The organism is Stenotrophomonas sp., assembly GCF_032056425.1.
GTDB lineage: Bacteria > Pseudomonadota > Gammaproteobacteria > Xanthomonadales > Xanthomonadaceae > Stenotrophomonas.
This window is the reverse complement of the sequence record NZ_DAMBCN010000026.1, coordinates 1-57,489: the sequence shown is the minus strand read 5'-3', so window position 1 is coordinate 57,489 and position 57,489 is coordinate 1. Positions and strand designations below refer to the sequence as shown.

57 protein-coding genes (1 of these 57 only partly in view) are annotated in these 57,489 nt (G+C 66.7%); 54 read left to right on the top strand and 3 right to left on the bottom strand.

The genetic code is table 11. The features are described from left to right. A protein-coding gene (flgA, locus tag RTY46_RS16045; RefSeq protein ID WP_312709622.1) for a flagellar basal body P-ring formation chaperone FlgA crosses the window boundary here: on the bottom strand, positions 1-192 show its beginning. Its footprint begins 465 nt before the window's first position; only the first 192 of its 657 coding nucleotides appear in the window; it begins with the start codon at positions 190-192; its stop codon lies off the left edge, out of view. 244 nt (positions 193-436) lie between these two features. On the opposite strand from flgA, the gene RTY46_RS16040 reads away from it, so the two are divergent. From RTY46_RS16040 to RTY46_RS15855, 38 genes are all read left to right on the top strand, one after another. After that, the gene (locus RTY46_RS16040; protein WP_312709620.1) at positions 437-1,381 is read left to right on the top strand and encodes a chemotaxis protein; all 945 of its coding nucleotides are present in this window, start codon (positions 437-439) and stop codon (positions 1,379-1,381) included. 153 nt (positions 1,382-1,534) lie between these two features. Continuing rightward, positions 1,535-1,930, top strand: a complete 396-nt coding sequence (gene flgB, locus RTY46_RS16035) for a flagellar basal body rod protein FlgB (protein ID WP_312709618.1) — start codon at positions 1,535-1,537, stop codon at positions 1,928-1,930. A gap of 3 nt (positions 1,931-1,933) precedes the next feature. Further along, complete coding sequence (flgC, locus tag RTY46_RS16030) at positions 1,934-2,341, top strand: flagellar basal body rod protein FlgC (protein ID WP_312709616.1); 408 nt, start codon at positions 1,934-1,936, stop codon at positions 2,339-2,341. A 23-nt stretch (positions 2,342-2,364) separates the two neighbouring features. Continuing rightward, positions 2,365-3,048 carry a flagellar hook capping FlgD N-terminal domain-containing protein gene (locus tag RTY46_RS16025; protein ID WP_312709613.1) on the top strand — a complete coding sequence of 228 codons (684 nt, stop codon included), beginning with the start codon at positions 2,365-2,367 and terminating at the stop codon, positions 3,046-3,048. 32 nt (positions 3,049-3,080) lie between these two features. Beyond that, complete coding sequence (gene flgE / locus RTY46_RS16020) at positions 3,081-4,304, top strand: flagellar hook protein FlgE (protein WP_312709611.1); 1,224 nt, start codon at positions 3,081-3,083, stop codon at positions 4,302-4,304. A gap of 32 nt (positions 4,305-4,336) precedes the next feature. Continuing rightward, positions 4,337-5,086 carry a flagellar basal body rod protein FlgF gene (locus RTY46_RS16015; RefSeq protein ID WP_312709609.1) on the top strand — a complete coding sequence of 250 codons (750 nt, stop codon included), beginning with the start codon at positions 4,337-4,339 and terminating at the stop codon, positions 5,084-5,086. Positions 5,087-5,189: 103 nt separating this feature from the next. Next, the gene (gene flgG / locus RTY46_RS16010; protein ID WP_049461063.1) at positions 5,190-5,975 is read left to right on the top strand and encodes a flagellar basal-body rod protein FlgG; all 786 of its coding nucleotides are present in this window, start codon (positions 5,190-5,192) and stop codon (positions 5,973-5,975) included. A 22-nt stretch (positions 5,976-5,997) separates the two neighbouring features. Next, positions 5,998-6,690 (top strand): flagellar basal body L-ring protein FlgH, encoded by a 693-nt coding sequence (flgH, locus tag RTY46_RS16005; protein WP_312709607.1) that lies wholly within the window; start codon positions 5,998-6,000, stop codon positions 6,688-6,690. Between the two features lie 8 nt (positions 6,691-6,698). Beyond that, positions 6,699-7,835 (top strand): flagellar basal body P-ring protein FlgI, encoded by a 1,137-nt coding sequence (locus tag RTY46_RS16000; protein ID WP_312709605.1) that lies wholly within the window; start codon positions 6,699-6,701, stop codon positions 7,833-7,835. A 1-nt stretch (position 7,836) separates the two neighbouring features. After that, positions 7,837-9,033, top strand: a complete 1,197-nt coding sequence (gene flgJ / locus RTY46_RS15995; protein WP_312709603.1) for a flagellar assembly peptidoglycan hydrolase FlgJ — start codon at positions 7,837-7,839, stop codon at positions 9,031-9,033. An 8-nt stretch (positions 9,034-9,041) separates the two neighbouring features. Then, positions 9,042-10,919, top strand: a complete 1,878-nt coding sequence (flgK, locus tag RTY46_RS15990) for a flagellar hook-associated protein FlgK (RefSeq protein ID WP_312709600.1) — start codon at positions 9,042-9,044, stop codon at positions 10,917-10,919. Continuing rightward, the gene (gene flgL, locus RTY46_RS15985) at positions 10,919-12,121 is read left to right on the top strand and encodes a flagellar hook-associated protein FlgL (RefSeq protein WP_312709598.1); all 1,203 of its coding nucleotides are present in this window, start codon (positions 10,919-10,921) and stop codon (positions 12,119-12,121) included. The genes flgK and flgL overlap by 1 nt, the downstream gene beginning before the upstream one ends. Positions 12,122-12,527: 406 nt before the next feature. After that, positions 12,528-13,754: a flagellin gene (locus RTY46_RS15980; protein ID WP_312709596.1), complete on the top strand. Its 1,227-nt coding sequence runs from the start codon at positions 12,528-12,530 to the stop codon at positions 13,752-13,754. Positions 13,755-13,826: 72 nt separating this feature from the next. Then, positions 13,827-15,074, top strand: coding sequence for a flagellin (locus tag RTY46_RS15975; RefSeq protein ID WP_312709594.1), 1,248 nt, complete (start codon positions 13,827-13,829; stop codon positions 15,072-15,074). A gap of 85 nt (positions 15,075-15,159) precedes the next feature. Further along, a complete protein-coding gene (locus RTY46_RS15970) occupies positions 15,160-16,368 on the top strand; it encodes a flagellin (RefSeq protein WP_312709592.1) in 1,209 nt (402 codons plus the stop codon). A 440-nt stretch (positions 16,369-16,808) separates the two neighbouring features. Continuing rightward, positions 16,809-18,224, top strand: a complete 1,416-nt coding sequence (gene fliD, locus RTY46_RS15965; protein WP_312709591.1) for a flagellar filament capping protein FliD — start codon at positions 16,809-16,811, stop codon at positions 18,222-18,224. A 129-nt stretch (positions 18,225-18,353) separates the two neighbouring features. Continuing rightward, the gene (fliS, locus tag RTY46_RS15960) at positions 18,354-18,770 is read left to right on the top strand and encodes a flagellar export chaperone FliS (protein WP_312709589.1); all 417 of its coding nucleotides are present in this window, start codon (positions 18,354-18,356) and stop codon (positions 18,768-18,770) included. After that, positions 18,767-19,060, top strand: coding sequence for a hypothetical protein (locus RTY46_RS15955; RefSeq protein WP_312709587.1), 294 nt, complete (start codon positions 18,767-18,769; stop codon positions 19,058-19,060). Before fliS ends, RTY46_RS15955 begins: the two co-directional genes overlap by 4 nt. Further along, the gene (locus RTY46_RS15950) at positions 19,057-19,635 is read left to right on the top strand and encodes a PilZ domain-containing protein (RefSeq protein ID WP_312709586.1); all 579 of its coding nucleotides are present in this window, start codon (positions 19,057-19,059) and stop codon (positions 19,633-19,635) included. The genes RTY46_RS15955 and RTY46_RS15950 overlap by 4 nt, the downstream gene beginning before the upstream one ends. Positions 19,636-19,726: 91 nt before the next feature. Continuing rightward, on the top strand, positions 19,727-20,359 hold the full coding sequence (locus RTY46_RS15945) for a response regulator transcription factor (RefSeq protein WP_049460605.1): 633 nt from the start codon (positions 19,727-19,729) through the stop codon (positions 20,357-20,359). A 329-nt stretch (positions 20,360-20,688) separates the two neighbouring features. Next, complete coding sequence (gene rpoN / locus RTY46_RS15940) at positions 20,689-22,098, top strand: RNA polymerase factor sigma-54 (protein WP_312709584.1); 1,410 nt, start codon at positions 20,689-20,691, stop codon at positions 22,096-22,098. 14 nt (positions 22,099-22,112) lie between these two features. Beyond that, entirely contained in the window at positions 22,113-22,490 is a 378-nt protein-coding gene (locus RTY46_RS15935; RefSeq protein ID WP_049460600.1) for a response regulator transcription factor, read from the top strand. Next, positions 22,487-23,995: a sigma-54 dependent transcriptional regulator gene (locus tag RTY46_RS15930; protein WP_312709582.1), complete on the top strand. Its 1,509-nt coding sequence runs from the start codon at positions 22,487-22,489 to the stop codon at positions 23,993-23,995. The genes RTY46_RS15935 and RTY46_RS15930 overlap by 4 nt, the downstream gene beginning before the upstream one ends. A 562-nt stretch (positions 23,996-24,557) precedes the next feature. After that, positions 24,558-24,923: a flagellar hook-basal body complex protein FliE gene (gene fliE, locus RTY46_RS15925; protein ID WP_108749563.1), complete on the top strand. Its 366-nt coding sequence runs from the start codon at positions 24,558-24,560 to the stop codon at positions 24,921-24,923. Positions 24,924-24,935: 12 nt separating this feature from the next. Then, positions 24,936-26,582 (top strand): flagellar basal-body MS-ring/collar protein FliF, encoded by a 1,647-nt coding sequence (fliF, locus tag RTY46_RS15920; protein WP_312709581.1) that lies wholly within the window; start codon positions 24,936-24,938, stop codon positions 26,580-26,582. 7 nt (positions 26,583-26,589) lie between these two features. Continuing rightward, the gene (gene fliG, locus RTY46_RS15915) at positions 26,590-27,576 is read left to right on the top strand and encodes a flagellar motor switch protein FliG (protein WP_108751550.1); all 987 of its coding nucleotides are present in this window, start codon (positions 26,590-26,592) and stop codon (positions 27,574-27,576) included. Continuing rightward, positions 27,573-28,214, top strand: coding sequence for a FliH/SctL family protein (locus RTY46_RS15910; protein ID WP_312709579.1), 642 nt, complete (start codon positions 27,573-27,575; stop codon positions 28,212-28,214). Before fliG ends, RTY46_RS15910 begins: the two co-directional genes overlap by 4 nt. Beyond that, positions 28,211-29,593: a FliI/YscN family ATPase gene (locus tag RTY46_RS15905; RefSeq protein WP_312709577.1), complete on the top strand. Its 1,383-nt coding sequence runs from the start codon at positions 28,211-28,213 to the stop codon at positions 29,591-29,593. Before RTY46_RS15910 ends, RTY46_RS15905 begins: the two co-directional genes overlap by 4 nt. 3 nt (positions 29,594-29,596) lie before the next feature. Continuing rightward, the gene (gene fliJ / locus RTY46_RS15900) at positions 29,597-30,064 is read left to right on the top strand and encodes a flagellar export protein FliJ (RefSeq protein WP_312709576.1); all 468 of its coding nucleotides are present in this window, start codon (positions 29,597-29,599) and stop codon (positions 30,062-30,064) included. Further along, entirely contained in the window at positions 30,064-31,233 is a 1,170-nt protein-coding gene (locus RTY46_RS15895) for a flagellar hook-length control protein FliK (RefSeq protein WP_312709575.1), read from the top strand. Before fliJ ends, RTY46_RS15895 begins: the two co-directional genes overlap by 1 nt. 129 nt (positions 31,234-31,362) lie before the next feature. Beyond that, positions 31,363-31,878, top strand: coding sequence for a flagellar basal body-associated FliL family protein (locus RTY46_RS15890; RefSeq protein WP_312709574.1), 516 nt, complete (start codon positions 31,363-31,365; stop codon positions 31,876-31,878). Positions 31,879-31,888: 10 nt separating this feature from the next. Next, complete coding sequence (gene fliM, locus RTY46_RS15885) at positions 31,889-32,893, top strand: flagellar motor switch protein FliM (RefSeq protein ID WP_312709573.1); 1,005 nt, start codon at positions 31,889-31,891, stop codon at positions 32,891-32,893. Next, positions 32,890-33,225, top strand: a complete 336-nt coding sequence (gene fliN / locus RTY46_RS15880) for a flagellar motor switch protein FliN (protein ID WP_108753035.1) — start codon at positions 32,890-32,892, stop codon at positions 33,223-33,225. Before fliM ends, fliN begins: the two co-directional genes overlap by 4 nt. After that, positions 33,222-33,629 (top strand): flagellar biosynthetic protein FliO, encoded by a 408-nt coding sequence (gene fliO, locus RTY46_RS15875; RefSeq protein WP_108749554.1) that lies wholly within the window; start codon positions 33,222-33,224, stop codon positions 33,627-33,629. Before fliN ends, fliO begins: the two co-directional genes overlap by 4 nt. Position 33,630: 1 nt before the next feature. Next, positions 33,631-34,407 carry a flagellar type III secretion system pore protein FliP gene (gene fliP / locus RTY46_RS15870; protein WP_312709572.1) on the top strand — a complete coding sequence of 259 codons (777 nt, stop codon included), beginning with the start codon at positions 33,631-33,633 and terminating at the stop codon, positions 34,405-34,407. Positions 34,408-34,456: 49 nt separating this feature from the next. After that, positions 34,457-34,726, top strand: coding sequence for a flagellar biosynthetic protein FliQ (locus RTY46_RS15865; RefSeq protein WP_005413254.1), 270 nt, complete (start codon positions 34,457-34,459; stop codon positions 34,724-34,726). 13 nt (positions 34,727-34,739) lie between these two features. Continuing rightward, complete coding sequence (fliR, locus tag RTY46_RS15860; RefSeq protein WP_312709570.1) at positions 34,740-35,531, top strand: flagellar biosynthetic protein FliR; 792 nt, start codon at positions 34,740-34,742, stop codon at positions 35,529-35,531. A 168-nt stretch (positions 35,532-35,699) separates the two neighbouring features. Beyond that, a complete protein-coding gene (locus RTY46_RS15855; RefSeq protein WP_312709568.1) occupies positions 35,700-37,817 on the top strand; it encodes an EAL domain-containing protein in 2,118 nt (705 codons plus the stop codon). 98 nt (positions 37,818-37,915) lie between these two features. Here the strand turns inward: RTY46_RS15855 and RTY46_RS15850 are convergent, their stop codons facing one another. Both RTY46_RS15850 and RTY46_RS15845 read right to left on the bottom strand, forming a co-directional pair. Continuing rightward, positions 37,916-38,359: a hypothetical protein gene (locus RTY46_RS15850; RefSeq protein WP_312709567.1), complete on the bottom strand. Its 444-nt coding sequence runs from the start codon at positions 38,357-38,359 to the stop codon at positions 37,916-37,918. A 232-nt stretch (positions 38,360-38,591) separates the two neighbouring features. After that, complete coding sequence (locus tag RTY46_RS15845; RefSeq protein ID WP_312709566.1) at positions 38,592-38,918, bottom strand: hypothetical protein; 327 nt, start codon at positions 38,916-38,918, stop codon at positions 38,592-38,594. A gap of 415 nt (positions 38,919-39,333) precedes the next feature. Here RTY46_RS15845 and flhB point away from each other — a divergent pair, with 415 nt between their 5' ends. The 16 genes from flhB to RTY46_RS15765 all read left to right on the top strand — a co-directional run. Next, positions 39,334-40,464, top strand: coding sequence for a flagellar biosynthesis protein FlhB (gene flhB / locus RTY46_RS15840; protein WP_312709565.1), 1,131 nt, complete (start codon positions 39,334-39,336; stop codon positions 40,462-40,464). After that, positions 40,461-42,566, top strand: a complete 2,106-nt coding sequence (gene flhA / locus RTY46_RS15835) for a flagellar biosynthesis protein FlhA (RefSeq protein WP_312709564.1) — start codon at positions 40,461-40,463, stop codon at positions 42,564-42,566. Before flhB ends, flhA begins: the two co-directional genes overlap by 4 nt. 145 nt (positions 42,567-42,711) lie before the next feature. Further along, positions 42,712-44,355, top strand: a complete 1,644-nt coding sequence (gene flhF, locus RTY46_RS15830) for a flagellar biosynthesis protein FlhF (protein WP_312709562.1) — start codon at positions 42,712-42,714, stop codon at positions 44,353-44,355. Beyond that, the gene (locus RTY46_RS15825; RefSeq protein WP_312709560.1) at positions 44,342-45,229 is read left to right on the top strand and encodes a P-loop NTPase; all 888 of its coding nucleotides are present in this window, start codon (positions 44,342-44,344) and stop codon (positions 45,227-45,229) included. Before flhF ends, RTY46_RS15825 begins: the two co-directional genes overlap by 14 nt. Further along, positions 45,226-45,969: an RNA polymerase sigma factor FliA gene (locus tag RTY46_RS15820; RefSeq protein WP_312709559.1), complete on the top strand. Its 744-nt coding sequence runs from the start codon at positions 45,226-45,228 to the stop codon at positions 45,967-45,969. Before RTY46_RS15825 ends, RTY46_RS15820 begins: the two co-directional genes overlap by 4 nt. A 19-nt stretch (positions 45,970-45,988) precedes the next feature. Beyond that, positions 45,989-46,381: a chemotaxis response regulator CheY gene (cheY, locus tag RTY46_RS15815; protein WP_005413247.1), complete on the top strand. Its 393-nt coding sequence runs from the start codon at positions 45,989-45,991 to the stop codon at positions 46,379-46,381. Beyond that, a complete protein-coding gene (locus tag RTY46_RS15810; protein WP_108749546.1) occupies positions 46,381-46,986 on the top strand; it encodes a protein phosphatase CheZ in 606 nt (201 codons plus the stop codon). The genes cheY and RTY46_RS15810 overlap by 1 nt, the downstream gene beginning before the upstream one ends. 2 nt (positions 46,987-46,988) lie before the next feature. Continuing rightward, positions 46,989-48,830 (top strand): chemotaxis protein CheA, encoded by a 1,842-nt coding sequence (locus RTY46_RS15805; RefSeq protein WP_312709558.1) that lies wholly within the window; start codon positions 46,989-46,991, stop codon positions 48,828-48,830. A 101-nt stretch (positions 48,831-48,931) separates the two neighbouring features. After that, the gene (locus RTY46_RS15800) at positions 48,932-49,672 is read left to right on the top strand and encodes a flagellar motor protein (protein ID WP_108749544.1); all 741 of its coding nucleotides are present in this window, start codon (positions 48,932-48,934) and stop codon (positions 49,670-49,672) included. Between the two features lies 1 nt (position 49,673). Next, entirely contained in the window at positions 49,674-50,699 is a 1,026-nt protein-coding gene (gene motD / locus RTY46_RS15795; RefSeq protein WP_312709557.1) for a flagellar motor protein MotD, read from the top strand. Between the two features lie 4 nt (positions 50,700-50,703). Further along, on the top strand, positions 50,704-51,486 hold the full coding sequence (locus RTY46_RS15790) for a ParA family protein (RefSeq protein ID WP_312709556.1): 783 nt from the start codon (positions 50,704-50,706) through the stop codon (positions 51,484-51,486). Beyond that, entirely contained in the window at positions 51,483-52,844 is a 1,362-nt protein-coding gene (locus RTY46_RS15785; protein WP_312709555.1) for a chemotaxis protein CheW, read from the top strand. The genes RTY46_RS15790 and RTY46_RS15785 overlap by 4 nt, the downstream gene beginning before the upstream one ends. 209 nt (positions 52,845-53,053) lie before the next feature. Further along, entirely contained in the window at positions 53,054-53,362 is a 309-nt protein-coding gene (locus RTY46_RS15780) for an STAS domain-containing protein (RefSeq protein ID WP_108749540.1), read from the top strand. Beyond that, positions 53,359-53,724 carry a response regulator gene (locus RTY46_RS15775; RefSeq protein ID WP_038688521.1) on the top strand — a complete coding sequence of 122 codons (366 nt, stop codon included), beginning with the start codon at positions 53,359-53,361 and terminating at the stop codon, positions 53,722-53,724. The genes RTY46_RS15780 and RTY46_RS15775 overlap by 4 nt, the downstream gene beginning before the upstream one ends. A 53-nt stretch (positions 53,725-53,777) precedes the next feature. Then, the gene (locus RTY46_RS15770) at positions 53,778-55,769 is read left to right on the top strand and encodes a chemotaxis protein CheA (protein WP_312709553.1); all 1,992 of its coding nucleotides are present in this window, start codon (positions 53,778-53,780) and stop codon (positions 55,767-55,769) included. A gap of 369 nt (positions 55,770-56,138) precedes the next feature. Beyond that, positions 56,139-57,489, top strand: a 1,351-nt coding sequence (locus RTY46_RS15765; RefSeq protein WP_312709551.1) for an MCP four helix bundle domain-containing protein, incomplete at its 3' end; no start/stop codon positions are given.

Sequence of the window (57,489 nt, the reverse complement as noted above, 5' to 3'; positions counted from 1 at the left end):
CTGTACTGCCAAGGCCTTGCCGCAGAGAGGCAGGCGCAGCGCATCGGCCACCACGGCCTCGCCTTCGCTGCCCACAGGCAGCGTGGACAGGGCGGCTGAGCGGATGCTCGCCACCGGCTGCCACTGCGCGGCCTGCGCCCACGGCGTAGCCAATGCAAGCGCAGCGGCTACTAGTAATGTCATCCGGCGCATGGCGCCTCCTGGGTTCGCTGGGACCTGGCCCGAAAGGATGCAAGCGCTGTGCCAGCCCACCCCTGCAGCGTCGAGCTTGCTCGTCGTCCTTCTGTAGAGTCGAGCGGTGCTCGACTGCACGGCACATCAGTCGAGCATGGCTCGACTCTACAAGAGGCGGAAGTCGAGCAAGCTCGACTCTATGACCGGGGGGCGGCATCACATTCCCCTCAAGTTCGGTGGCCACCACGCCGATACAGCAGCCATGTCCCATGACCTGCTCAACCGGATCGACCAGCGGACCCGACTGGCCGGCCACAATCGCCTGGCGCTGCTGCTGTTCCGTCTCGGCGGACGTCAGCTTTTTGGCGTCAATGTCTTCAAGGTGCAGGAAGTGCTGCGCCGGCCCGAGCTGTTCCAGGTGCCAGGCCTGCCCGGCCAGTTCGCCGGCGTGGCCGACGTGCGTGGCCGCTCGGTACCGGTGCTGGACCTGGGCCTGGCCATCGGCCACCCCGAGCGTGAACCAGACGCCGACACGGCCCCCGGCTACCTGGTGGTGACCGAGTTCAACCGCTCGATCCAGGGGTTCCTGGTGAGTGGTGTGGAGCGCATCGTGAACATCGCGGTGGAGGACATTCACCCGCCGCCGGAGCTGGGCGCCGAATCCAGTTACCTGACGGCTGTCACCCGCTTCCAGGGTGAACTGATCCAGGTGATCGACGTGGAAAGCGTGCTGGCTGATATTGCCCAGGTTCGCAGCGAAGCCGTACTGGACCCGGCCATGGCCATGCCGGCCGACGCACCGCAGCTGCAGGTGCTGGTGGTGGATGACTCGCGCGTGGCGCGCCAGCAGATCCGCAGTGTGCTGGACCAGCTGGGCGTGGGCGCCACCCTGCTTTCCGATGGCAAGCAGGCGCTGGACCACCTGCTGCAGATCCACGCCTCGGGCGAAAACCCGGCTGAGCGGTACGCCATGGTGATTTCCGATATCGAAATGCCGGCCATGGACGGCTACACGCTGACGACGGAAATCCGGCGCCATGCCGGTCTGTCCGGGCTGTATGTGCTGCTGCACACCTCCCTGTCAGGCGTATTCAACAATGCGATGGTCGAACGCGTGGGCGCCAATGCCTTCGTGGCCAAGTACTCGCCGCATGAACTGGCAGACTTCGTGCTGGACCGCCTGCGCAAGGTAGCGATGGCGGCCTGAGGCCGCCCACGGGGTCAGACCTGCGCAGGGGCTCTGGCCCCCTCGCCCTGCCCCTGCCCCGTTGGGGTCAGAGCCCCTGCGGGGATCTGACCCCTTCACGCGTTTGGCACACCACTTGCAGCTTCCCGGGCAACGTTCCTGTGGGAGTGCATCGTGCGCAACCTGATTACCGATTACCTGGGCGTCCACGCCCAGGCCATGCCGTTGCGCGAACAGCGCATGAAGCTGATCGCCAGCAACCTCGGCAACGCCGACACCCCCGGCTACAAGGCCCAGGACCTGGACTTCGACGCCGCCCTGCGCCACGCCCAGGGGCTGGATGCCAACGGCCTGATGAACACCACCCACGAGCAGCACTACGAAATCAGTAGTGGCCTGAACCCGTTCCAGGTGGCCCGTGAAGGCGTGCAGCCCAGCCTGGACGGCAACACCGTCGACCCCGATGCAGAGCGCGCCGCTTACGGCCGTGCTGCCCTGGAATACCGCGCCTCGCTCAGCTTCGTCGAGAGCAAGGTGCGTTCCATGTTGACTGCGATCACGGGGCAATAAGCCATGAGCAACCTGCCGATCTTCGATATCGCCGGTTCCGCGCTGCAGGCGCAGTCGGTGCGCATGAGCACCATCGCCTCCAACCTGTCCAACGCTGACAGCATCGCCGGTTCTGCCGACGCGGTGTACAAGCCGCTGGAGCCGATCTTCCAGGCCGTCACCAGCAAGACCGATCCGAACATCACTTCGGTGAAGGTCAAGGAAATCAGCCAGAGCGAAGCCGCGCCGATCAAGCGTTACGAGCCGGGCCACCCGCTGGCCGACGCCGAAGGCTACATCTACCAGCCCGACGTGGATCCGGTGGCGCAGATGGTCAACCTGATCTCGACCTCGCGCAACTACCAGGCCGGCGTGGAAATGCTGACCACCGCCAAGGAACTGGCCCTGGCCACCCTGACCATGGGCCGCTGAGGCCCGCTGTACCGGACACCGCCATGACCACTGCCGTCAACAACCAGACCAACCAGGACGTCTACGCCGCACTCGGCCTGAACGCGCCCAACAGCACCAATACCAAGAAGAAGAACACCCTGGACCAGGCCGACTTCCTGCGCCTGATGACCGAACAGCTGCAGCACCAGGACCCGCTGAAGCCGATGGACAACACGCAGATGGTCGCGCAGATGGCGCAGATGTCCACCGTGCAGGGCATCACCGACCTGAACTCCACCGTCAAGGGCTTCCAGGAATCCATGGCCAGCGACCAGGTGCTGCGTGGCGCCGCCCTGGTCGGCCACGAAGTGCTGGTGCCTTCAGAAAAGCTGGTGCTGGAAGAGGACGGCACGGTGAGCGGCACGGTTGCCGCCCCCGCCGCTGGCATCGTCACCGTTGATGTGACCGACGCCAACGGCGCCAAGGTCACCTCCATCAGCGTGGAAGCCAAGGCCGCAGGTGAGGTGTCGTTCCAGTGGGACGGCAAGGATGCCAACGGCAACCGCATGGAGCCGGGCAAGTACTCCATTGTCGCCAACCACGTCGACACCGCAGGCACCAGCACCAAGCTGTCCACCTACGTACAGGCGCCGGTTGAAAGCGTGACCGTCGGCTCTGACGGCCTGTATCTGAACCTGAAGGGCCTGGGCACGGCCCCGATCGACTACGTGCTCCGCGTCAGCTGAGCCGCACAACCCGCATCTACCAGGAGCATCCCATGGGCTTCAACATCTCGCTGTCCGGCATCAATGCCGCCAACTCCGACCTGAGCGTCACCGCCAACAACGTCGCCAACGCCAACACTACCGGCTTCAAGGAATCGCGCGCCGAGTTCGCCGATCTGTTCTCGGCCACCAGCTATGGCCTGGCCAAGAACCAGGTAGGTTCGGGCGTGCGCGTCTCCAACGTCGCCCAGCAGTTCATCCAGGGCAACAACGAACAGACCGGCCGTGGCCTGGACATGGCGATTTCCGGCGAAGGCTTCTTCACCATGAACATGAACGGTGCGCGGGTCTACTCGCGCGCCGGCAATTTCCAGACCGATCCGGCCGGCTACGTGGTAAACCCGCAGGGCGCGCGCCTGCAGGTGTTCGCGCCGAACGCCGACGGCACCAACTTCGATGCTGGCCGGCTGGTCGATCTGCAGCTGCTGACCACCGACAGCCCGCCCAAGCAGACCAGCGAAGTCAAGGTGGGTTTCACCCTGCCGGCCAACGCCAAGGTGCCGACGGTCAACCCGTTCGACCCGACCGACTCCAACAGCTACAACCACTCCAGCGGTGGCATCACCGTGTATGACTCGCTGGGCGTCAGCCACACCCAGGTGTCCTACTTCGAAAAGCTGGCCGGCGTGAACCAGTGGCGTGTGCACAACTACGTCGATGGCGTGGCCGCGGGGACGCCGACCAACCTGACCTTCGACAACGCTGGCAAGCTGACGGTGCCCGCCAACGGCCAGATCAGCCTGGGCACCTTCACCCCGCCCACCGGCGCCGGCGCCCTGAACATGACCCTGGACGTGTCCGGGTCGACCCAGTACGGCGAGAAGTTCGCACTGCGCAACACCCAGCAGGATGGTTACGCGGCCGGCAAGCTCAACGAGGTCACCGTGTCGGAAACCGGCGTGGTGTTTGCCCGCTACTCCAATGGCGATGACAAGGCACTGGGCCAGGTGGCGCTGACCACCTTCAACAACACCCAGGGCCTGGAGCAGAAGGGCAACAACCTGTGGGTGGAGACCTTCGATTCGGGCACCCCGCGCACCAGCGCGCCGGACACCTCCAACATGGGCAAGATCCAGGCAGGCGCGCTGGAATCGTCCACCGTGGACCTGACCGAGCAGCTGGTGAACATGATCGTGGCCCAGCGCAACTTCCAGGCCAACGCGCAGATGATCACCACGCAGGACCAGATCACCCAGACCGTCATCAACATCCGTTGATGAGGTGCTGACCCTGTCACGGAACTCCCCGCATGGATAAAGCCCTTTACGTGGCGATGACCGGTGCCCGCGCCTCCCTGCAGGCGCAGGGTACGCTCAGCCACAACCTCGCCAACTCGGACACCCCCGGCTTCAAGGAAGCGCTGGCCAACACCGAAGCCTTCCCTATCCGTGGGCCGGGCTATGCCTCGCGGGTGGATGCGCTGCACGTCGACGCCGGCTTCAACCGCAGCGCCGGCGCGCAGCACATCACCGGCAAGCCGCTGGACCTGTCGTTGCAGACCGGAACCTGGCTGGCCGTGCAGGCCACCGATGGCAGCGAAGCCTACACCCGGGGGGCCGCGCTGTCGGTTACCCCCAACGGCCAGCTGGTCACTTCCAGCGGCCGTGCGGTGCTGGACGACAACAACAACCCCATTGCCATTCCGCCCTACCAGGCGATGGAAGTGGGCAACGACGGCACGATCTCGATCATTCCGCAGGGCGAAGGCCCGCAGACCATGGCCATGATCGGCCGCATCAAGATCGTGCAGGCGCCGGACGAACGACTGGAGCGCGGACTGGATGGCCTGTTCCGCAACAACGACCCGCAACAACCCTTCGCCCAGGCACAGGGCGCCACCGTGCACAGCGGCCAGCTGGAAGGCAGCAACGTGGACGCGGCCGGTGCGCTGGTGCAGATGATCCAGTTGCAGCGCCAGTACGAAATGCAGGTGCAGGTGATCAAGCACGGCGACGACAACGCACGCAGCGCCAACAGCCTGCTGCGCCTGGGCGGCTGACGGAATTCCGGCGCCGGCTGCGGCCGGCGTTGGCACACCGCTTGCACCACCTCCACCAACGGCCGCACCGCGCGGCCCGCTTCAGCCAGACAGGATTCCGAAGATGAACCAGGCATTGTGGATCGCAAAAACCGGACTGGATGCGCAGCAGACGCGCATGTCGGTGGTTTCCAACAACCTCGCCAATACCAACACCACCGGTTTCAAGCAGGACCGCGCCAGCTTCGAAGACCTGCTGTACCAGCAGGTGCGCCAGCCCGGCGGCGCCAGTTCGGCACAGACGCAGCTGCCGACCGGCCTGCAGCTGGGCACCGGCGTGCGCGTGGTGGCCACCTCGAAGAACTTCGAACAGGGCAGCCAGCAGCAGACCGGCCGAGCGCTGGACGTGATGGTCAACGGCCGCGGTTTCTTCGAAGTGCAGCTGCCCGATGGCAGTTCGGCCTACACCCGCGATGGTTCGTTCAAGATCAACCAGGACAGCGAGCTGGTGACCAACACCGGCTACCCGGTGCAGCCGGGCATCCAGATTCCCGAAGGCGCGCAGTCGGTCACCATCGGCAGCGACGGCACCATCAGCGTGAAGATGGCCGACGACGCCGCATCGGTGGAAGTGGGCGCGCTGACCCTGACCGATTTCGTGAACCCGGCCGGCCTGCAGGCCCGCGGTGAAAACCTGTTCCTGGAAACCACCGCCTCGGGCCCGGCGCAGAACGGCAACCCCGGCCTGAACGGTCTGGGCACCGTCGTGCAGGGTGCGCTGGAAGGCAGCAACGTGAACGTGGTGGAAGAGCTGGTGTCGATGATCGAAACCCAGCGCGCCTACGAAATGAACGCCAAGGCCATTTCCACCACCGACGCGATGCTGGGCTACCTGAACCAGAACGTCTGATCGAGGCCATCGGGATACCGCCATGTCGTCCATCACTACCCTCGCCCGCACCGCGCTGTGCTGCGCCATTACTGCCCTGTTGGGCGGCTGCGTGATCGCCGGCGACGTGCGCCCCTACCCGGCCATGGCGCCGGTGCAGCCGATCGTGCCGATGCAGGCACCGCCCACGGCCGGCGCCATCTACGCCGCCGGCCCGACGCTGAACCTGTATGCCGACCGCCGCGCGCGTGATGTCGGTGATCTGCTGACCATCACCCTGCTGGAAAACACCACCGCGCAGACCAGTGCAAACACCGCCACCAGCAAGGAATCGGGCCTGACCATCGGCTCACCCTCGCTGTTCGGCGCGCCGGTTACCCTGGGCGGCAAGGACATTCTGAGCGCCAGTGCCAACGGTGAGCGTGAGTTCACCGGCAAGGGCAACAGCGCGCAGAGCAACCGCCTGCAGGGCAGCGTGACGGTCACGGTGGTACAGCGCCTGCCCAACGGCAACCTGGTGGTACAGGGGCAGAAGAACCTGCGCCTGAACCAGGGCGACGAACTGGTGCAGGTGCAGGGCATCGTGCGCCCCGGTGACATCAACCAGGACAACACGGTGCCGTCCAGCCGCGTGGCAGAGGCCCGCATTGTCTACGGCGGCCGTGGCGCGGTGGCGCAGTCCAACGCCATGGGCTGGCTGAGCCGCTTCTTCAATTCGGCGCTGGCGCCGTTCTGAGTATTGTCATGAAACTCTTCTCCTCTTCTTCCTGGCAGCGACGCGCGGCGGCGCTCTACGGGTCATTCATCCTGCTGTTGGCCATGGCGGCCCCCGCCAGTGCCGAGCGCATCAAGGACCTGGCCCAGGTGGGCGGTGTGCGCGGCAACGCGCTGGTCGGTTACGGCCTGGTAGTGGGTCTGGATGGCAGCGGCGACCGCACCAGCCAGGCACCGTTCACCGTGCAGAGCCTGAAGAACCTGCTGGGCGAGCTGGGCGTGAACGTGCCGGCCAACGTGAACCCGCAGTTGAAGAACGTGGCCGCCGTGGCGATCCATGCCGAACTGCCGCCGTTCGCCAAGCCCGGCCAACCGATCGATATCACCGTCTCGTCGATCGGCAACGCCGTGTCGCTGCGCGGTGGTTCGCTGCTGATGGCGCCGCTGCGCGGTGCCGACGGCCAGATCTACGCCATCGCCCAGGGCAACCTGATCGTGGGCGGCTTCGGCGCCCAGGGCAAGGATGGCTCGCGCGTTTCGGTGAACGTGCCCAGCGTGGGCCGCATTCCCGGCGGCGCCACCGTTGAACGTGCCCTGCCCGATGTGTTCGGCGCCAACGGCGAGATCACCCTGAACCTGCACAACAACGATTTCACCACCGTATCGCGCATGGTCGGCGCGCTGAACAACGCCTTCGGCGAAGGCGCCGCGCGCGCCGTGGACGGTGTGACGGTGGCCGTGCGCGCGCCGACCGACCCGGGTGCACGCATCGGCCTGCTGGCACGCATCGAGAACCTGGAACTGACCCCAGGCAGCGCACCGGCCAAGGTGGTGGTCAACTCACGCACGGGCACCGTGGTGATCGGCCAACAGGTGCGCGTGGGCCCGGCGGCAATTTCCCATGGTTCGCTCACCGTGACCATCCAGGAAAACGCCAACGTGAGCCAGCCCAACGCGCTGGCTGGTGGGCAGACCGTGGTGACCCCGCAATCGACCATTACCGCCACCAACGATGGCAGCCGCATGTTCAAGTTCAACGGCGGCACCAGCCTGGACGAGATCGTACATGCGGTGAACGCAGTGGGCGCTGCACCCGGCGATCTGATTGCGATCCTGGAAGCACTGAAGCAGGCCGGTGCGCTGAGCGCCGAGCTTGAGGTGATCTGACATGCGTATCACCCCCGCCCTGGAGTTGAACCCGACGCAGCAGAACGACCCGGCCAAGATCGACAAGGTCGCACGGCAGCTGGAAGGCCAGTTCGCGCAGATGCTGGTCAAGAGCATGCGTGATGCCAGCTTCGGCGATTCGCTGTTTCCGGGCGAGAACAAGGTCTTCCGGGACATGTACGACCAGAAGATCGCCGAGACCCTGACCCGCGGCAAGGGTCTGGGCCTGCACGAGAGCATTGCCCGGCAGCTGTCTGGCAACCAGGGCGCGGCGCCGGTACTGGATACGCGCGTCGACCCGGCCAAAGCAAGCCGTGCCTACCAGCTGAACGCACCGGCGCAGGCGCCGTCGCTGCCGCTGGAGGATGCCAGCAACGCGCTGCGCATCCTGCAGCAGATGTCCGCAGGCGTGCAGGACGGCGCGCAATCGTCGGTGGCCCCGATGGAACAGGCGCTGGACCTGATTGCCGGCCGTGAAAGCAGCAGCGCACACCGTGCGCTGGGCACCGAGGATCCCTACGCGGGCAGCATCGGGGGTGCCGACTGGGCCGCCGCCAGCGACCAGTGGGCGCCCACCGCCAGCAACCGTGGCAGTACCGGCACCGCCGCCGACGCGCTGGCCAGCCGCACTGCCGTGGCCCAGCTGGGCGCCCATACCCCGGAAGGCTTCGTGGCAAGCATCTGGCCGCACGCACAGAACGCCGCAAGGGAACTGGGCGTGGATGCCCGCGCCCTGGTCGCCCAGGCTGCGCTGGAAACCGGCTGGGGCAAGCGCCAGATCAAGCATGCCGACGGCAGCACCTCGCACAATCTGTTCGGCATCAAGGCCACCGGCTGGAAGGGCCAGAGTGCCATGGCGGGCACGCACGAGTACGTCGATGGCGTGCGCCGTAACGAAACCGCCGGCTTCCGCGCTTACAGCTCGCCGGCGGAAAGCTTCGCCGATTACGTGCGCCTGCTGAAGACCAGCCCGCGCTACCAGCAGGCCTTGCAGGCCGGCACCGACGTGCGGGGCTTTGCCCGCGGCCTGCAGCGCGCCGGCTACGCCACCGACCCGAGCTACGCCGCCAAGATCGCCGCCATCGCCGGCGGCCCGACCATCGAGCGCGCCGTTGCAGCCGTGACCGATGCCGGCGCCCGCCTTGGCCAGACCTTCGCCAGCACCGCAACCGCGGCGCTGGGTATCACCCGCCGTTGAGGAACCCCATGTCCAGCGTCCTTTCCACCGGTACCAACGCCCTGCTCGCCTTCCAGCGTGCCCTGGCGACGACAAGCCACAACGTCGCCAACATCAACACGCCCGGCTACAGCCGGCAGAAGGTCGACTTCGCCACCGCCGACACACAGAACTTCGGCTACGGCCAGGTGGGCAACGGTACCCGCATCGTCGACATCCGCCGCGCCGCAGACCAGCTGGCGATCTCGCGCCTGCTCGACAGCAGCGGCGAGCTGGCGCGGCTGCAGCAGCTTTCCACCATGGCCGACCGCGTCGACGCGCTGTTCTCGGATACGGCCACCAACGTATCGGGCATGTGGTCCAACTTCTTCGATACCGTCAGTGGCCTGTCCTCCAACGCGGCGGGCACCGCCGACCGGCAGAACATGCTCGACAGCGCCAACGCGCTGGCCAACCGCTTCCAGCAGCTCAACACCCATCTGAACAACCTCAACGGCGAGGTCAACAACGGGCTGATCGGCGGCGCCACCGAGGTCAACCGCCTGGCGTCAGAGATCGCGCAGATCAACGGGGCCATTGGCACCAACATCGCCGGCGCTGCGCCTGACCTGCTGGATCGCCGCGACCAGCTGGTCGCGCAGCTGGTGGGCTACACCGGTGGCACCGCCGTCATCCAGGACGGCGGCTTCATGAACGTCTACACCGCCGGCGGCAACGCCCTGGTGGTGGGCACGACGGCATCGAAGGTGACCACGGTCGCAGATCCCTACCTGCCCGAGCGCCTGCAGCTTGCCCTGCAGACCCAGAGTGGCACCATCACCCTGGACCCGAAGGCCGTAGGTGGCCAGATCGGCGGCCTGATGGAGTTCCGCGACACCGTGCTGACCCCGGCCCAGGCCGAACTGGGCAAGATGGCCGTCGGCCTGGCTGAGACCTTCAACAGCAGCCACCGCAACGGCGTGGATCTGTACGGGCAGATGGGCGGCGACTTCTTCAACCTGGGCACGCCGCGGGTCACCGGCAATACGGCCAACACCGGCAGCGCGACCATCAGCGCCAGCTACGGTGACCTGTCCAAGCTGGACGCGCAGAACATCGTGCTGAAGTACGACGGTACCCAGTGGCAAGCCAGCCGCGCCGATACTGGCGCCACCATTCCCATGACCGGCACCGGCACTGCTGCCGATCCGCTGGTCATCAGCGGCGTGGAACTGGTGGTGGGCGGAACCCCGGCCACCAACGATCGCTTCCTGCTGCAGCCCACCGCTGGCGTGGCTGGCAGCCTGAGCGTGGCGATCACCGATGCGTCGCGCATTGCTGCCGCCGCCGCCATCAAGGGCGCCGCTGCGCTGGCCAACACGGGTACCGGAAAGCTGAGCGGCGTGACCGTGACCGACGCCGGCAATGCCAGTCTGCGCAACCCTGCCGCGATCGTGTTCACCTCGGCCACCACCTACACCATCGATGGCGGCGCGCCGCAGACCTATACGGCCGGCCAGACGATCAGTGCCAACGGATGGAGCTTCGTGCTGGACGGTGCGCCCAAGACCGGCGATACGTTCAACATCACGCCTACCCCGGCCGGCTCATCGGACAACAGCAACGCCATCGCCCTGTCCAAGGTTGAAGATGCAAAGGCCTTCAACGGGGGCACGGTCACCCTCAACGGTGCATTGGGTGGATTGACCACCCAGGTGGGCGCCGCCGCGCGTTCGGCCGAGTACTCGCTGAGCGCCCAGCAGGTCATCACCGACCAGGCGCAGTCCGCGCGCGATTCCATTTCCGGCGTCAACCTGGACGAGGAAGCGGCCGACATGCTGCGCCTGCAGCAGGCCTACCAGGCGGCCTCGCAGCTGATCTCGACGGCCGACAACATGTTCCAGACCATCCTGCAGGCGGTGCGTTGATGAACAACCGTATTTCCACCGGCATGATGTTCAGCCAGTCGGTGTCGCTGATGATGTCCAAGCAGGCAAAGCTGAGCCACCTGGAACAGCAGATCGCCACCGGCAGCAAGATCGTCACCGCCAAGGACGACCCGGTCAACGCCGGCGCCGCCGTGGGGCTGGATCGCACCCTGGCAGCGCTGGAGCGCATGAAACTCAACGCGGGCAACGTACAGAACCGCCTGGGCGTGCAGGAAAATACCCTGGCGCAGGTAGGCGACATGATGGGCCGCATCAACGAGCTGACCATCTACGCCAATAATCCGGCGCTGGCCCCGGCCGACAAGCAATCGATGGTGACTGAAATCAAGGCGATCCGGGACAACCTGCTGTCGCTTGCCAATTCAAGCGACGGCACCGGCCGCTACCTGTTCGGCGGTACCAACGACAGCAACCCGCCGTTCTCGCAGGTAGGCGGCAGCGTGGTCTACAGCGGCGACCAGACCCAGCGCCAGGTGGAAGTGGGGCCGGACACGTACGTGCGTGATGCACTGCCGGGCAGCGAGGTCTTCCTGCGCATTCCCACCGGCGACGGCTTCGTGGATGGTGGCCCCGCCGCGGGCAACACCGGTACCGGGGTGCTGACCAACATCACCCGCGATGGCACCGACAACTGGAATGGCCAGGCCTTCAGCGTCCGCTTCACCGCGGCCGACACTTACGAGGTGCTGGACGCCGGCGGCACGGTGGTTGGAAATGGCACGATGAAGTCTGGCGATGACCTGGTGGTGAACGGCGTGCGCCTGCACATTGATGGCACCGCTGCCGCCGGTGACAGCTTCTCGGTCACACCGTCCAGCAGCCGCGACATCTTCGGCACCCTGGATTCGTTGATCGGCGCACTGGAAGCCGACTCGGGAACGCCACAGAAGCTGGCCGTACAACAGAACGCGCTGCAGAGCAGCCTGCGTGACGTGGCGCGTGCGGCCGAGCGGATGATCGACGCCCGTGCCTCGGGGGGCGCACAACTGAAGGCGCTTGACAATGCGGCGGACATGCGTGAATCCAACGGAGTGACCCTGAAGACCACGCTGTCGCAGATGCGCGATCTGGACTACGCCGATGCGCTGAGCCAGTACCAGCTTGAGAACACTGCACTGCAGGCCGCGCAGACCCTGTTTGCGCAGATGCAGCAGATGTCGCTGTTCAACAAGATCGGCTGAGCCGACGGGGCCCGTCCCCTGCCCCGCTGAACCTGACAAGGCCGCGATGCCCAGCATCGCGGCCTTTTTCGTTTGCGTTGCGGGTGTGCGGTAACGCCAGGACATGCCCGGCGAAGCACATCTCCATTCAGCTTCGTCATGCAGCGCCGATACATCCAGTGGCGCCGGTCGGAACCATCCCCGACCGCCCATTCCGGGGTCCTCCCCGCGCTGCCCCAGGGCAAGCGAAACCCCGGAAAAAGCAGCCTCGCGCGACGAATTACAGCCTCATCGAAATTCCCGCCTAAAGGTTGTTGACAAAGCGCCGTTATTCATTTGGCAACGGCGAAGCACACAGCCAAACAAAAAAAACAGGCGGCGCTTCGTTTCATTCACCAACGGGTTCCATATAAGAGGAGACGACCCCATGGCACAGGTAATCAACACCAATACGATGTCGCTCAACGCTCAGCGCAACCTGAGCACCAGCGGCAACTCGCTGGCCACCACCATCCAGCGCCTGTCGTCTGGTTCGCGCATCAACAGCGCGAAGGACGACGCCGCCGGCCTGGCGATCTCGGAGCGCTTCAGCACCCAGATCCGCGGCCTGGACGTGGCCATCCGCAATGCCAACGACGGTATCTCGCTGGCCCAGGTCGCCGAAGGTTCGCTGAGCGAAGTCGGCAACGACCTGCAGCGTATCCGCGAACTGGCCGTGCAGGCCTCCAACGCCACCAACTCGGCCAGCGACCGCAAGGCCCTGCAGGCCGAAGTGACCCAGTTGATCTCTGAAGTGGACCGCGTTGCCAAGCAGAGTGACTTCAACGGCACCAAGCTGCTGGACGGCACCTTCACCAGCCAGCTGTTCCAGGTGGGCGCCAATGCCGGCCAGGCAATCGCGATCAACAGCGTAGTGGATGCCAAGGCAGACACGCTGGGCGCGGCCACCTTCGCCAACGTCTACAACACCCAGGCCATCGCTGCTGACAAGGCTGCTGCGGATACGACCTTCTCCGGCCTGCAGATCGAGATCACCCCGCCGGGCGCTGCCGCGGCCACCACCATCAAGATTGCCGACTTCACCGTGAAGGCTGGCGAATCGATCACCGCCGCAACGGCTGCCGCCGTGAACAGTCGCCTGGGTGAAACCGGCGTGATGGCCAAGCTGGACGCCGGCAAGATCTCCCTGCACTCGGCTGTGGCTGGCCAGGAGTATGAACTGTCGGTCAGCGCCACCCCGACCACCGGCGCAACGGCAGTGGATGCCACCTTTGCCAATATCGGCCTGCAGCAGGTTGCCCTTGGCGCCGGTGGCACGCTGACCGGCGCAACCGCCCGCCACGTCGAAGACCTCAACGTGAGCACGGTCGAGGGTGCCCAGCAGGCCCTGTCGATTGTCGACAAGGCCCTGGAATCGGTGAACAGCGTGCGCGCCGACCTGGGCGCCATCCAGAACCGCTTCACCTCGGTGGTCGCCAACCTGCAGACCTCGACGGAGAACCTGTCGGCCTCGCGCAGCCGCATCAAGGACACCGACTTCGCCAAGGAAACGGCAGAGCTGACCCGCACCCAGATCCTCCAGCAGGCCGGTACGGCGATGCTGGCCCAGGCCAACCAGGTACCCCAGAACGTGCTCAGCCTGTTGCAGCGCTGACATGAGCCGCCCCCGAAGCACGTCGGGGGCGTCTGACCCAACTCACGTGCAACCGCTCAAGGACCTCTCCTCATGGCACAAGTCATCAACACCAACACGATGTCGTTGAATGCTCAGCGTAACCTGAGCACCAGCGGCTCCTCGCTGGCCACCACCATCCAGCGCCTGTCCTCCGGTTCGCGCATCAACAGCGCCAAGGACGACGCCGCCGGCCTGGCGATCTCGGAGCGCTTCGGCACCCAGATCCGCGGCATCGACGTTGCCATCCGCAACGCCAACGACGGCATTTCGCTGGCCCAGACCGCAGAAGGTTCGCTGTCGGAGATCGGCAACAACCTGCAGCGCATCCGCGAACTGTCGGTGCAGTCGGCCAACGCCACCAACTCCAGCAGTGACCGCAAGGCCCTGCAGGCCGAAGTAACCCAGCTGGTTTCGGAAATCGACCGCGTTGCCAAGCAGTCGGACTTCAACGGCACCAAGCTGCTGGACGGTTCGTTCTCCAGCCAGCTGTTCCAGGTCGGCGCCAATGCTGGCCAGGCAATCGCCATCGACAAAGTTGTTAATGCAAAGGCAGATGCGCTCGGTAGTAGCGTATTCGACAGCAACACCATCACGCTCGCAGCGGGAACGCCAGGTGTCGCAGGCCAAGAAGCAAAAATCACGGGCCTCAAGATCAGCGGTGGCGGCCTTCCGACTACAGGCGTAGACATCGGAACGGTTTCCTTCACCAGCACGGGGGATGCAACGAAAGATCTGGCAGAGGCAAACAAAGCTACTATTGCCGCTATTAACGCCAAGATCGGAGAGACCGGCGTATATGCTGAGCAGGTTGCCGGCGCTGCTCCGACCGATCCGGTGCAGATCAAGCTCACCTCCGTGAAGGAAAGCGTTGACAAGGACGGGAAGTTCAGTGGCTTGCAGATCACTGCAGCGGCAGGCGTCGCCACCTCAACGGCAATTGATGCAGCAGCTGCTCACACTGCCCCCCCTGCAACTGGCGGTACGCAGCTGCTGAAGGACGTCAAGATCGATACTGTGGCAGGTGCACAGCAGGCGATGGAAGTGATCGACAAGGCCCTGGGTGCGATCAACAGCACTCGTGCAGACCTGGGCGCCATCCAGAACCGATTCACCTCGGTTGTCGCCAACCTGCAGACCTCGACGGAAAACCTGTCGGCATCGCGTAGCCGCATCAAGGATACCGATTTCGCCAAGGAAACCGCCGAACTGACCCGTACCCAGATCCTGCAGCAGGCCGGCACGGCCATGCTGGCTCAGGCCAACCAGGTACCGCAGGGCGTGCTCAGCCTGCTGCGCTAAGCGCTTCCGTTCGCTGACCGGGCGCCATCCAATGGGGACGCCCGGCTCCTGATTCACGCTCCACCTCCGCCAAAGGAAATGCACCATGGCACAAGTCATCAACACCAACACGATGTCGCTGAATGCTCAGCGGAATCTGAGCACCAGTGGCAGCTCGCTGGCCACCACCATCCAGCGCCTTTCGTCGGGCTCGCGCATCAACAGCGCCAAGGACGACGCTGCCGGCCTGGCGATCTCGGAGCGCTTCGGCACCCAGATCCGCGGCATTGACGTTGCCATCCGCAACGCCAACGACGGCATTTCGCTGGCCCAGACCGCAGAAGGTTCGCTGTCGGAGATCGGCAACAACCTGCAGCGCATCCGCGAACTGTCGGTGCAGTCGGCCAACGCCACCAACTCCAGCAGCGATCGCAAGGCCCTGCAGTCAGAAGTCAACCAGCTGGTCAGCGAGATCGACCGTGTCGCCAAGCAGAGCGACTTCAACGGCACGAAGCTGCTGGACGGTTCGTTCTCCAGCCAGCTGTTCCAGGTTGGCGCCAACGCTGGCCAAGCCATTGCAATCGACAAGATCGTGGATGCAAAGACTGCTTCGTTGGGCGGCGCCCAGTTCGCTAGCGGCAAGCTGTCGGTTACGATCCCGGGCGACGATACCACTGCCGCGACGATCAGCGCCCTGAGCATAACCGACAGTAAGGGCAATGAAGTAAAGTTCGACACCCTTAAGGTTGAGCCAGTGGGTACGGCGGCGGCAACCCAGAAGGCCGCAGCGACCGCCCTGGCCGCACAGATCAACGGGAAGATCGGCGAGACCGGCGTGTACGCCGAAGTGAACGCCGCAGGCACCGGACTGGACCTCAGCTCTGTAAAGGACAGCGTCGACAAGGACGGCGCTTACAAGAGCTTCGCCGTTGCTGCCACGGGTGCAACGTATGTGGACGATGCGACCGTTGGCACCCCCCCGGCGGGCCCGCCGGCCAGGAAGTTTACTTCCGACCTGGACATCTCCACGGTGAAGGGCGCTCAGCAGGCACTGGACATCGTCGACAAGGCCCTGGGTGCGATCAACAGCACCCGTGCAGACCTGGGCGCCATCCAGAATCGATTCACCTCGGTTGTCGCCAACCTCCAGACCTCGACGGAAAACCTGTCGGCATCGCGTAGCCGCATCAAGGATACCGATTTCGCCAAGGAAACCGCCGAACTGACCCGTACCCAGATCCTGCAGCAGGCCGGTACGGCCATGCTGGCCCAGGCCAACCAGGTACCGCAGGGCGTGCTCAGCCTGCTGCGCTGATCCACGGCAAGAAGGTGCCGCTACCGTCGGATCATACCGACGGTAGCGGCAACCAGAAGGACAAGGCACCCACAGATGCCGGCCATGCCCGGCCCGGGAACACCCCGAACCGGCTTGGCATCGCCCGCCCCTGCGGACCTCTCTTTCAGCGCTGTACTTTTGACTGCACGTACCGGGTGGCTTCGTCTCCCCCCGATTGTCAGTAGCCTGATCCCTCCCCTGCCTTGGGGGAGGGTTTTTTGCAGACCCCTAGCAGCCTGCGGTGAACCCACCCGCACCCTGCCCCTTGCCTCCTGCAACCGGCGTGCCAGAACCGCCTGTCAGGCAGTGGCACAGGACCTGCATCAACGAAGTCCTCAAGACCCGGCGGCGCAGGCCGCTATTTTCGTTGACGACGGGCCACCGCACCGCGGGCGGGCCCGGCTACCAGGAGAAACGACGTGGCAGACTTTGGATACGGTGGCATTGGCTCGGGCCTGGATATTTCCGGCATGGTCAGCCAGTTGGTGGCAGCCGACCGCAAGCCGGCAGACAATGCCCTGAACCTGCAGCAGTCCAAGGCAAAGCTGCAGCTTTCGTCGGTGGGTACCATCACTGCCGCGTTCGACAAGCTGAAGACCTCGCTGACCGCGCTGAAGGCCTCCACCGCCTTTGACACCCGTACCGTGACCGCCAGCAAGGGCGGCACCAACAACGCTGACGAGATCCTGACGGCGTCGGTGGCGCTCTATGACGTGGGCACGACCAAGGCCGCTGCGTCCAACGGCACGCACAAGGTGAACGTGCTGGAACTGGCGACCGCGCACAAGCTGATTGCCGAAACGTCGGTGCCGAAGACCCAGGCGTTCGCCGCCGGAACCTTGACGCTGACAGTTGGCGTGGGCGACAAGGCCAAGACCATGAACGTCGAGGTCGAGGACGGCGACACCCTGTCAACGATCCGCAACAAGATCGATGCCGCCGGCCGCAAGGAAGGCGTGCAGACCACGCTGATCAGCTCGGGTGACAACCAGTACCTGTCCATCGCCCAGGAAAAAACCGGCGCGGCCAACGCCATCAAACTGGAATACGCAGGTAGTGATCCGGGCCTGACCTCGCTGGTCGGCAGCCTGAAAGAGAACACTGCGGCGAAGGACGCCAAGCTGACCATCGACGGCGTGGAGGTTGTCAGTGCCAGCAACACGGTGGCTGACGCGGTGCCCGGTCTGACCCTGAACCTGAAGATGAAGGGTGAAAGCACGGTCACCATCAGCACCGACACCGCTGCCGCCACCAAGGTGATGCAGGAGTTCGTGACCGCGTACAACGCGGCGCTGGCGGCCATCAACACCGAAACCGCCTACGACACGAAAACCAAGGAAGCGTCGTCGCTGACCGGCGATGCGCAGATGCGTGGCGCCATGAGCCAGCTGCGCGCCCAGATGAGCAGCATCCTTAAGGACCTGTCAGCCGAAGGCCTGGACCCGAAGACCCTGGGCCTGCAGACGCGCGGCTACCCCAATGCCGACGGCAGCCTGGTGCTGGACACCACCAAGTTCGCTGCCGCACTGGCCAACCAGCCGGAGCGGATCCGCCAGGCAATCACCGGCGACACCGGCGGCGCCGGCAAGCTGTACACGATGGTCGACGGCTATGTCAGCACCACGGTCGGCAAGGAAGGCGCCTTCGTGTCGCGCACCAACAGCCTGAACAAGACGCTGACCGACATCGACAAGCGCCGCGCCGACCTGGACACCCGCATGGAAGGCGTTGCAGAGCGCTACAAGAAGCAGTTCCTGGCGCTGGACACGCTGATGGGCAAGCTGCAGCAGAGCAGCAGCGCCCTGTCGCAGCAGTTGGCCCAGCTGAGCGGCTGATTGCAGGCGAACATGGCTCAAGTTTGGCCACGTTCGCACCGATAACAGAAGCATCAGCAATCACCGCAGTGCCGCCGGTACGGATCCTGACGATCCGTCGGCGGCACACAGCGCAAGGGAGAATCACGAATGTACGGTTCCAGCCGTCAATACGCCGAACAGTATCGCCAGGTAGGTGTGACCAGCGCGGTCGCCGATGCCGATCCGCACAAGCTGGTGGCCCTGCTGCTGGCCGGTGCGCTGGAACGCGTGCGTCGTGCAATGGCCAGCCTTGAACGCGGCGACCAGGCCGGAAAGGGCAAGGCGATCGGTGAGGCCTGTGCGATCGTCGGCCACCTGAACGGTTCGCTCGACCATGAAGCCGGCGGCGAGATCGCCGGCAACCTTTCGTCCCTGTACGACTACGTGCTGCAGCGGCTGACCGAAGCGAACCTGCACAATGATCGGGTGGCCCTGGATGAATCGCTGCAGCTGTTGAGCGAGATCGACGGTGCATGGAACGCGATTCCGCAGGAACAGCGCCGGCCGGCGGCGGTGACGCCGTGAGCCTGAACGATCTGCACGCGCAGCTGGACGCCTTTGAAAAGGCGTTGAACGAAGATGCCTTCGAGCAGGCCGACAGCCTGCTGGACGGCCATGACGGCACCCTGCATGCGCTGTTGAGCCAGCCGCTGACCGGTACCGACCACGCCCCCCTGTCGGCACTGCTGGAACGCCAGCAGAGCCTGCTGGGCCTGCTGCGCCAGCGCCGTGATGCCGTGGCCGTGCAGCTGCAGGATGGCCAGCGCTCCCTTCGCGCGGCCCATGCATACCTGCAGGCAGAATCGCTGGCATGACCCTGCTGCCGACCACCTCGCTGCACCACCCGGCCGAAAGCGAGCTGTTCGACGAAACGCTCAGCTGTGAACTGGCCCTGCCTGCCGAGTTCCAGGCAGGAAGCGGACTGGGCAGGACCGGCAACGCCGAAGCACTGCTGCGCAGTCTGGCGCTGGTGGAGGACAGCCGGGTAGACGAGCACGAAGAGCGCAGCGAAGCCACCCTGCAGCTGCAGCGTCTGGAAGCCAAGCTGGACCTGACCATGGTGCTGCTGGGTCGGCTGGTGCGCCAGCAGGGCCACGACCTGCCCCTGCGCCCGGTACGCTGGTCGCGCCGCGGCATTCGCCTGCAGCTGGGCCCGCGCAGTGGCGCCAGCCCGGGCCAGGCCGGCGTGGTCCGCCTGCAGCCCAGCGACTGGCTGCCCGACTATATCGACCTGCCGGTGGAAGTGGTGGCCGAAGCCGCCGACGGCAGCGGCGGCCACTTCCTGTGGCTGCGCTTCAGTCATCTGGGCGATGGCCTGGAAATGGCCGTGGAGCGCCACCTTTTCCGTCTACACCGTCGACAGGTTGCCGAAGCGCGCCGGGCGCGCTGAACGCTGTCACCGTAGTGCGTGGCCGGCGGGCCTTGGCGGGCCCGTTCAGCTAAGTTAAGGTGGACTCCCCTCACGGACCTGCTGCGTGCCTGTGCGAGTTCTCATCGTCGACGATCACACCCTGGTCCGCGCCGGCCTGGCGCGGCTGCTGCAGGGGTTTGCCGACGTGCAGCTGGTGGCCGAAGCCAGCAACGCCGAACAGGCGCTGCAGCTGGCCTTGCAGCATGCACCGGATGTGGTGCTGATGGACCTTTCCCTGCCGGGCCGCACCGGGCTGGAAGCGCTGAGTGACATACGCCTGCGCGCACCCGGCACCCGGGTGGTGATGATGACCATGCATGACGATGCTGCCCACGTGCGCGATGCGCTGGACCGCGGCGCCGTCGGTTTCGTGGTCAAGGACGCTGCGCCGCAGGAGCTGGAACTGGCCCTGCGTGCCGCCCATGCCGGCCAGGTGTTCCTGAGCCCGCAGATCTCGGCCAAGATGCTGGCGCCCATGCTGGGCCGCGAAAAGCCCACCGGCATTGCCGCGCTGTCGCCGCGCCAGCGCGAGATCCTGCGCCAGATCGGCAAGGGCGAAAGCAACAAGGAAATCGCCGCCGACCTGGGCATCAGCGTGAAGACGGTGGAGACCCACCGCGCCCGCATGATGGAATCGCTGGGTTGCCGTCGCGCCAATGATCTGTTGCTGCTGGCCGCGCGCCACCAGCACGAGCTGGAATGATCGAGCGCCGCTAAACCCGCGCCTTGCGTAGCGGTCGACCAACGGTCGACCCTACCGACCCGGGCCCTGCATCGGCGACGACTTCCCGTCACCCCGACAGGCCCTGACAGGTTTCCGTACAGCCCGAGCCACCTTTGCCCGGCTTTGCTCACCAGCAATCAACGATTTAGCCGCGGCCATCGTCAACTTCCCGCGCTTTCGTAGGGAATTCCCCTACAGCGTGTCGGGAACTCAACCATGCGCCTCAGGAACCCCCCGATTCCGGACCTGCCGGATCAAAAGCAAGATGTGTTCCACAAGGCACCGGGGAGCGGTGCTGGGGAACCGCGATGAAGGCTGCACTCTCGGCCCAGTTGGGCCAACAACTACACCTGACCCCGCAGCTGCTGCAGTCGATCCGCCTGCTGCAGCTCGATGGCCTGCATCTGGAACAGGAAATCCAGCGGCTGCTGGATTCCAATCCCCTGCTGGAAATCGAAGACGCCGAAGCGCCCGTTGCCGACGCCAGCGATGCCGCCGCCACCACCCTGGAAACGGCGGCATTCGACGAGCTGCCCGAATCGTCGATGTGGGACGTGGCCGGCACCAGCTGGCAGGACGGCGACGATGACCGCATGGCACGCATTGCCGCCGGCGAATCCAGCGACCCGCAGCTGCGCGTGCTGCAGCGCCTGGCACTGGACCTGGACGACCGTGGCCTGGCCATCGCCGCGTTCTGGCTGGAACACTGCGATGACGCCGGCTACCTGCAGGCCCCGCTGGCCCAGCTGCACCTGCTGGCCAGCGCCCAGTTCGATGTCGACGCCGCAGGCGTGGAAGCCATCCGTCAGCAGCTGCTGCACGGCGAACCGGCCGGCATGGCCGCGCAGGACCTGCGCGAATGCCTGCTGGCCCAGCTGTACAGCCTGCAGGGCCTGGTACCGGGCCGGCACCTGGCCGGGCGCATCCTGGAAGGCGCGCTGGACGCCCTGGCAGCCCACGACTACCCGGCCCTGGCCCGCCAGCACGACGCCGAAGTGGACGACGTGCGCGAAGCAGTGCGCCTGATCCTTTCCCTGCAGCCGCGCCCGGGCGACAGCCTGCAGACCGACAGCAACGTGGCCGTGGTACCGGACGTGGTGGCCTGGCATGCCGACGAGCAGTGGAAGGTGGCGTTGAACCCGGCCACCAGCCGCCGCGTGTCGATCAACAGCCAGTACGAACAGGCCTTGGCCGACACCGCCGATGCTGCCCCGGCCCTGCGCGAAATGCTGCAGGAAGCCCGCTGGTTCAGCCGCGGCCTGTCCATGCGCTACGACACTCTGCTGCGCACCGCGCGGGTGATCGTCGAACGCCAGGCTGCCTTCCTGGTCCGTGGCGATGAAGCCATGGCACCGCTGACCCTGAAGGAAGTGGCCGAAGAAATCGGCATGCACGAATCCACCGTTTCGCGCATCACCACCGGCAAGTATCTGCAGACCCCGCGCGGCACCTTCGAGCTGAAGCACTTTTTCGCCGTGCGCCTGGAAGGTGCCAGCGTGTCTGGGCAGGCCGTGAAAGCCATGGTACGCCGCCTGATCGACGCCGAACCGGCCGGTCGCCCGCTGGCCGACGAGGCCATCGCCGGCCTGCTGTCGCGACAGGGGGTGAACATTGCCCGCCGAACCGTCGCAAAATACCGCGAACAACTGGATATCGCTCCGGCCCGCGAACGGCGCCGGATCAGCGCCAGGCAACCCCAGCTGGCCCGGGTGGGCTGAAAAGGATGTTGGACATGAACAAGCTCACAGTGCTGCTGGTCGATGACCATGAAGGCTTCATCAACGCCGCCATGCGTCATTTCCGCAAGATCGACTGGCTGCAGATCGTTGGCAGCGCCGGCAACGGCCTGGAAGCGATCGAGCGCTCGGAAAGCCTGCGCCCGCAGGTGGTGCTGATGGACCTGGCGATGCCGGAAATGGGCGGCCTGCAGGCCACCCGCCTGATCAAGTCGCAGGACGATGCACCTTACATCGTGATTGCCAGCCACTTCGACGACGTCGAGCACCGCGAACACGCGCTGCGCGCCGGCGCCGACAACTTCGTCAGCAAGCTGTCCTATATCCAGGAAGTCATGCCGATCCTGGAAGGCCTCAGGGAGGATCGATCGTGAGCGAATCGCGCATCCTGGTGCTGGACAACGATGCCGTGCGCGCCGAGCGCACCGTTGCCCTGCTGGAATTCATGGATTTCAACCCGCGCTGGGTGTCCGACGCGGCCGACTTCGACCTGGGCCGCCAGCGCCAGAACGACTGGATGGCGGTGATCGTCGGCAGCCTGGACGACAGCCCCGCCAGCACTGCGCTGTATGCGTGGCTGGGTGGCAGCAGCCTGCCGCCGCCGGTGCTGCTGGCCGATGGCGATGCCGCCACGTTCGCCCACCAGCATGGCCTGCACGAAGCCAATATCTGGCCGCTGGAAGCCCCGTTGCGCCATGCGCAGATGGAAGCCCTGCTGCGCCGCGCCAGCCTGAAGCGGCTGGATGCCGAACACCAGGCCGGCGCCGTGCAGGACCAGGGGCCGACCGGCACTGGCCCGGCGGTGACCACCCTGCGCACCATGATCGAGCAGGTGGCCGCCTTCGACACCACCGTGCTGGTGCTGGGCGAATCGGGCACCGGCAAGGAAGTGGTCTCCCGTGCCATCCACCAGCGCTCGCCGCGCCGTGACGGTCCGTTCGTGGCGATCAACTGCGGCGCCATTCCGGCCGAGCTGCTGGAAAGCGAACTGTTCGGCCACGAAAAGGGTGCCTTCACCGGCGCACTGACCGCGCGCAAGGGCCGTTTCGAAATGGCCGAGGGCGGCACCCTGCTGCTGGACGAAATCGGCGACATGAGCCTGCCGATGCAGGTGAAGCTGCTGCGCGTGCTGCAGGAACGCAGCTTCGAGCGCGTGGGCGGCAACCAGACCATCCGCTGCAACGTGCGCGTGGTCGCCGCGACCCACCGCGACCTGGAGACCCGCATTGCCGAAGGCAAGTTCCGCGAGGATCTGTTCTACCGCCTGAATGTGTTCCCGATCGACGTACCGGCCCTGCGCGAGCGCCGCGAAGACCTGCCTGCGCTGGTGGAAACCATCGCTGCGCAGCTGGCCCGCACCGGCCGTGGCGAAGTGCGCTTCACCTCGGAGGCCCTGCAGGCCCTGGCCGGTTACGCATGGCCGGGCAACGTGCGCGAACTGACCAACCTGGTCGAGCGCCTGGCCGTGCTGCATCCGGGTGGCTCGGTGCGCGTGCAGGACCTGCCGGCCCGCTACCGCGGCGATGCCGCGCTGGCCCCGGTAGCACCGGCCCCGGCCCCGGCGCCCGTGGCCACCAGCGAAGACCGCCTGGACCTGCGCAGTTTCTCCTTCCACACCCCCGGCAGCGGCGGCCAGCCGGCGCTGGAGCATGGCATTGCCGTGAACCGCGGCAACGCCCCGGCGGCCCTGCCCGACGACGGCCTGGACCTGCGCAACCACATGGCCAACATCGAACTGGGCCTGATCAACGAAGCGCTGGAGCGCACCCAGGGCGTGGTCGCCCACGCCGCCCAGCTGCTGGGCCTGCGCCGCACCACCCTGGTGGAAAAGCTGCGCAAGTACGGCATCGAGCGCGAACCGGCCGAACTGGCCAGCTGAGCGTAGCCACCGGGGTCAGACCCCTCCCGAAGGGAGGGCTCTGACCCCACGCGATCCCAGAGGGGTCGGAGCCCTTTCCGCGGGAAAGGGATCCGACCCCTTCGCATTTGCAGCGCCAGAATTCCGGCCACGGTCCCCTACCACGCCAGGCCAAGAAACCGACGCCGGTTAAATGACACCACGACCGGGGTCAGAGCCCGTTGCGTTGCAACGGGATCTGACCCCATCCGAGCAGTGCCGACCAACGGTCGGCACCCACCATGAGATCGCGACCAACTGTCGAAGGCGGGGTGGGTCCGGTTGCGGGGGTGTCCGCGGCATGGATGCCGCGGCCAAGCCTACAGGGACGTATTCACGGCGTCCCCCGCAACCGGGCCTACCTCGCCATCCCCAGGAAACCCGCTTTTGACGTTGACGTTGCCGTTGATTCTGCGGGGGGCGGGGTGCAACCCCGCAAAATACACACCCACCCTCACCACTCTGAATCAAAAACCGGTTTCGGCACGCCACTTGCACTGCTTCCAGACGAACGCCCCCATCCCTGTTTCTGGAACCGTTGCAGATGTCCCACTCCGTCACTTCGATCCTTTCCCAGATCCGCTCCTATCAGACCCAGATGGGACAGCCCGCGCTCAACCCGCTGGCCGAAGCGCCGCGCAGCAATGCCCTGCCCAACGCGGTGCTGGATGCCCCGCAGGTGCAGCCGCCCAGCTTCACCGAAACCCTGCGCGGCGCCCTGTCCAGCGTGAACGACGCCCAGCAGACCTCCGGCGCCCTGGCCAAGGCCTTCGAAATGGGTGACCCCAGCGCCGACCTGGCCAAGGTGATGGTCGCCTCGCAGCAGTCCCAGATCGCCTTCCGCGCCACCGTGGAAGTCCGCAACCGTCTCGTCCAGGCCTACCAGGACGTGATGAACATGCCGCTGTAAGGATCCAACCGCATGGCACTGACGCTCTCCAAGGAATCCCTGAACGCCGAGAAGGCCGGGCAGTGGTTCGATCGGCTGCAAAGTCTGCAGATCACCCGCCGCCTGGGCCTGATGGCGATGATCGCCGTCGCGGTGGCGGCAGGCCTTGCCGTGTTCTTCTGGGCACAGAAGCCGGGCATGGTGCCGCTGTATACCGGCCTGGACCAGAAGGCCACCGCCGAAGCCACCGACCTGCTGCGCGCCGCACAGATTCCGTTCGAACTGGATCCGGCCACCGGCGGGATCGTGGTGCCGGAAAAGAACCTGCACGATGCGCGCCTGAAGCTGGCCGGCTCCGGCCTGACCGACAGTGGCAAGCTGGGCTTTGAACTGATGGAGCGCGACCCCGGCTTCGGCGTCAGCCAGTTCGTGGAAAGCGCGCGCTACCAGCACGCGATGGAAACCGAGCTGTCGCGCACCATCAACACGCTGCGCCCAGTGCGCGATTCGCGCGTGCACCTGGCCATTCCCAAGCCCAGCGCATTCACCCGCCAGCGCGATGTGGCCAGCGCCTCGGTCACCCTGGAACTGCGCGGCGGCCAGCAGCTGGAACGCAGCCAGGTCGATGCCATCGTGCACATGGTGGCCGCCAGCATTCCCGACCTGGCCCCGGAACGGGTGACCGTGGTCGACCAGAGCGGCCGCATGCTGAGCGTGAGCGACCCCAACAGCGAAGCGGCCGTCAACGCCGCCCAGTTCGAACAGGTGCGCCGCCAGGAAACCTCGTTCAACCAGCGCATCCGCGAACTGCTGGAGCCGATGACCGGCCCGGGCCGGGTGAATCCGGAAGTGACCGTGGACATGGACTTCTCGGTCACCGAGGAGGCGCGCGAACTCTACAACGGTGAACCGCAGAAGCTGCGCAGCGAGCAGATGAGCGAGAACACCAGCACCACGCCGGGCCCGCAGGGCGTGCCGGGGGCGACCAGCAACAGCCCGCCGGGCCAGCCGGCCGCGCCGCCGACCGCGCAGACGCCGACCGAAAGCAGCAAGAACGCCACCCGCAACTACGAGCTGGACCGCACGCTGCAGCACACCCGCCAGCCGGCCGGCCGCATCAAGCGCGTGTCGGTGGCGGTGCTGGTGGACAACGTGCCGCGCGCCGGTGCCAACGGCAAGGTCGCCCCGCAGCCGCTGTCGGCCGCCGAGCTGACCCGCGTGGAAGCGCTGGTGAAGCAGGCCGTGGGCTTCAACGCAGAGCGCGGCGATACCGTGTCGGTGATGAATGCCCCGTTCGTGCGCGATACCACGCCGGTGGAAGGCCCGGCCTGGTGGGAACTGCCGTGGGTGCACGATGCCGGCCGCATGCTGTTGGGTGCGGTGGTGGTGCTGGCCCTGCTGTTCGGCGTGCTGCGCCCTGCCCTGCGCGCCATTACCGGGCAGACCAGGAAGGAAGACGAGGCTGCACTGGAACCGCACAGCGCGGACGTGCAGCTGGTGGATGACGATGGCACCCCGCTGCCGGCGCTGGGCGCCGACCGGGCCAGCCTGGGCGGGGCCGAAGCACTGGCCCTGCCGGTGGATTCATATGAGGAACGACTGCGCATGGCCCGTGAAGCCGTAAAGACCGACTCCAAGCGCGTGGCCCAGGTGGTCAAGGGCTGGGTGGCCAATGACTGAGGCACAACTGACCGGCGTACAGCGCGCTGCCGTGCTGCTGCTGTCCCTGGGTGAGCTGGACGCGGCCGAAGTGCTGCGCCACATGGAGCCCAAGGAAGTGCAGAAGATCGGCATCGCCATGGCGACCATGACCGACATCACCCGCGAGCAGGTGGAACGGGTGATGGACCAGTTCAGCCAGGAACTGGGCTCGAAGACCTCGCTGGGCGTGGGTTCGGACGACTACATCCGCAACATGCTGGTGCAGGCACTGGGCAGCGAAAAAGCCGGCAACCTGATCGACCGCATCCTGCTGGGCCGCAACACCACCGGCCTGGATGCACTGAAGTGGATGGACCCGCGCGCGGTGGCCGACCTGGTGCGCAACGAGCACCCGCAGATCATCGCCATCGTGATGGCCCACCTGGAAACCGACCAGGCCGCCGATGCACTGAAGCTGCTGCCCGAACGTACCCGCGTGGACGTGCTGCTGCGCATCGCAACGCTGGACGGCATTCCGCCCAATGCGCTGAACGAACTGAACGAGATCATGGAACGCCAGTTCGCCGGCAACCAGAACCTGAAGTCGTCCAACATCGGCGGCGTGCAGTGCGCGGCCAACATCCTCAACTTCATGGACAGCGGCCAGGACCAGGCGATCCTGGGCGAGATCGCGCGCATCGACGCACCGCTGAGCGGCCGTATCCAGGACCTGATGTTCGTGTTCGACGACCTGGTGGACCTGGACGATCGCGAAATGCAGCTGGTGCTGCGCGAAGTGAGCGGCGAGCGCCTGGGCCTGGCCCTGCGCGGTGCCGACATCAAGGTGCGCGACAAGATCACCCGCAACATGTCCCAGCGTGCCGCCGAAATCCTGCTGGAAGACATGGAAGCACGCGGCCCGGTGCGCCTGTCCGACGTGGAAGGCGCGCAGCGCGAGATCCTGGCCATCGTCAAGCGCATGGCCGATGAAGGCACGGTCACCATCGGCGGCAGCGCGGAGGCCATGCTGTGAGCAACGTCGTGCGCTGGCTTGCCCCGGACCTGCTGGCCCAGCCCGAACCGGAGCTGGAAGAGGAAGACGTGTTCGAGCTCACCGAACCCGACCCGGAACACGAGCCGGAGCCGGTGCTGCAGCTGCCCACGCTGGAAGAGATCCAGGCGATCCAGGACAGCGCGGAAAAGGAAGGCTTTGCCCAGGGCCACAGCGATGGCTATGGCCAGGGCCAGGCCGAGGTGCGCCGCCTGGTCGCGCAGATCGAAGGCATCCTGGACAACTTCAGCCGCCCGCTGGTGCGCCTGGAAAATGAAGTGGTCGGTGCGCTGGGCGAGCTGGCCGTGCGCATTGCCGGCGCCCTGGTCGGCCGCGCCTACGAGGCCGACCCGGCCCTGCTGGCGCAGCTGGTGGGCGAAGCCGTGGACGCGGTCGGCGGCGCCACCCGCGAGGTGGAAGTGCGCCTGCACCCCGATGACATCGCCGCCCTGTCACCGCTGCTGACCCTGTCACCGCAGCAGCGGCTGGTGCCCGATACCAGCCTGAGCCGCGGCGACCTGCGCGTGCACGCCGAAGCGGTGCGCGTGGATGGCACCCTGGAAGCACGCCTGCGCGGCGCCCTGGATGCGGTGATCCGCCAGACCGGAGCCAATGCATGAACACCGATTCGCACCTGCCGCCGCCGGCCGACTGGACCGTGGCCCGCAACCTGCGCCTGGCTGGCCGCCTGGACAGCCTGCGGGTGGATACCGCGCACGGACGCGGCCTGATCCGCGAGGGCGTGCTGCGCCGCGCGGTGGGCCTGACCCTGGAAGCGGTCGGCTGCGAGGCCCCACTGGGCGCCAGCTGCAAGGTGGAAGTGGTCGACGGCGGCTGGGTGGATGCCGAAGTGGTCGGCTTTGCCGGCGAACGTACCTACCTGATGCCCAGCGCCGAGCTGCACGGCCTGCTGCCCAACGCGCGCGTGGTACCGTCCGCGCGCCGTGGTGGCGTGGAAGTGGGCGAAGGCTTGCTGGGCCGGGTGATCGACAGTGATGGCGTGCCGCTGGATGGCAAGGGCCCGATCCGCGCCGAAGGCCACGTCGGCATGGCCGGCGTGTCGATCAACCCGTTGGCGCGCGAACCGATCACCCAGCCGCTGGACGTGGGCGTGCGCGCGATCAACGCACTGCTGCCGATCGGCCGTGGCCAGCGTGTGGGCCTGTTCGCCGGCTCCGGCGTCGGTAAATCGACGCTGCTGGGCATGATGACCCGTTACACCGCGGCCGACGTGATCGTGGTTGGCCTGATCGGTGAACGTGGCCGCGAAGTACGCGATTTCGTTGAAACCACGCTGGGCGAAGAAGGCCTGCGCCGCGCGGTGGTGGTGGCCAGCCCGGCCGACCGTCCGCCGCTGGCGCGCCTGCACGGCGCCTACCGCGCTACCGCCATTGCCGAATGGTTCCGCGACCAGGGCCTGAACGTGCTGCTGCTGATGGATTCGCTGACCCGTTTCGCCCAGGCCCAGCGCGAGATCGGCCTGTCGGTGGGTGAACCGCCGACCACCCGCGGCTATCCGCCGTCGGTGTTTGCCAAGCTGCCGGCACTGGTGGAACGTGCCGGCAACGGCGCCAAGGGGCGCGGTTCGATCACCGCGTTCTACACCGTGCTGACCGAAGGCGATGACCCGCAGGACCCGATTGCCGATGCGGCGCGCGCCATCCTCGACGGCCATATCCTGCTGTCGAGGCGGGTGGCCGACAGTGGCCTGTACCCGGCCATCGACGTGGAATCGTCGGTCAGCCGCGTGGTCACGGAAATCGCCGACGAACCCTGGCGCCTGCGCATCCGCAAGTTGAAGCGCCTGGTGTCGGCCTACTCGGCCAACCGCGACCTGATCGCCATTGGCGCCTACCAGCGCGGCAACGATGCTGCGACCGACGAAGCACTGGAACGCTGGCCGGAAATCATGGAATTCCTCGGCCAGGACGTGGCCAAGGCCGCCGATCTTCCGCACAGCCAGGCCGCGCTGCAACGCCTGGTGGAACAAGAGAACTAAGCCATGACACAGTCCAAGCGCATCGACCCGCTGTTGAAGCGGGCGCAGGAACACGAAGACGCGGTGGCCCGCGACCTGGCCGAGCGCCAGCGCGTGCTCGATACCCATCTGTCACGGCTGGACGAACTGCGCCGCTACGCCGAGGAGTATGCAAACGCACAGATGGCCGCCACCAGTCCGGCGCAGCTGCTCAACCGCCGTGCCTTCCTGGACCGCCTGGACAGCGCGGTGGAACAGCAGCAGCAGACCGTGAACGGCAACCGCGAAAAGGTGGAAGCCGAGCGCGCGCGCCTGATCCTGGCCAGCCGTGACAAGGCAGTGCTGGAACAGCTGGCCGCCAGCTACCGCGCCCAGGAGAAAGTGGTGACCGACCGCCGCGACCAGCGCGAGATGGATGACATCGGCGCCCGCCGCGCCCGCCTGGCGCAGGCCACGGATCCGGACAGCGACCCGCAGGGAGGCCGCGCGTGATGCCTTCCCTGTTGACCGGTAACAGCACCGCCGCCGGCACCACCGGTTCCACCGGCAGCAGCGCGCGCAGCAACCGCAGCGACGCTGGAAGCGGCAGCGGTTTCGACCAGATGTTGCAGGGCGGCAGCAACACGCCTGCCGCCAAGACCGCAGGCAGCCCAACGAAGCCGGCGACCAAGCCGACCAGCGCCGATGCAGGCAACGCCGACGCGCGCACGCCGCCGGCCACGTCCGCGGACGCAACCGACGCCGACGCGACAACGACCGGGGTCGCCGCCAGCACGACCGACAGCACGGCCCCGGCCACCGACAAGGATGCACCGACCGACAGCGACGACGCGCCGTGGCCGCCGCTGGGCCTGGCCGGGCTGGCGCTGATGGTGCCGCCGGTGGCCGACCCCAGCGTGCCTGCAGTGCCCAACGCGGCGGGCGCGGAGGCCGACGCCCTTCCCAGCGCGGTTCCGGCTGCACTTCCCACGCTGCCCGCCGCGGCCACCGCCACCAGCACGACGCCAGCCACCGGCGTGGCGACGGCCGCCGCAGCCGATACCGATGGCGAAGGCATCGAACTGCCACTGCCCGGTACGGTGCTGGCACAGGCCACGCTGGATGGCGCGGACGATGCGGACAGCCTGTTCGGCAGCGATCGCAGCGTGACCGCACCGCTGCAGGTGGCCCTGCCCGCCGCCCTGCAGGACCTGAAGGCCGCGCTGGCCAGCACGCCGGTGTTCACCGGCGACCCCACCCCCACCCCGGTGCTGGGCGATGAAGGCTTCGACCAGGCCATCGGCGCCCGCGTCGGTTGGCTGGCGGACCAGAAGATCGGCCACGCCCACATCACCCTGAACCCCGAAGACCTGGGCCCGGTGGACGTGCGCCTGCAGATGAACGGCGACAAGGTGCACGCCAGCTTCAGCAGCCCGCACGTGGATGTGCGCCAGGCGCTGGAAAGCAGCCTGCCGCGCCTGCGCGAACTGCTGGGCGAACAGGGCTTCCAGCTGGCCCACGCCGATGTGGGCCACCACAACAACAGCGACGGCGGAACGTCGGGCCAGAACAGCGGCAGCGGCAACGGCCGCATCGGTGACGGAGAACCGTCGCTGGGCGACACCACGGTGTCGGCGGCGCAGCTGATCCGCCAGCGCGGATTGCTGGACGCCTACGCGTAACGCAAGGCCAACCAAGGTTGGCCACTACCGGGAACGGGGTGCCGACGGAAATCCGTCGCCGCCCTTCCCCACCCTTGCGGCACACCCCTTGCATAGCCCTGTGAAGCAACCCCTGAGGAGCTTCACCCCGTGGCCGCAGCCGCTGACAAAACCAAGAAGACCGCCGACAAGGACAAGAGCGCCAAGCCGCGCAGTCCTCTGCTCATCACCGCCCTGGTGGCCGTTCTGGCCGCAGGTGCCGCCGGCGCCGGCGTCTGGTTCTTCACCCAGAGCAAGCACGAACCGGCCACCGCCGAAGCCCCGAAGAAGGGCGCCACCCCGGCCCCGGCCCAGTACTTCGCGCTGGAACCGGCCTTCGTGGTCAATCTGAACGGTCCGATCGACGGTCCGCGCTACCTGCAGGTGGAAGTGCAGCTGATGACCCGCGATGCCGCTGCGCTGGAGGCGATCAAGACCCATGCGCCGGCACTGCGCGCCAATCTGCTGATGCTGTTCTCGCAGGTCAGCCCCGACCAGATTGCCGATGTGGCCGGCAAGCAGAAGCTGCAGGCCGAATCGCTGGCCGCCGTGCAGAAGGTGCTGAAGGCCGAGACCGGCAGCAACGGCGCCGACGATCTGCTGTTCACCAGCTTCGTGACCCAGTAAGGGCCTACCGATGAATGACCTGCTGTCCCAGGATGAGATCGATGCCCTGCTGCATGGCGTGGACAGCGGCGCGGTCGAAACCGATCCGGAGCCGCCGTCCGGCGAAGCCCGTTCCTACGACTTCGCCAGCCAGGACCGCATCATCCGCGGTCGCATGCCCACGCTGGAAATGGTGCACGAGCGTTTCGCCCGCCTGTGGCGCATCGGTCTGTTCAACCTGATCCGCCGTTCGGCCGAGCTGTCCGTGCGCGGCATCGAGCTGATCAAGTTCAACGACTACATGCATTCGCTGTATGTGCCGACCAACCTGAACCTGATCCGCTTCAAGCCGCTGCGCGGCACCGGCCTGATCGTGTTCGAGCCGACCCTGGTGTTCGCCATCGTCGACAACTTCTTCGGCGGCGACGGGCGCTACCCCACCCGCATCGAAGGCCGCGAATTCACCGCCACCGAAATGCGGGTGATCCACCTGCTGCTGAAGCAGACCTTCGCCGATCTGCGCGAAGCCTGGGCGCCGGTGATGGAAGTGGATTTCGAATACATCAATTCGGAAATCAACCCGCACTTCGCCAACATCGTCACCCCGCGCGAATACGTTGTGGTGTGCCGCCTGCACGTGGAACTGGACGGCGGTGGCGGCGATATCCACGTCACCCTGCCGTACTCGATGCTGGAACCGATCCGCGAACTGCTGGACGCCGGCATCCAGAGCGATCGCAACGACCGCGATGCCAGCTGGGGCGTGATGCTGCGCGAACAGCTCAACATCGCCGAAGTGACCCTGTCCAGTGTGCTGGCCAGCAAGCGCATGACCCTGCGTGACCTGACCCAGCTGAAGGTGGGCGACATCCTGCCGATCGAGCTGAACACCCAGGTGCCGCTGTGCGTTGAAAACATCCCCGTGTTCACCGGCGAATTCGGCATCGCCAACGGCATGAACGCCGTGAAAGTCACCGCTACCCATCCGCCGGGGACCCGCCCGCGCGTACCCGTCCTCCAGGAAGACCCGCAATGAACGATATCGACGCCCTCGAACCGACCCCGGCCCAGTTCGGCAGCCTGCAGGCCGATGAAACACAGGGTCCGGACCTGAACCTGGACGTGATCCTGGACGTGCCGGTGACCCTGTCGCTGGAAGTCGGCCGCGCCCGCCTGCCGATCCGCAACCTGCTGCAGCTCAACCAAGGTTCGGTGGTGGAACTGGAACGCGGCGCCGGCGAATCGCTGGACGTGTTCGTCAACGGCACCCTGATCGCCCACGGCGAAGTGGTGGTGATCAACGACCGCTTCGGCGTGCGCCTGACCGATGTGGTCAGCCCGAGCGAGCGGATCCGGAGACTGCGTTGAGCCTGCTGCTCGCCACCGCGCAGGCCGCTGCGAAGGCAACACCGCAGATCGGCCAGCATGCCGCCACCGCACCGAGCCTGTTCGGCGCGGTGCTGGCCCTGCTGGCCGTGCTGGCCCTGGTGATCGGCCTGGGCTGGTTGCTCAAGCGCCTGCCCGGCAGCGGCTTCCGCCCGGCCGAAGGCATGAAGCTGGTGGCCAGCCTGACCGTAGGCGCCAAAGAGCGCGTGGTGGTGGTGGAAGTAAACGGCCAGCAGCTGCTGCTGGGCGTCACCGCCGGCAGCATCAATACCCTGCACACCCTGTCCGAGCCCCTGCCGCCGCCGGCGCCGGTGCGCGTGCCGGACCTGAAGAACCTGCCGAATTTCGCCCAGCTGCTGCAACAGCGGCTGCGCAAGGACCCCTGACATGCGCGTGACCCGTTGCCGCTTTGCCACCCTGATGCCGTGGCTGATCCTGATCGCCCTGTGCCTGCTGCCCGCGCTGGCGTTTGCCGCGCCGGGCGCACCGCCGTCGCTGCCTGATGTAAACGTGGGCAAGATCGGCGGCGCGCCGGTCAGCCTGCCGCTGCAGACCCTGCTGCTGATGACGGCGATCACCCTGATTCCGTCGATGCTGCTGGTGCTGACCTCGTTCACCCGCATCATCATCGTGCTGGGCCTGCTGCGCCAGGCGCTGGGCACCGGGCAGACGCCGTCCAACCAGGTGCTGCTGGGCCTGGCCCTGTTCCTGACCGCGATGATCATGCTGCCCACCTGGGACAAGGCGTGGAGCACCGGCATGGCGCCGTACCTGAACGGCGATATCGACTTCCAGACCGCCTGGACGCTGACCACCCAGCCGCTGCGTGCCTTCATGCTGGCGCAGATCCGCGAAACCGACCTGATGACCTTCGCCGGCATTGCCGGCCATGGCACCTACGCCAGCCCCGACGCGATTCCGTTCCCGGTGCTGGTCGCCTCCTTCGTTACCAGCGAACTGAAGACCGCCTTCGAGATCGGCTTCCTGATCTTCATTCCGTTCGTGATCATCGATCTGGTGGTGGCCAGCGTACTGATGTCGATGGGCATGATGATGCTGTCACCGATGCTGGTGTCGGCGCCGTTCAAGATCCTGCTGTTCGTGCTGGTCGATGGCTGGGTGCTGACCGTGGGTACGTTGGCGGCCAGCTTCAATCCGGCGTGAATCAAACATGCACCGCCGGGCGTGGCCCGGCGCTACCAATGGAACAACTATGTCTCCCGAACTTGCCCTGACTGAACTGCGTGGCGGCCTGATTACCGTGTTGTGGGTGGCTGGCCCGCTGCTGTTGACCGTGCTGGTGGTGGGCGTGGTGGTGGGTGTGGTGCAGGCCGCGACCCAGTTGAACGAGCCCACCATCGCCTTCGTGGCCAAGGCCGCAGCACTCACCGCCGTGTTGTTTGCGCTCGGCAGCCTGCTGATCGGCCATCTGGTCGAATTCACCACGCTGCTGTTCCAGCGCATTCCACACCTGATCGGCTAGGAACTTCGCCGCGATGGACGCCGCCACCCAGATGGCCGCCGACGGCCTGCAGGCCTTCGGCATGATCGGCACCGTGCTGTGGACCCTGCTGCGCTTCGGCGCGGTGGCCATGGCCATGCCCATGGTCGGTACCCGCGCGGTGCCGGCCCGCGTGCGGGTAATGCTGGCGGCCACGCTTTCCATCGCGCTGGCCCCGCTGCTGCCGCCGGTACCGGACTGGACCGGCTTCGACGCCGCCACTGTACTTACCATTGCCCGCGAACTGGCCATCGGTGTGTCCATCGGCTTCCTGCTGCGGCTGATCTTCGAGGCCGGCGCGCTGGCCGGCGAACTGGTGGCCCAGGGTACCGGCCTGGCCTTCGCACAGATGAGCGACCCCCTGCGCGGCGGTACCTCTGGCGTGATCGGGCAATGGTTCTACCTGCTGTTCGGCCTGCTGTTCTTCACTGCCAACGGCCACCTGGCACTGATCTCACTGGTGGTGGAGAGCTACCGCGCACTGCCCATCGGTGCACCGCTGCCCGACCCGCAGGCCTTCTTCAGCATCGCACCCACCTTCCTGCTGACGGTGATGCGCGGTGGCCTCACCCTGGCCATTCCGCTGGTGGTGGCCATGCTGGCGGTCAACCTGGCCTTCGGCGTGCTGGCCCGCGCGGCGCCCGCACTGAACCCCATCCAGCTGGGCCTGCCGGTGTCGCTGCTGCTGGGCCTGTTCCTGCTCACTCTGCTGGCCGGAGAAATGGGCCCGCCCGTGCAGCGCATGTTCGACGCCGCATTCGAGGCCGCCGGCGCCGTCACTCAATGAGAACTTCATCACATCTTGTTGATTGCCCTGCCCCCCCGGTCACGCGTTACAGTGAATGCGCGGCGACCAGGGGGACGCCGCACGCGGCCGACGCTGCACACGGCCGTTTGCCGTAGCCTTGCCCCACCGTAGTTTTTCCGTTGACAGGCAGGTCCGGGAGACTGACGAATGCTGGTAGGCACGTATAACCCATGGCTGGTGGTCACCTCGCTGCTGGTGGCGGTCATGGCTTCGTATACCGCCCTGGCCATGGCTGGGCGCACGGTTACCGCACCCGGCCGCGGGGCCACCTGGTGGTGGCGGCTGGGCGGCGGTTTCGCCATGGGCCTGGGCATCTGGTCCATGCACTTCATCGGCATGCTGGCCTTCGACCTGCCCATTCCACTGGGCTACGACCTGCCCATCACCCTGGTATCGCTGGCACTGGCCATCGCCTCGTCGGTGTTCGCGCTGTGGCTGGTGTCGCAGCGCACGTTGCCGCATGGCCGCCTGGCCGGCGGCGCCGTGTTGATGGGCACCGGCATTGCCAGCATGCACTACGTGGGCATGGCCGCGCTGCGCATGCAGCCGGGCATCGACTACCAGCCAGTATGGCTGGCGCTGTCGCTGCTGGTGGCCGTGGCCGCATCGTGGACCGCGCTGTACGTGGCCTTCCGGCTGCGCGCACAGAACACCCGCAACGTTGATCGGCTGACCGCCGCCGGCCTGCTGGGCCTGGCCATCGTGGGCATGCATTACACCGGCATGGCCGCTGCCCGCTTCCCCGAAGGCAGCGTGTGTGGGGCCGCCGTCGGCGATGGCCTGCGCAGCACCTGGCTGGCGGTGATGGTGGTGGTGCTGACCGTGGCCATCCTGGCGGTGGTGCTGGTGGTGTCCTGGCTGGAACAGCGGGTGGAGGCGCAGCTGCTGCGGTTGCGCAATTCGCTGCTCAGCACCTCGTTGACCGACGCCCAACAGGAACTGACCCAGGCCGCACTGCACGACCCCCTTACCCGCCTGCCCAACCGCCTGCTGCTGCAGCGCCGGATCGTGCAGGCGCTGGCCGAGGCCGAACAGGGCGGCAGCCGCTTCGCGGTGATGTTCATGGATCTGGACGGCTTCAAGCAGGTGAACGATGCCTACGGCCACCAGGCCGGCGACGCCCTGCTGGTGGCCGTGGCCGAGCGCACCCGCCAGCTGCTGCGGCCCAACGACATGCTGGCCCGGTTGGGCGGCGACGAGTTTGTGCTGGTGGTGCGCATCGAACACGACGAAGACCTGCCGACCCTGGCCCGGCGCATCCTGGAAGCGGTAGGCGGCGGCCCGCTGCTGGCCGACAACGAAATGCAGGTGACCGCCAGCATCGGCGTTGCCATTTGTCCCGACCACGCCGCCAGCGAACGCCAGTTGATGGCCTTCGCCGATGCGGCGATGTACCAGGCCAAGGAATCGGGCCGAAACGCATTCGTGCTGTTCGCCGACTGGATGAACGACAGCGCCGAACAGCAGTTCCGCCTGCTGGCCGACCTGCGCCGGGCGATCGGTACCGACCAGTTGTTCCTGCACTACCAGCCCAAGATCCGCGTGGCCACGCAGGCCGTGGCCGGTGCCGAAGCGCTGATCCGCTGGCGCCACCCCGAACAGGGCCTGATCCCTCCGGACCGCTTCATCCGTCTGGCCGAGCGCAGCGGCGCGATCAACGATATCGGGCGCTGGGCGCTGGAACAGGCCTGCCAGCAACTGCGTCGCTGGCACGATGGCGGCCATGACAGCTGGTCGATGTCAGTGAACCTGTCGCCGGTGCAGTTCAGTTCGCCGCACCTGCTGCGCGATGTGGAAGATATGATCGAGCGCTATGCCATCACCCCGCGCCACCTGGTGCTGGAAATCACCGAAAGCACGGTGATGCGTGATACCGACACCAGCCTGCGCCTGCTGCAGAGCCTTTCGGCGCTGGGCGTAGGCATTTCCATCGACGATTTCGGTACCGGCTATTCCAGCCTGCTGTACCTCAAGCGCCTGCCGGCCACCGAGATCAAGATCGACCACGCCTTCGTGCGCGACCTGGAACACAGCCCCGAAGACGTGGTGATCGTCTCGGCCATCGTGGCCCTGGGCCACGCGCTGGACATGGACATTGTGGCCGAAGGCGTGGAAACCGCCCCGCAGCGCGCCTATCTGGAACGGCTGGGCTGTGACTACCTGCAGGGCTACCTGCTGGGCCGGCCGGTGGACCCGGCCCGTTTCATGCAGCTGCACGACCTGCCGCGGCCGCGGGTAGAGCTGGCCAACCCACCGCCGCACTGATCGGTCAACGATTGCCCCCCCGGCCTGCTTCGGCGTCGCCGTCCACACGAACTGAGCGTGTGGACGGCGATCATGCTCCGCGCAGAGCCAGCAGCGGGCTACTTCACCCGCAGGTTGATGGATATCTGCTGCCGAACAAATCGCGCGGTAGAAGTCTCATCGATGATGGACTGTTCAAGCGGACGGCCCTTTGCATCCAGGAGCGACACCGTAAACATGTCATACCCTCCGGTACTGGCGTCGGCATCGCGTGCGACACGTAGCAGATAGGGCGCCGACAGCGGCGTGGCAAGAAGATTGAACGCTTGGTTCTCCTTGACCTCGACAATCACTGAACTGTTGCGGGCTTGCACGTGCGGATCCAGCGAGTCCACCTTGACCAGAAAATCCAGCGTAGCGACCGCGCCTGAATGCCTGGCCGTTACGGATCTGTTGGCCGCAGGTGCAGCGGTTGCGGTCCCTACACCTCCCACCAGCAATGCTGCGGCCCCCATGGGCGCCAATCTCAGCAGTTGGCGACGACGATCATCGAATTTTTCCATGGATCATTCCTCCAGAAAGTGGCTTATTCGAAAACCGGGACATCTTCGACATAGCAGATATGACGATTGGTGCAGCCCCGGTTGTTCGTACCGGTACAGTCAGTGGTATTGGTGCAGCTGACGTTGCAGCTTGGATTGGAACAACCGCTGTTCGCCTTGGGGCTGATACGGTCGCCCCTGCGCTGCAGAGACTGTGCTGCTTCGTCAGTGATGCTCACGGCACCGGACGACGTCACCGCAATGTCTGCGGAATGCCCTTTTCACCACTGAGGTTTGACACACGGTGGAAGAACACCTGGTAGCGATCATCAGCGCCGAATGTCTGTTGCACATTGATGTAAAGCCGGCGGACAGATTCGATGTTCTCCGAATGCACATGAAGGCGCAGCGTGATCCGGAAGTCCTGCTGGAGCCCCTGCATCTGCACGAGATTGTTCCAGATGACATCGAACGTGCCGGACTTGTTCGCCAGAAGCCGGGTTCTGTCGTGCCATTCCGCATCGCCGTCGAGGGTTATCTGGTAATTGTTGTGCCTGATTGCGACGAGATCTTCGAACACACGCCTCTGCATCATTGGCGCCGCCAGCCTTGACGACAGTGCCGATGTTGTCAGCCAACCCGCTCGCCTAGAGGTCCTGATGACGAACCCTGCCCTGCTTCGACACAGAGATGGTCGAAGGATCAATCCCTTGAACTGCCATGGCTACATTTCCTCGTTGGAAGAACGTTGCTTGTTCCAGCAATACAGGTGACACAGGACCGAGCATCATCGCGCCTGTTATTTTCTGTCAACATTATCTTTGCGTAGGTATTTTCCTACACCACCGTCTCGCGCAGTGGATTGTCGGATTCACCCGGCCCTGCCGATAGAGGGCAGCCGTCAGCGGACGGAACCATGGACCGCTGAAATGCGCTGAGACATTTCGGAACAGTTCTTGCAGGCACCCCGGCACTCCCCGCCGTAGTGCACCGCGATGTCCGAGAACGAAGACGCAGGCGAAAAAACCGAACAACCCACAGAAAAACGCCTGCGCGATGCCCGTGAACAGGGCAACATCCCGCGCTCGCGCGAGCTGGCCACCGTGGCGGTGTTCGGTGCGGCGGTCATCGCCATCATGGCCACCAGCAGCTCCATCGCCGCCGGCGGCCACGCCTGGATGCGCGCCGCGCTCAGCCCCGAGCCGGCCCTGTGGCAGAACCCGCAGGCCCTGTTCGGCCACTTCGGCTGGCTGTTCCTGCGCCTGATCCTGGCCTGCTGGCCGCTGCTGGTGGTGTGCTTCCTGGCCAGTTTCCTGTCGCCGCTGGTGATGGGCGGGCTGCGCTGGTCGAACAAATCGCTGATACCCGACCCCAAGCGCCTCAGCCCCATTGCCGGCCTGAAGCGCATGTGGGGTGCCGAGGCGGTGGCCGAGTTCACCAAGTCGCTGCTGCGCGTGGGCTTCGTCGGCGCCGCCGCGACCCTGGTGTTCGCCAGCAGCTTCGATGCCCTGCGCGGGCTGTTGCACCAGCCGCTCGAGTCGGCCATCGGCCACGGCCTGGGCTTCACCCTGAAGCTGCTGCTGGCCACCGCCGGCGCCATGTTGCTGCTCGGCGCCATCGATGCGCCGTACCAGCGCTGGAACTGGATGCGCAAGCTGAAGATGACCCGTGAAGAGCTGCGCCGGGAAATGAAGGAAAGCGAAGGCAGCCCGGAAGTGAAGGGGCGCATCCGCCAGCTGCAGCAGCAGATGGCCAACCGCCGCATGATGGAAGCGGTGCCCACCGCCGACGTGGTGGTGGTCAACCCCACCCACTACGCGGTGGCCCTGAAGTACGAAGGCAGCCGCATGAGCGCCCCCACCGTGGTCGCGCTGGGCGTGGACGAAACCGCCCTGCGCATCCGTGAAGTGGCCGACGGCAACAAGGTGGCCATCGTCTCGGCCCCGCCTTTGGCACGCGCCTTGTATCGGGAGGGTCAACTCGGCAAGGAAATTCCCGTGAGACTGTATTCAGCCGTCGCCCAGGTGCTGTCCTACGTCTACCAGCTGCGCAGCTGGCGGACCGGCCCGATGCCGTCCACTCCCCACATCGATGTGGATGAATTCGGCACTGGAGGCCGCCCATGAACGCCCAGACCTCTGGTTTCAACAGCCGCCGCGTGCTCGACATGATCCGCCAGGGTCTTGGCGCGCCGCTGATCGTGCTGGCCCTGCTGGCCATGGTGGTGGTGCCGCTGGCCGCCCCGGTGCTCGATGCGCTGTTCACCTTCAACATCGCCATCTCGCTGATGGTGCTGCTGGCGGTGGTCTACGTGAAACGTCCGCTGGATTTCACCATCTTCCCCATCGTGCTGCTGGTCACCACCATGCTGCGCCTGGCGCTGAACGTGGCTTCCACGCGCGTGATCCTGCTCAACGGCCAGAACGGCCACGAAGCGGCCGGCAAGGTGATCGCTGCCTTCGGCGAGTTCGTGATCGGCGGCAACTACGCGGTCGGCATCGTGGTCTTCGCGATCCTGACCATCATCAACTTCGTGGTCATCACCAAGGGCGCCGGCCGCGTTTCGGAAGTGACCGCCCGCTTCATCCTGGATGCCATGCCCGGCAAGCAGATGGCCATCGACGCCGATCTGAACGCCGGTTTGCTGACGCGTGAAGAAGCCAAGGCCCGCCGTGAGGAAGTGCGCGAGGAAGCCGACTTCTACGGTGCGATGGACGGCGCCAGCAAGTTCATCCGCGGCGATGCGATCGCCGGCATCCTGATCCTGTTCATCAACATGCTGGGCGGCCTGGCCGTGGGCGTTCTGCAGCACGGCATGCCCTTCGGTCAAGCGGCCGCCACCTATACCCTGCTGTCCATCGGTGACGGCCTGGTGGCGCAGCTGCCGGCCCTGCTGGTGTCCAGCGCCGTGGCCATGCTGGTCACCCGCGCCTCGCGCTCGCAGGACATGGCACAGGCCATGACCGGCCAGGTGTTCGGCCAGTACCGGGCGCTGGCGATCACCGCCGGCATCATCGGCCTGGTCGGCCTGGTGCCGGGCATGCCGAACGTCGCTTTCCTGACACTGGCGGCGATCCTGGGCTTCATCGCGTGGAAGCTGTACCGCAAGACCCAGCTGCCGGCCGCCGACGATGCCACCAAGGCCGGCGAGAACGGCCCGGTGAACGCGCTGGGCCGCCCCGCCGCCCCGGCACCGACCGCCGAACTGAGCTGGGACGAACTGCGCCCGGTCGATCCGCTGGGGCTGGAAGTGGGCTACCGGCTCATTCCGTTGGTGGACAGCAACCAGGGCGGCGAGCTGATGGCGCGCATCAAGGGCGTGCGCCGCAAGCTGACCCAGGACGTCGGCTTCCTGATTCCCTCGGTGCATATCCGCGACAACCTGGAACTGCCCGCCAACGCCTACCGCGTGCTGGTGCACGGTGTGCCGGTGGCCACGGCTGAGATCCACCCCGACCGCGAACTGGCACTGGACCCGGGCAGTGCGCTGGGCCCGCTGGAAGGTATTGCCGGCAAGGACCCCGCCTTCGGCCTGGATGCCACCTGGATACAGCCGCACCAGCGCGCACAGGCCGAAACCCTGGGCTACACCGTGGTTGACCCGGCCACCGTGGTCGCCACCCATCTGTCGCACCTGATCCGCGAACATGCGCCGGAACTGCTGGGCCATGAAGAAGTGCAGCATCTGCTGGCCAACCTGGCCAAGAGTGCGCCCAAGCTCGTCGAAGATCTGACGCCCAAGGCGCTGCCGCTGTCGGCCGTGGTGCGTGTGCTGCAGAACCTGCTGGTTGAACGCATTCCGATCCGCCAACTGCGCAAGATCGCCGAGGCACTGGTCGAGCACGCCCCGTCCAGCCAGGACCCGGCCACCCTCACTGCCGCCGTGCGCAACGCGCTGGGCCGCTTCATCGTGCAGGAAATCGCCGGAATGTCGGCGGAGCTGCCGGTGTTCACCCTCAACCCGCAATTGGAACGTGTCTTGCAGGAGTCCACGCAGGGCAACGGCGCCGCGCTGGAACCCGGACTCGCTGAGCGACTGCACCAGAGCCTGGCCGAATGTGTCAGCAAGCAGGAAGCCCGCAACGAGCCCGCGGTTGTGCTGGTACCGGGCCCGGTGCGCGCCGCGCTGGCCCGCCTGGTCCGCCACAGCGTTCCGTCGCTGTCGGTCCTGGCCTACAGCGAGGTGCCGGAGGACAAGCGCCTGAAGCTGGTCGGAACGATCAGCTGACGCCGCCCACCGTAGCGCCAGAAAACAGACACCACTTTTCAATTGCAGCAACCGACAGATTCCAAGGGGAACCCGAACCGTGCAGACCACCGACCACCCGCGTTCTCCGACCGCCAATCCGCCGTCTTCGACCCGTGATCACAGCATGAAAATCAAACGCTTCGTCGCCGCCGACATGCGCTCGGCCATGAACCTGGTGCGCAAGGAACACGGGCCCGATGCCGTGATCCTGTCCAACCGCCGGATCGAGGAGGGTATCGAAATCGTGGCCGCCGCCCATTACGACGAAGGTGTGGTGCAGCGTGCACTGGATGCCTCGCGCCGCGATGTCGCGCCGCCGCCGGCACCGAAGCCGCGTACCGCTGCCGATGCGGTCATCGCCGCGGTGACCCGCCGCCGCAGCGCCACCCCGGCGCCGGAACCGATCGCGGCCACCACCTCGGCCGTGGCCGCCCTGGCCCGCGCCGCCGTCGGCGCCACCGGCCGCACCCTGGACAGCGCCGACGAGATCGTGCCGACCCGTGGCAGCACCGGCTTCGCCGACACCCTTGCTCGCGCCAGCGTCAACGAACCGGCACTGCCGGAACAGATTTTCGCTCCGTTCGCCGAGGCCATCGTTGCCCCGCCGGCACCGGCCGCTGCGCCGGCCCCGATCAACCGCGCCCGCTTCCTGATCGATCCGCCGCACGACGAACCGCAGGACACTGCCGCCCTGCCGCCGCCGCTGCCGGTAGCAGCCGAAGCAGCCACCGCCGCCGTGATCGCGGCCGAGCCGGCGGTGACCGTCGAGCAGCCGGCCCCGGCACTGGCCGAAACCGCGCCGCAGCCCGAACCCTCCCCGCAGCTGATGCCGGCGCCGGTGGTGACCGTGGTGGCCCAGGATGATGCCGAGATCCGCCAGCTGCGCCAGGAAGTGGCCGGCATGCGCCAGGTGATCGAGCGCGAGATGAACCGCTTCACCGACGAGCGCCTGCGTGGCAACGCCGTGCGCGGTGCGGCGCTGGACCTGATGGACGAGTACGGCTTCGATGCCGGCCTGGCCCGCGACGTGGCCATGCAGATTCCGGCAGAGACCGAGGCCCACCGCGGCCGCGGCCTGATGCTGGGGCTGATCTCGCGCAAGCTGCCGATCGCCCCGGTCGATCCGCTGGAAGAAGGCGGCGTGATCGCGCTGGTCGGCCCAACCGGCGCCGGCAAGACCACCACCATCGCCAAGCTGGCCTCGCGCTTCGCCGAAACCCATGCCGCCCGCGATGTCGCCCTGGTCACCACCGACACCCTGCGCGTGGGCGCCCGTGAACAGCTGTACGGCTACGGCCGCCAGCTGGGCATCGCGGTGCACGAAGCCAACAGCGGCACCGACCTGGACCAGCTGCTGGAACGCCTGAAGGACTACAAGCTGGTGCTGATCGACACCGCCGGCCTGGGCCCGCGCGACCGCGCGCTGGCCGCCCAGCTGCAGTGGCTGCGCGCCGCCCGCCAGGTCCGCACCCTGCTGGTGCTGCCGGCCAACACCAGCTTCGGCGACATGGACGAGGTAGTCCGCCGCTTCGGCGCGGCCAACCTGCAGGGCCTGGTGCTGAGCAAGCTGGACGAGACCGGCCGCTTCGGCAACGCCCTGTCGGTGGCCGTGGACCACCAGCTGCCGATCACCTGGGTGACCGACGGCCAGGACGTGCCGGACGACCTGCACCGAGCATCTGCAGCCAATCTTGTACTTCGCCTTGAAGATTTGCGCCGAGCGGCCGATATGCCCTGCAACCCGGAGTTGAACCATGCCGTCGCGTGAGTACGCCAAGCTGACCACCACCTTCCCGCTGACGGCCACCCGCAGCGAGCCGCTGGGCCCTGTGCGCACCATCGCGGTGACCGGTGGCAAGGGCGGCGTGGGCAAGACCAACGTGTCGGCCAACCTGGCCGTGGCGCTGGCGGGCATGGGCAAGCGCACCCTGTTGCTGGACGCCGACCTGGGCCTGGCCAACATCGACGTGATCCTGGGCCTGAACCCGACCTTCACCCTGGCCGACCTGGTGGCCGGCCGCTGCTCGCTGGACGATGTGATCATCGAAGGCCCCAACGGCGTGCTGGTGGTCCCGGCCGCGTCAGGCCGCCGGCACATGGCCGAACTGGCCCCGGCCGAGCACGTGGGTCTGGTCAACGTGTTTTCCGAGCTGGAACGCGAGCTGGACATCATGGTGGTGGACACCGCCGCGGGCATCACTGATGGCGTGCTGACCTTCTGCCAGGCCGCGCAGGACACCGTGGTGGTGGTCTGCGATGAACCGGCCTCGATCACCGACGCCTACGCGCTGATCAAGGTGCTGTCGCGCGAACGCGGGGTGGACCGCATCCAGGTGGTGGCCAACATGGTGCGCGACCCCAACGAAGGCCGCGTGCTGTATGAAAAGCTGACGCGCGTCTGCGAGAAGTTCTTGGCCGATGTCTCGCTGAACTACTTGGGCTGCGTGCCGCAGGATGACTGGCTGCGCCTGTCGGTGCAGCGCCAGCAGCCGGTGGTGAAGGCCTACCCGTCCAGCCCGGCCGCGCTGGCGATCACCGAGATCGCCCGCCGCACCGCGCGCTGGCAGGCTCCGACCGAGCCGCGCGGTGGCGTTGAATTCTTCCTGGAACGCATCCTGAAGCAGCGCGGGGTGACCGCATGAAAGGCGCAGCCCAGTACAAAGAGGTGCAGCGCGCCTCGGCCACCGATGTCATCGTGCAGCACTCGGACCTGGTGCGGCGCATCGCCCACCACCTGGCCGCGCGCCTGCCGGCCAGCGTGGAAGTGGACGACCTGATCCAGGCCGGCATGATGGGTCTGATCGAGGCCTCGCGCAGCTACGACGCCGACCAGGGCGCTTCGTTTGAAACCTATGCCTCGATCCGCATCCGCGGCTCGATGATCGACGAGATCCGCCGTGGCGACTGGGTGCCGCGCTCGGTGCACCGCCGTGCACGCGATGCCGCCGCCACCATCCGCCGGCTGGAACAGACCAGCGGTCGCGCCGCCAGCGCTACCGAAGTGGCCGCGGCCATGGAGATGCCGCTGCCGGACTACCTGCGCCTGATGGAAGACGCCTCGCGCGGGCAGGTGCTGAGCCTGGAATCGCGCATCGAGGACCAGGGCGAGCTGGACACCATCGCCCAGGGCGGCCCGACCCCGCAGCAGGTGCTGGAACGCGGCGAATTCGGCCGCGAACTGGGCAAGGCCATCGGCCACCTGCCCGAACGCGAACAACTGGTGCTTTCGCTCTACTACGAGCAGGAACTGAACCTGAAAGAGATCGGCGCGGTGCTCGGCGTGAGCGAATCGCGGGTCTGCCAGATCCATGGCCAGGCAGTGCTGCGCCTGCGTGGCCGACTGAAAGTGTTCGAGGCGGCCGACGCCGGCCTCGAGAATTGAACAACAAAGGAACTCTGCTTTGAACAAGAACATGCGCATCCTGATCGTTGACGATTTTTCGACCATGCGTCGCATCGTCAAGAACCTGCTGGGCGATCTGGGCTTCACCAATACCGCCGAAGCCGAGGACGGGCATGCTGCGTTGTCACTGCTGCAGAGCCAGCCCTTCGATTTCGTGGTGACCGACTGGAACATGCCGGTCATGACCGGCATCGAACTGCTCAAGGCCATCCGTGCCGATGCCAAGCTGAAGACCCTGCCGGTGCTGATGGTCACCGCCGAAGCCAAGCGCGAGCAGATCATCGAAGCGGCGCAGAACGGGGTGAACGGCTACATCATCAAGCCGTTCACCGCGCAGACGCTGGAAGAGAAGCTGGGCAAGATCTTCGAACGCCTGGCGGCCAGCGCCTGATGGATACCACGGTGGACAAGAGCGCCCTGGCCCTGCGCCTGCAGGAAGCACTGGATGCGCTGGAAGCGGGCGACGAGAGCGCCTGGCGCCAGCGCATCGACAGCCTGGTGGCCGCACGCACCCAGCCGATGATGAGCGGCCTTTCGCGGCTGGCCCGTGAACTGGGCCAGGCCCTGGGCGAGCTGCCGACCGTGCCCGACGAAGCCGGCGAGCTGGACGACGCCTGCGCGCGCCTGGACCACGTGGTGGCCATGACCGAACAGGCCACCCACCGCACCCTGGACCTGGCCGAAGAATGCCGCGCCCTGACCGAACAGCTGCGCGCCGATGGCCTGCAGCCGGGCCAGGACGTGCAGCTGGAGCGCATCCGCCACAACCTGACCGAGATCGCCCTGACCCAGAGCTACCAGGACCTGACCGGGCAGATCATCCGGCGCGTGGTCGGCATCGTCCGCCGCGTGCACGAAGGCTTCGGCGCACTCGGCCTGCCGCCGGAACAGCATCGCACCGACCCGGAACTGGCCGGGCCGGCACTGAAGGGACTGGACCGCCACGCGGTCTCGCAGAACGACGCCGACGACCTGTTGTCGGACCTGGGGCTGTAAGCATGAGCGCGGTTGCCGACGACATCACTGCCGATTTCATCATCGAAGCACAGGAGATCCTCGATCGACTGGGCGAACAGCTGGTGTCGCTGGAACAGGCACCGCAGGACAGCGACCAGCTCAATGCCGTGTTCCGCGGCTACCACACGCTGAAGGGCGGCGCCGGTTTCCTTGGCATCACTGCCATGGTGGAACTGTGCCACGCCGCCGAAGAAGCTCTGGGCTCCGCCCGTGCCGGCCAGGCGGTACTGCAGTCGCACCACTTCGACGCGGCCCAGCAGTCGCTGGACTACCTGCAGTCCATGCTCGACGCCGTTTCATCGGGTACCGAGCCGGGTTACGCCCCGCCGGAACTGATCGCCCAGTTCGACGTGCACGGCGGCGCCGCGCCAGTGGCCAGCACCACGGCGGCAACCGCACCGGCCGCCGGCACCAGCGACCTGATCACCGACGACGAGTTCGAGGCCCTGCTGGACCAGTTGCACGGCGGCGGCGCGCCCACGGCCGTGGCCCCGGCGAAGAAGGCCGACGATGGCCTGATCAGCGAGGACGAATTCGAAGCGTTGCTGGACCAGCTGCATGGCGGCGCCGCACCCGGCAGCAAGCCGGTGGCTGCAGCGCCGGCCCCGGCCCCGGCGCCGCGCCCGGCTGCCGCGCCTGCTGCTGCGCCGGCCAAGCCCGCCGCGGCCAAACCGCTGGCCGAGGCCGAACACACCGTGCGCGTGGACACCAAGCGCCTGGACGCGATCGTCAACCTGATCGGCGAACTGGTGCTGTCACGAAACCGGCTGAAGACGCTGCGTACCCGCCTGCGCGATGAAGAACTGGACCGTGCGGTGTCCACCCTGGATATCGCCACCGCTCGCCTGCAGTCGGCCGTCATGCGCACCCGCATGCAGCCGGTCGGCAAGGTGTTCTCGCGCTTCCCCAAGGTGGCCCGCGACGTTGCCCGTTCGCTGAAGAAGGAAGTCGATCTGGAGCTGATCGGCGCCGAAACCGAACTGGACCGCAACCTGGTGGAGGCACTGGCCGATCCGCTGGTGCACCTGGTGCGCAACGCCATCGACCACGGCGTGGAAATGCCCGACCTGCGCGAGGCGCAGGGCAAGCCGCGCATGGGCCACGTGCGTTTGTCGGCACAGCAGGAAGGCGACTACGTCAGCATTGAAGTGCAGGACGACGGCGCTGGCATCGACCCGGAAAAGCTGCGCGCCAAGGCACGCGAAAAGGGCCTGATCGACCCGGAGGCCGCCGCCCGCCTGAGCAGCGAGGAATGCCTGCACCTGGTGTTCCTGCCCGGCTTCTCCACCAAGCAGCAGGTCACCGATATTTCCGGCCGCGGCGTGGGCATGGACGTGGTGCAGTCGCGTATCCGCGAACTGAGCGGGCAGATCCAGATCCAGTCCGAACTGGGCCGTGGCAGCCGCTTCCTGATCCGCGTGCCGCTCACCCTGGCCATCCTGCCCACCCTGCTGGTGCAGGCCGGCGAGGATGTCTACGCCCTGCCGCTGGCCCGCGTGATGGAGGTGCTGCATGCACCGCGCACCTCGCTGGGCTGGTTCGACGGCCGCGCCGTGCTCGACCGTCGTTCACACACGCTGCCGCTGATCGATCTGCGGCAGTGGCTGGACGTCACCCCGGCCGCCTCCAGCCTGCTGACCATCGTGGTGCTGCAGGCCGGCGAGGCCCGTTTCGGGCTGGTGGTCGACCAGGTGCGTGGCCGCGAAGAAGTGGTCATCAAGCCGCTGCCCAAGGCCCTGCGCGGCCTGCGTGGCTACGCCGGTGCAACGCTGATCGGCGATGGCCGCATGGCCCTGATCCTGGACGTGGATGGCCTGAGATGACGCCCGCCGGGCCCTGCCCGGCACCCCGAAAACTGTGACTACCGTCTGTACACGCGCCACCGGTGTCTCAAGTCCCATTCACACACGCCGATACCGGACCCATGGATAGACTCAGCCTCATTGGACTTTTCCTTGCCCTGGCCTCGCTGGTCGGCGGCAGCATTCTGAAGGGCGCCGGCCTGGCCTCGCTGTGGTCGCCGGCCGCCTTCGTGATCGTCATCGTCGGTACCGTGGCCGCCATCCTGCTGCACACCGCGCCGGCCGTGTTCAAGCATGCTTTCAAGATCGTGCGCTGGGTCGTGCGCCCGCCGCACAGCGACCGTCGCGAACTGATCCAGCAGATCGTGGAATGGAGCAACATCGCCCGCCGCCAGGGCCTGCTGGGCCTGGAATCGCAGGTCGAAGCGCAGCGCGATCCGTTCCTGCGCAAGGGCCTGCAGCTGCTGGTGGACGGGGTGGAGCCCGAATCGATCCGGCACATGCTGGAAATCGAACTGGGCAGCCAGGAGCACCAGGACCAGGCCGGCGCCAAGGTATTCGAAGCCATGGGCATCTACGCGCCCACGCTGGGCATCATCGGCGCCGTGCTGGGCCTGATCGCGGTCATGAAGAACCTGGCCGACCCCAGCAAGCTGGGCCACGGCATCGCCGCCGCGTTCACCGCCACCATCTACGGCATCGCCTCGGCCAACCTGCTGTTCCTGCCCATCGCGGCCAAGCTGAAGGGCGTGATCGCCCACAACTCGCGCGACCGCGAAATGGTCATCGAAGGCCTGATCTCGATCGCCCAGGGCGAGAACCCGCGCAACATCGAAACCAACCTTTCCGGCTTCCTGCACTGACATGGCCCGCCGCAAGCACCACGAAGAGCACGCCAACCATGAAGCATGGGCGATCCCCTATGCCGATCTGATGACGTTGCTGCTGGCGTTCTTCGTTGTGATGTACGCCATTTCCTCGGTGAACGAGGGCAAGTACCGCATCATGGCCGATGCGCTCACCGATGCTTTCGGCGGCGCCCCGCGCACCATCAATCCCGTGCAGGTGGGCAACAAGCAGGTGCAGGGCGGCGGCTGGGACAGCCCCTCGGTCATCAAGTCCGGCACCAAGATCGGCCCGTCCGCGCCGGCCCCCTCGCACGACCCCACCCTGCTGCCGTCGATGGCCTCGCAGATGCGCATGCCCGTCTCGGTGCACAACCAGGAACAGATCGCCCGCGCCGAGCGCCAGCTCAGCAGCATTGCCGACCGCCTGACCGCCGCGCTGTCGCCGCTGATCGACCGCGGCATGATCAGCGTGCGCCGCACCGAACTGTGGATCGAAGTGGAGATCAACAGTGACATCCTGTTCCCCACCGGCTCGGCGGCGCTGGACGTGCATGCACGGCAGACCCTGGCCAGCCTGGCCGAGGTGCTGCGCGATGTGCCCAACAGCGTGCGCGTGGAAGGCCACACCGACAACGTGCCCATTGCCACCGCCACCTTCCCGTCGAACTGGGAGCTGTCGGCCGGCCGCGCCGCCAGCGTGGTCCACCTGTTCGCCGACCAAGGCGTGCAGCCCTCGCGCCTGGCCATGGTCGGCTACGGCCAGTTCCGCCCGCGCGATGCCAATGACAGCGCGCAGGGTCGCAACCGCAATCGCCGGGTCATGGTCATCATCCTGGCCGACACCAGCCATGCGGTGGACCCGCTGAGTGAACGCCTGAACGCCGCCACTGGCCAGACCGATGCCGCTGCACCTGCGGCCAGCACCGCCGCTGCGGCGACGGCACGCCCCTCTTCCCCTTCCCCCCTTGCACCGGTGCAGTTGCCGCCGGTGTCGGCAGGCAGCCATGTCGGCGCCGCCGTTCCCCCTGCAATGAAGGAGTAATCCGATGCGCATCTGGGCAGTCGCCAACCAGAAGGGCGGTGTCGGCAAGACCACCACCACCCTCGCCCTCGGTCGCGGCCTGGCCGCGCTCGGCCACCGGGTCCTGCTGATCGATCTGGATCCGCACGCCTCGCTCACCCGCGCCTTCGGCGTGCCGGTCGAGCCGGCGCCGGCCGGCGTGCTGGAACTGTTCGGCGCGCCGCCGGCCGATCTGGCCACGCTCTGCCACCCCAGCCCGATCACCGGCCTGGACTACGTCTGCGCGCAGGCCTCGCTGGCCACGCTGGAACGCCGCAGCGCCAACCAGCCCGGCCTGGGCCTGGCCCTGCAGAACGCGCTGGCTCGCCACCAGGGACAGCACGATTACATCCTGCTGGACTGCGCACCCACCCTGGGCCTGCTGATGATCAACGCACTGGCCGCGGCCGATCGCCTGATCATTCCCACCCAGGCCGAACCGCTGGCGCTGCACGGGCTGGACGGCATGGTCCGCACCGGTGAAATGGTCGAGCGCTCGCGCCGCCGCCCGCTGCCGATCTCGATCCTGCCGACCCTGTTCGACCGCCGCACCCGCGCCGGCAACGAATCGCTGCGCAGCATGCAGGACCGCCACGTCGGCCGCGTCTGGGAGGACGCCATTCCGCTGGATACGCGCATCAGCAATGCCGCCGGCCTGACCCTGCCCAGCGTGGGCGAGGACTACCCGGGCCGCGGCCTGGCAGCCTACCGCCGCGCCCTCAACTGGATCCTGGGTGAGGACGAGCGCGCACTGGAGCAGGCGGCATGACCACCACCGGTGTGCTGGACGACTATCTGGACGAACTGCTGGGCGAAGCCATCGTGGCGCCGCCGCCGGTTGCCGAGGCCGTGGCCGCCGAGCGCGAGCCCACCTGGGACGATCTGCCGGCCGAAGTGATCTACGAAACCGAAGACACCGACGGTCGCGCCGGGCCATGCCCGGCGAGCGCAGCGGTGCCCGAACCCGCCGTCGCCGCACCCGAACGCGAGCCGACCTGGGACGACCTGCCGGCCGAAGTGATCTACGAAACCGAAGACGTTGCGGCGGTCGCGCAGAGCGACAGCGCAGCGCTGGACGCCGCCTTCGACGCCGTGGCCGTGGCCGCTCCCGAACGCGAACCGACTTGGGACGACCTGCCGGCCGAAGTCATCTACGAAACCGAAGACGTTCCAGCCGCCGCGCAGAGCGACAGTGCAGCGCTGGAGGCCGCCTTCGACGCCGTGGCCGTGGCCGCTCCAGAACGCGAACCGACCTGGGACGACCTGCCGGCCGAAGTGATCTACGAAACCGGAGACACCGACGGTAGCGCCGGGCCACGCCTGGCGAGCGCAGCGGCGCCCGAACCCGCCGCCGCCCCGACCGGCCCCGAGCCCACTTGGGACGACCTGCCGGACGAAGTGATCTACGAAACCGACAGCGCCGACAGCCACGCCCTGGCCCACATCGACAGCCCCGCCCTGCAGGCCGCCTTCGAAGCCGCCGCAGAAGGTGAAACGGTAGCCGTGCCTGCCCCCGCCACGGTGGCACCGGCCCTTCCGGCCGCCGCGCCTGTCGCAGCCCCGGTCGCCCGCGCCGCTGTGACGCCGCCGCCGCGCGTGGCAGTGAACGCCCCGGCAGGCGCGCGCCCGTCCAGCTGGCAGGAACTGCAATCGCAGGCGCACCAGCCGGCCAGCAGTCCACACCCGCAGGCCCGCCGCGCTGGCGAGCGCACCTCGCGCTGGCTGCGCCTGCGCTGCGGCGTGCAGGCCTACGCACTGGAGCTGCTGAAGGTGCAGGAAGTGGTGCTGCCCGTACCCCTGCTGCCGCTGCGCGGAACCGCACCGGCCATGCTGGGCATCATGAACCTGCGTGGCCAGGTGGTGCCGGTGATGGACCTGGGCCTGCACCTGGGCACCACCACCGCCGAGGACGATGCGCAGACCCGCATCGTGGTGCTGGAAGAGAACGGCGAGATTCTGGGCCTGCGCGTGTCGGCCGTGGAAGACGTGGCCAACCTCACCGATTCGCAGATCGAACCGCCCGACACCGCCCGCATCTGCCAGATTTCCAACGAGCTGTTCCGCGGCGTGGCGCGCATTGGCCAACGGCCGATGATCCTGCTCGACGCGACCCGCTTGTTGGGGTGATCCCCCCTCCACGCATGGCGTGGGTCTACCAAACCCCCTCCACGCATTGCGTGGATACCCGCATCCCCGGTAGAGCCACGCCACGCGTGGATGGCCGCGCCTGCCGGGAAGATCCGCGCCACGCATGGATGGCCCTCCCGCCGAAACAACCCTAAAGAACCCCGCCGGTGTGCCGTTATGGATCTCGGAACCGTTTGTCCGGAGCAATCATGAGCACTGTCGAACTGGGTGATGATCTCGGCATCGAGAGCAGCACCGAGCTCAAGAACCGCCTTTCGCCGCTGGTGGCGGAAGCTGGCGAGCTGACCCTGGACGCAAGCCAGGTCGGCCGCATCCATACCGCCAGCGTGCAGGTGCTGTGCGCCTTCGTGCAGGCCCGCCGCGAGGCCGGGCTGGACACCGGCTTCCACGGTTGCACCGCAACCTTCCGTGACGCCGCACGCCTGTTGGGCGTCACCCAGGCCCTGGGCCTGGACGTACCCCATGACAACCTGAAATCTGTGGAGAACGCTGCATGAGCGCACGTATCTTGGTGGTGGACGATTCGGCGTCGATGCGCCAGATGGTTTCCTTCGCCCTCACCTCGGCTGGTTTTTCCGTCGAAGAAGCCGAAGACGGCGCCGTGGCCCTGGGCCGCGCCAAGGGCCAGCGCTTCAACGCGGTGGTCACCGACGTCAACATGCCGAACATGGATGGCATCAGCCTGATCCGCGAGCTGCGCCAGCTGCCGGACTACAAGTTCACCCCGATGCTGATGCTGACCACCGAATCGGCCGCGGACAAGAAGTCCGAAGGCAAGGCCGCCGGCGCCACCGGCTGGCTGGTCAAGCCGTTCAACCCCGAACAGCTGGTCGCCACCGTACAGAAGGTGCTGGGCTGATCGCCCCGCACTCCTGAACCGCCCCTTCCCCACGTTTCCGGATTACCTCTGCCATGAGCATGGACCTGCAACGCTTCCACGCCACCTTCTTCGAGGAGAGCCGCGAAGGCCTCGACGCCATGGAGGCCGGGCTGCTGGCCCTGGAATCGGGGCAACAGGATCCGGAAATCATCAACTCGGTGTTCCGCGCGGCCCACTCCATCAAGGGCGGCGCCGGCACCTTCGGTTTCGACACCATCGCCAGCCTGACCCACGTGCTGGAAACGCTGCTCGATGAGCTGCGTGCCGGCAAGCGGGCCCTGGAAGCCACGGCCGTGGACGCCATGCTGTCTTCGGTGGACGTGCTGCGCGCACTGCTGCGTGAAGCCGAACATGGCCAGGCCGCCGATCCGGCCGCGGTGGCAGCGGTGAAGGCACGCCTGGAAGCGGTGCTGTCGGGGCAGGCCGCGGCCAGCGCCCCGGTCGCGGCGGCCGCTGCGGTCGATGACACGCCCGAAGCCTGGCAGATCGGCTTCACCCCGGCGCCGTCGCTGTTCATGAGCGGCAATGACCCGCTGCGCATCATCCGTGAGCTGGAACACCTGGGCTCGCTGCAGGTGGCTGCACGCATGGATCGCCTGCCGGGCTTTGCCCAGCTGGACCCGCTGGAAGCGCACCTGGCCTGGGACCTGGGTCTGGTCGGCAAGGTGCCGCGCAGCAAGATCGAAGACACCTTTGCCTGGGTGCTGGACGACTGCGAACTGGACATCCGTCCGGCCGCCCCGCCCAGCCTGGCCACCCAGGCACCGGCAACGCCCGCCGCCAGCGCGGTTGCCGCACCCGCTGCACCATCCGCACCTGCCGCCGCTGCAGCCACGCCGGCTGCCGCTGAAGCCGAAACCTCGATCCGCGTCAGCGTGGACAAGGTCGATGCACTGATCAACCTGGTCGGCGAACTGGTCATCACCCAGGCGATGTTGAAGCAGGTTTCCAACGCCATCGACCCGGTGCACGCCGAACGTCTGTTCGCCGGTCTGGACCAGCTTGAGCGCAACACCCGCGACCTGCAGGAAGCGGTGATCGGCGTGCGCATGCTGCCGGTGGACGCGGTGTTCCGCCGCTTCCCGCGCCTTGTCCGCGATCTGTCCAGCCGCCTGGGCAAACAGGTGCGCCTGCGCACCATCGGTGAGGGCACCGAACTGGACAAGGGCCTGATCGAAAAGATCGCCGACCCGCTGGTCCACCTGGTGCGCAATTCCATCGACCACGGCTTGGAAATGCCCGACGTGCGCCGCGGCGCAGGCAAGGACGAGACCGGCACCATCACCCTGGCGGCCTCGCACCAGGGCGGCCACATCGTGATTGAAGTGAGCGACGACGGCCGCGGCCTGAACCGCGACAAGATTCTGGCCAAGGCGCAGGAACGCGGGCTGAGCGTGCCCGACAATCCCACCGATTCGCAGGTCTGGGACCTGATCTTCCAACCCGGCTTCTCCACCGCCGATGCGGTCACCGACCTGTCCGGCCGCGGCGTGGGCATGGACGTGGTCCGCCGCAACATCCAGGCGCTGGGTGGCGAAGTGCAGATCGAGAGCAGCCTCGGCAGCGGCACGCGCACGCTCATCCGCCTGCCACTCACCCTGGCGATCCTGGACGGCATGACCGTGGCGGTGGCCGGCGAAACGCTGATCCTGCCGCTGGCCTACGTGCTGGAAGCCCTGCAGCCGCAGCCGGAAGACATCCGCAGCATGGCCGGCGAAGGCCGTGTGCTGCGCGTGCGCGGCGAGTACCTGCCTATTCTGTCGCTCACCGAGTACTACGGTTACGGCAACCGCCGCGCCAACAGCGAATCGCTGGTGGTGGTGGTGGAAGGCGATGGCCAGAAGATCGCGCTGGAAGTGGACGAACTGGTCGGCCAGCAGCAGGTGGTGGTCAAGAACATCGAGAACAACTACCGCCGCATCGGTGGCGTATCGGGCGCCACCATCCTCGGCGATGGCCGCGTAGCCCTGATCGTGGACATCGGTGGCCTGGTGCGCTCGCTGCGCATGCCGCAGGCCGCCTGACCGCCGCCCACCGCGCTGCGCGTTACCCCACCGCCGCCCACCCGGGCGGCGGTTCTGTTTGCGGGACCACATCCCCGGGGTCAGATCCCTTTCGCAGAAATGGCTCTGACCCCTGAACCGTGACATCGGTCGCCCCAGTAGTTTCCCCCGCAACCACCCACACACCCCAAGGCTCCAGCCCACACGGCCTGCAGGCGTTCATCCCTACGCCAGCGAATGTGACATCCGTCCATAAAGTACCCGCAAGCAGCGCCGCTATCTCGGTTTGACGGCTTTCACCGAACCCCCACCGGCACGACCGTTCCCTCCTGCAACGACCCCCTTCGCCGACGCGTTCGCGACGGCACTTGCCCATCCGGAGCACCCTGCATGAAGTGGTTCCACGATCTGCCCATCGCCCGCAAGCTGGCGGTGGGGTTCACCCTGACCACCCTGATGACCGTCATCCTGGGCGTGTTCGCCCTGGTGCGCCTGTCCGAGGCCAACGCGCAACTGCGCGCCATGGCCACCAACGATATTCCCTCGGTGCAGTACCTGGGTGAAACACGCTCACTGCTGGGCGAGTTCCGCACCTATGAGATGGCCCTGCTGACCATGCTCGACCAGCCGGACAAGGTAGCTGACTACAACAAGCGCATGGATGACACCGCCAGGACCGTACATGAGCAGCTCGATGCCTATGCGGTCATCCCGGCAGGCGACAAGGAGCGCGCTCTGTTTGCGCCAGTGAAGGCCAACGTGGATGCGTACTTCGTTGCCAATGGCAAGTTGCGTGCAGCCGTCGCTGCGGGCGACAGCGCGCTGGCGCAGCAGATCTCCGATGAACAGTCCAGACCCGCGCGCCGCAAGGCCTTTGACGACCTCAAGGCATTGAGCGCCTTCCTCGGCACGCAGATGCAGGGCAAGATCGATGCCGCCAACGCCACCCATCGCAACAGCATCATCGCCATCATCAGCTGCATCGTGCTGCTGTCGCTGGTCGCTGCGGCGCTGGCCGTGGTGATTTCGCGCGCCGTCACCGGTCCGCTGGGCAAGGCCGTGCACGCGATCCAGGCAGTTTCACGCGGCGATCTGAGCGTGACCACCCAGGCCACCAGCAATGACGAGGCCGGCCGCATGCTGGCCGCCACCAGTGAAATGACCGCCATGCTCCGGCGCTTCTCCGAGCAGACCCAGCTGATGGCGCAGATGCATGCGGGCCCGGATATCAGCCACCGCATTCCGGAAGATTTCCCCGGCGTGTACGGCCAGCTGGCCAGCGGCATCAACACCGTCATCTTCGAACACCTCGATGCGATCCGCGATGCCATCGACGTGCTGAACCAGTACGCCGGCGGCAACCTGACCGAAGATGCGCGGCGCCTGCCGGGCACGCGTGCGTTCCTGCACGAAGCCATGGATGCGGCCAAGTCCAGCCTGCTGGCGATCAACACGCAGATCCAGCAGCTGGCCAGCGCCGCGGCCGCAGGCGATTTCAGCCAGCGCGGCGACACCGATCGCTTCGCCCATGATTTCCGCGCCATGATCGACAACCTCAACACCATGATGCAGGTCGCTGACGGCAACCTGGGCCAGTTGTCCACGCTGCTGCAGGCCATTGCCGAGGGCGACCTGACTGCGCGCATGGACGGCCAGTTCAACGGTGTGTTCGCCCGCATGCGCGATGATGCCAACACCACTGTCGCCCAGCTGACCCAGATCGTCGGCCAGATCCAGGCCA

What these genes read in the sequence shown, in the direction of transcription:
- RTY46_RS16040 (WP_312709620.1), top strand. Translation starts at nt 437, where the DNA reads ATGTCCCATGACCTGCTCAACCGGATCGACCAGCGGACCCGACTGGCC.
- flgC (WP_312709616.1), top strand. Translation starts at nt 1,934, where the DNA reads ATGAGCAACCTGCCGATCTTCGATATCGCCGGTTCCGCGCTGCAGGCG.
- RTY46_RS16025 (WP_312709613.1), top strand. Translation starts at nt 2,365, where the DNA reads ATGACCACTGCCGTCAACAACCAGACCAACCAGGACGTCTACGCCGCA.
- flgE (WP_312709611.1), top strand. Translation starts at nt 3,081, where the DNA reads ATGGGCTTCAACATCTCGCTGTCCGGCATCAATGCCGCCAACTCCGAC.
- RTY46_RS16015 (WP_312709609.1), top strand. Translation starts at nt 4,337, where the DNA reads ATGGATAAAGCCCTTTACGTGGCGATGACCGGTGCCCGCGCCTCCCTG.
- flgG (WP_049461063.1), top strand. Translation starts at nt 5,190, where the DNA reads ATGAACCAGGCATTGTGGATCGCAAAAACCGGACTGGATGCGCAGCAG.
- flgH (WP_312709607.1), top strand. Translation starts at nt 5,998, where the DNA reads ATGTCGTCCATCACTACCCTCGCCCGCACCGCGCTGTGCTGCGCCATT.
- RTY46_RS16000 (WP_312709605.1), top strand. Translation starts at nt 6,699, where the DNA reads ATGAAACTCTTCTCCTCTTCTTCCTGGCAGCGACGCGCGGCGGCGCTC.
- flgJ (WP_312709603.1), top strand. Translation starts at nt 7,837, where the DNA reads ATGCGTATCACCCCCGCCCTGGAGTTGAACCCGACGCAGCAGAACGAC.
- flgK (WP_312709600.1), top strand. Translation starts at nt 9,042, where the DNA reads ATGTCCAGCGTCCTTTCCACCGGTACCAACGCCCTGCTCGCCTTCCAG.
- flgL (WP_312709598.1), top strand. Translation starts at nt 10,919, where the DNA reads ATGAACAACCGTATTTCCACCGGCATGATGTTCAGCCAGTCGGTGTCG.
- RTY46_RS15980 (WP_312709596.1), top strand. Translation starts at nt 12,528, where the DNA reads ATGGCACAGGTAATCAACACCAATACGATGTCGCTCAACGCTCAGCGC.
- RTY46_RS15975 (WP_312709594.1), top strand. Translation starts at nt 13,827, where the DNA reads ATGGCACAAGTCATCAACACCAACACGATGTCGTTGAATGCTCAGCGT.
- RTY46_RS15970 (WP_312709592.1), top strand. Translation starts at nt 15,160, where the DNA reads ATGGCACAAGTCATCAACACCAACACGATGTCGCTGAATGCTCAGCGG.
- fliS (WP_312709589.1), top strand. Translation starts at nt 18,354, where the DNA reads ATGTACGGTTCCAGCCGTCAATACGCCGAACAGTATCGCCAGGTAGGT.
- RTY46_RS15950 (WP_312709586.1), top strand. Translation starts at nt 19,057, where the DNA reads ATGACCCTGCTGCCGACCACCTCGCTGCACCACCCGGCCGAAAGCGAG.
- rpoN (WP_312709584.1), top strand. Translation starts at nt 20,689, where the DNA reads ATGAAGGCTGCACTCTCGGCCCAGTTGGGCCAACAACTACACCTGACC.
- RTY46_RS15935 (WP_049460600.1), top strand. Translation starts at nt 22,113, where the DNA reads ATGAACAAGCTCACAGTGCTGCTGGTCGATGACCATGAAGGCTTCATC.
- fliE (WP_108749563.1), top strand. Translation starts at nt 24,558, where the DNA reads ATGTCCCACTCCGTCACTTCGATCCTTTCCCAGATCCGCTCCTATCAG.
- fliF (WP_312709581.1), top strand. Translation starts at nt 24,936, where the DNA reads ATGGCACTGACGCTCTCCAAGGAATCCCTGAACGCCGAGAAGGCCGGG.
- RTY46_RS15905 (WP_312709577.1), top strand. Translation starts at nt 28,211, where the DNA reads ATGAACACCGATTCGCACCTGCCGCCGCCGGCCGACTGGACCGTGGCC.
- fliJ (WP_312709576.1), top strand. Translation starts at nt 29,597, where the DNA reads ATGACACAGTCCAAGCGCATCGACCCGCTGTTGAAGCGGGCGCAGGAA.
- RTY46_RS15895 (WP_312709575.1), top strand. Translation starts at nt 30,064, where the DNA reads ATGCCTTCCCTGTTGACCGGTAACAGCACCGCCGCCGGCACCACCGGT.
- fliM (WP_312709573.1), top strand. Translation starts at nt 31,889, where the DNA reads ATGAATGACCTGCTGTCCCAGGATGAGATCGATGCCCTGCTGCATGGC.
- fliN (WP_108753035.1), top strand. Translation starts at nt 32,890, where the DNA reads ATGAACGATATCGACGCCCTCGAACCGACCCCGGCCCAGTTCGGCAGC.
- fliP (WP_312709572.1), top strand. Translation starts at nt 33,631, where the DNA reads ATGCGCGTGACCCGTTGCCGCTTTGCCACCCTGATGCCGTGGCTGATC.
- RTY46_RS15865 (WP_005413254.1), top strand. Translation starts at nt 34,457, where the DNA reads ATGTCTCCCGAACTTGCCCTGACTGAACTGCGTGGCGGCCTGATTACC.
- fliR (WP_312709570.1), top strand. Translation starts at nt 34,740, where the DNA reads ATGGACGCCGCCACCCAGATGGCCGCCGACGGCCTGCAGGCCTTCGGC.
- RTY46_RS15855 (WP_312709568.1), top strand. Translation starts at nt 35,700, where the DNA reads ATGCTGGTAGGCACGTATAACCCATGGCTGGTGGTCACCTCGCTGCTG.
- RTY46_RS15850 (WP_312709567.1), bottom strand. Translation starts at nt 38,359, where the DNA reads ATGGAAAAATTCGATGATCGTCGTCGCCAACTGCTGAGATTGGCGCCC.
- flhB (WP_312709565.1), top strand. Translation starts at nt 39,334, where the DNA reads ATGTCCGAGAACGAAGACGCAGGCGAAAAAACCGAACAACCCACAGAA.
- flhA (WP_312709564.1), top strand. Translation starts at nt 40,461, where the DNA reads ATGAACGCCCAGACCTCTGGTTTCAACAGCCGCCGCGTGCTCGACATG.
- flhF (WP_312709562.1), top strand. Translation starts at nt 42,712, where the DNA reads ATGAAAATCAAACGCTTCGTCGCCGCCGACATGCGCTCGGCCATGAAC.
- RTY46_RS15825 (WP_312709560.1), top strand. Translation starts at nt 44,342, where the DNA reads ATGCCGTCGCGTGAGTACGCCAAGCTGACCACCACCTTCCCGCTGACG.
- RTY46_RS15820 (WP_312709559.1), top strand. Translation starts at nt 45,226, where the DNA reads ATGAAAGGCGCAGCCCAGTACAAAGAGGTGCAGCGCGCCTCGGCCACC.
- RTY46_RS15810 (WP_108749546.1), top strand. Translation starts at nt 46,381, where the DNA reads ATGGATACCACGGTGGACAAGAGCGCCCTGGCCCTGCGCCTGCAGGAA.
- RTY46_RS15805 (WP_312709558.1), top strand. Translation starts at nt 46,989, where the DNA reads ATGAGCGCGGTTGCCGACGACATCACTGCCGATTTCATCATCGAAGCA.
- RTY46_RS15800 (WP_108749544.1), top strand. Translation starts at nt 48,932, where the DNA reads ATGGATAGACTCAGCCTCATTGGACTTTTCCTTGCCCTGGCCTCGCTG.
- motD (WP_312709557.1), top strand. Translation starts at nt 49,674, where the DNA reads ATGGCCCGCCGCAAGCACCACGAAGAGCACGCCAACCATGAAGCATGG.
- RTY46_RS15790 (WP_312709556.1), top strand. Translation starts at nt 50,704, where the DNA reads ATGCGCATCTGGGCAGTCGCCAACCAGAAGGGCGGTGTCGGCAAGACC.
- RTY46_RS15785 (WP_312709555.1), top strand. Translation starts at nt 51,483, where the DNA reads ATGACCACCACCGGTGTGCTGGACGACTATCTGGACGAACTGCTGGGC.
- RTY46_RS15780 (WP_108749540.1), top strand. Translation starts at nt 53,054, where the DNA reads ATGAGCACTGTCGAACTGGGTGATGATCTCGGCATCGAGAGCAGCACC.
- RTY46_RS15775 (WP_038688521.1), top strand. Translation starts at nt 53,359, where the DNA reads ATGAGCGCACGTATCTTGGTGGTGGACGATTCGGCGTCGATGCGCCAG.
- RTY46_RS15770 (WP_312709553.1), top strand. Translation starts at nt 53,778, where the DNA reads ATGAGCATGGACCTGCAACGCTTCCACGCCACCTTCTTCGAGGAGAGC.